At 64.7% G+C, this 57671-nt stretch carries 49 protein-coding genes and 1 tRNA gene (1 of these 50 cut by a window edge); 25 read left to right on the top strand and 25 right to left on the bottom strand.

Features of this window, described 5'->3' with window-relative positions:
• Positions 1 to 744 precede the first annotated feature (744 nt).
• The 10 genes from galU to CupriaWKF_RS07135 all read left to right on the top strand — a co-directional run bounded on the left by galU (position 745) and on the right by CupriaWKF_RS07135 (position 15250).
• Positions 745 to 1641 (top strand): UTP--glucose-1-phosphate uridylyltransferase GalU, encoded by an 897-nt coding sequence (gene galU, locus CupriaWKF_RS07180; protein ID WP_276100284.1) that lies wholly within the window; start codon positions 745 to 747, stop codon positions 1639 to 1641.
• 369 nt (positions 1642 to 2010) lie between these two features.
• Positions 2011 to 2247 (top strand): hypothetical protein, encoded by a 237-nt coding sequence (locus CupriaWKF_RS07175; RefSeq protein WP_276100283.1) that lies wholly within the window; start codon positions 2011 to 2013, stop codon positions 2245 to 2247.
• Positions 2248 to 2364: 117 nt separating this feature from the next.
• Positions 2365 to 2820: a cellulose biosynthesis protein BcsD gene (gene bcsD / locus CupriaWKF_RS07170; RefSeq protein WP_276100282.1), complete on the top strand. Its 456-nt coding sequence runs from the start codon at positions 2365 to 2367 to the stop codon at positions 2818 to 2820.
• A gap of 49 nt (positions 2821 to 2869) precedes the next feature.
• The gene (bcsP, locus tag CupriaWKF_RS07165; protein ID WP_276100281.1) at positions 2870 to 3307 is read left to right on the top strand and encodes a cellulose biosynthesis protein BcsP; all 438 of its coding nucleotides are present in this window, start codon (positions 2870 to 2872) and stop codon (positions 3305 to 3307) included.
• A 7-nt stretch (positions 3308 to 3314) separates the two neighbouring features.
• Positions 3315 to 4088, top strand: coding sequence for a cellulose biosynthesis protein BcsQ (bcsQ, locus tag CupriaWKF_RS07160; protein WP_276100280.1), 774 nt, complete (start codon positions 3315 to 3317; stop codon positions 4086 to 4088).
• Positions 4085 to 6298, top strand: coding sequence for a UDP-forming cellulose synthase catalytic subunit (gene bcsA / locus CupriaWKF_RS07155; RefSeq protein ID WP_276100279.1), 2214 nt, complete (start codon positions 4085 to 4087; stop codon positions 6296 to 6298). Before bcsQ ends, bcsA begins: the two co-directional genes overlap by 4 nt.
• Positions 6299 to 6393: 95 nt before the next feature.
• A complete protein-coding gene (gene bcsB, locus CupriaWKF_RS07150) occupies positions 6394 to 8709 on the top strand; it encodes a cellulose biosynthesis cyclic di-GMP-binding regulatory protein BcsB (RefSeq protein ID WP_276100278.1) in 2316 nt (771 codons plus the stop codon).
• Positions 8710 to 8789: 80 nt separating this feature from the next.
• Positions 8790 to 9932 (top strand): cellulose synthase complex periplasmic endoglucanase BcsZ, encoded by a 1143-nt coding sequence (gene bcsZ, locus CupriaWKF_RS07145; RefSeq protein ID WP_276100277.1) that lies wholly within the window; start codon positions 8790 to 8792, stop codon positions 9930 to 9932.
• A complete protein-coding gene (locus tag CupriaWKF_RS07140) occupies positions 9917 to 14173 on the top strand; it encodes a cellulose biosynthesis protein BcsC (RefSeq protein ID WP_276100276.1) in 4257 nt (1418 codons plus the stop codon). Before bcsZ ends, CupriaWKF_RS07140 begins: the two co-directional genes overlap by 16 nt.
• 357 nt (positions 14174 to 14530) lie before the next feature.
• Positions 14531 to 15250 carry a flagellar brake protein gene (locus tag CupriaWKF_RS07135; protein WP_276100275.1) on the top strand — a complete coding sequence of 240 codons (720 nt, stop codon included), beginning with the start codon at positions 14531 to 14533 and terminating at the stop codon, positions 15248 to 15250.
• A 102-nt stretch (positions 15251 to 15352) separates the two neighbouring features.
• Here the strand turns inward: CupriaWKF_RS07135 and CupriaWKF_RS07130 are convergent, their stop codons facing one another.
• A complete protein-coding gene (locus CupriaWKF_RS07130; protein ID WP_276100274.1) occupies positions 15353 to 16408 on the bottom strand; it encodes a DMT family transporter in 1056 nt (351 codons plus the stop codon).
• A gap of 280 nt (positions 16409 to 16688) precedes the next feature.
• On the opposite strand from CupriaWKF_RS07130, the gene CupriaWKF_RS07125 reads away from it, so the two are divergent.
• From CupriaWKF_RS07125 to CupriaWKF_RS07090, 8 genes are all read left to right on the top strand, one after another.
• On the top strand, positions 16689 to 17663 hold the full coding sequence (locus CupriaWKF_RS07125; protein ID WP_276100273.1) for a chromate resistance protein ChrB domain-containing protein: 975 nt from the start codon (positions 16689 to 16691) through the stop codon (positions 17661 to 17663).
• A gap of 57 nt (positions 17664 to 17720) precedes the next feature.
• Positions 17721 to 18923 (top strand): chromate transporter, encoded by a 1203-nt coding sequence (locus CupriaWKF_RS07120; RefSeq protein WP_276100272.1) that lies wholly within the window; start codon positions 17721 to 17723, stop codon positions 18921 to 18923.
• 18 nt (positions 18924 to 18941) lie between these two features.
• On the top strand, positions 18942 to 19532 hold the full coding sequence (locus tag CupriaWKF_RS07115) for a Fe-Mn family superoxide dismutase (RefSeq protein WP_276100271.1): 591 nt from the start codon (positions 18942 to 18944) through the stop codon (positions 19530 to 19532).
• A 34-nt stretch (positions 19533 to 19566) separates the two neighbouring features.
• The gene (locus tag CupriaWKF_RS07110; protein WP_276100270.1) at positions 19567 to 20028 is read left to right on the top strand and encodes a chromate resistance protein ChrB domain-containing protein; all 462 of its coding nucleotides are present in this window, start codon (positions 19567 to 19569) and stop codon (positions 20026 to 20028) included.
• A gap of 17 nt (positions 20029 to 20045) precedes the next feature.
• Entirely contained in the window at positions 20046 to 20672 is a 627-nt protein-coding gene (locus tag CupriaWKF_RS07105; RefSeq protein WP_276100702.1) for a hypothetical protein, read from the top strand.
• 18 nt (positions 20673 to 20690) lie between these two features.
• Positions 20691 to 20999: a hypothetical protein gene (locus tag CupriaWKF_RS07100; RefSeq protein WP_276100269.1), complete on the top strand. Its 309-nt coding sequence runs from the start codon at positions 20691 to 20693 to the stop codon at positions 20997 to 20999.
• 208 nt (positions 21000 to 21207) lie between these two features.
• Positions 21208 to 22134, top strand: a complete 927-nt coding sequence (locus CupriaWKF_RS07095) for a DUF1259 domain-containing protein (RefSeq protein WP_276100268.1) — start codon at positions 21208 to 21210, stop codon at positions 22132 to 22134.
• Positions 22135 to 22151: 17 nt separating this feature from the next.
• On the top strand, positions 22152 to 23198 hold the full coding sequence (locus tag CupriaWKF_RS07090) for a YncE family protein (protein WP_276100267.1): 1047 nt from the start codon (positions 22152 to 22154) through the stop codon (positions 23196 to 23198).
• A gap of 30 nt (positions 23199 to 23228) precedes the next feature.
• Here CupriaWKF_RS07090 and CupriaWKF_RS07085 read toward each other — a convergent pair whose 3' ends face one another.
• Together CupriaWKF_RS07085 and CupriaWKF_RS07080 are read right to left on the bottom strand one after the other, a co-directional pair.
• Positions 23229 to 23606 (bottom strand): RidA family protein, encoded by a 378-nt coding sequence (locus CupriaWKF_RS07085; protein ID WP_276100266.1) that lies wholly within the window; start codon positions 23604 to 23606, stop codon positions 23229 to 23231.
• Between the two features lie 231 nt (positions 23607 to 23837).
• Positions 23838 to 24176 carry a helix-turn-helix domain-containing protein gene (locus tag CupriaWKF_RS07080; RefSeq protein WP_276100265.1) on the bottom strand — a complete coding sequence of 113 codons (339 nt, stop codon included), beginning with the start codon at positions 24174 to 24176 and terminating at the stop codon, positions 23838 to 23840.
• A 227-nt stretch (positions 24177 to 24403) separates the two neighbouring features.
• On the opposite strand from CupriaWKF_RS07080, the gene CupriaWKF_RS07075 reads away from it, so the two are divergent.
• The 3 genes from CupriaWKF_RS07075 (at position 24404) to CupriaWKF_RS07065 (ending at position 27160) form a co-directional block, all read left to right on the top strand.
• On the top strand, positions 24404 to 25411 hold the full coding sequence (locus CupriaWKF_RS07075) for a tripartite tricarboxylate transporter substrate binding protein (protein WP_276100264.1): 1008 nt from the start codon (positions 24404 to 24406) through the stop codon (positions 25409 to 25411).
• A 60-nt stretch (positions 25412 to 25471) separates the two neighbouring features.
• Positions 25472 to 27019, top strand: coding sequence for a class I adenylate-forming enzyme family protein (locus tag CupriaWKF_RS07070; RefSeq protein ID WP_276100263.1), 1548 nt, complete (start codon positions 25472 to 25474; stop codon positions 27017 to 27019).
• 64 nt (positions 27020 to 27083) lie between these two features.
• A tRNA-Val gene (locus CupriaWKF_RS07065) sits at positions 27084 to 27160 on the top strand.
• 86 nt (positions 27161 to 27246) lie between these two features.
• On the opposite strand, the gene CupriaWKF_RS07060 is transcribed toward CupriaWKF_RS07065, so the two are convergent.
• Positions 27247 to 27855, bottom strand: coding sequence for a cysteine hydrolase family protein (locus CupriaWKF_RS07060; protein ID WP_276100262.1), 609 nt, complete (start codon positions 27853 to 27855; stop codon positions 27247 to 27249).
• 85 nt (positions 27856 to 27940) lie between these two features.
• On the opposite strand from CupriaWKF_RS07060, the gene CupriaWKF_RS07055 reads away from it, so the two are divergent.
• A complete protein-coding gene (locus CupriaWKF_RS07055) occupies positions 27941 to 28786 on the top strand; it encodes a LysR family transcriptional regulator (RefSeq protein ID WP_276100261.1) in 846 nt (281 codons plus the stop codon).
• 399 nt (positions 28787 to 29185) lie between these two features.
• Complete coding sequence (locus CupriaWKF_RS07050; RefSeq protein ID WP_276100260.1) at positions 29186 to 29377, top strand: hypothetical protein; 192 nt, start codon at positions 29186 to 29188, stop codon at positions 29375 to 29377.
• An 11-nt stretch (positions 29378 to 29388) separates the two neighbouring features.
• Here CupriaWKF_RS07050 and CupriaWKF_RS07045 read toward each other — a convergent pair whose 3' ends face one another.
• The 8 genes from CupriaWKF_RS07045 to andAc all read right to left on the bottom strand — a co-directional run bounded on the left by CupriaWKF_RS07045 (position 29389) and on the right by andAc (position 40778).
• Positions 29389 to 32841, bottom strand: coding sequence for an adenylate/guanylate cyclase domain-containing protein (locus CupriaWKF_RS07045; protein WP_276100259.1), 3453 nt, complete (start codon positions 32839 to 32841; stop codon positions 29389 to 29391).
• Between the two features lie 324 nt (positions 32842 to 33165).
• Entirely contained in the window at positions 33166 to 34887 is a 1722-nt protein-coding gene (locus tag CupriaWKF_RS07040) for an amidohydrolase (RefSeq protein ID WP_276100258.1), read from the bottom strand.
• 158 nt (positions 34888 to 35045) lie between these two features.
• Positions 35046 to 35963 (bottom strand): dioxygenase, encoded by a 918-nt coding sequence (locus CupriaWKF_RS07035; protein WP_276100257.1) that lies wholly within the window; start codon positions 35961 to 35963, stop codon positions 35046 to 35048.
• Positions 35964 to 35977: 14 nt separating this feature from the next.
• Positions 35978 to 37363, bottom strand: a complete 1386-nt coding sequence (locus tag CupriaWKF_RS07030) for an MFS transporter (RefSeq protein ID WP_276100256.1) — start codon at positions 37361 to 37363, stop codon at positions 35978 to 35980.
• Positions 37364 to 37439: 76 nt separating this feature from the next.
• The gene (locus CupriaWKF_RS07025) at positions 37440 to 38663 is read right to left on the bottom strand and encodes an FAD-dependent oxidoreductase (RefSeq protein ID WP_276100255.1); all 1224 of its coding nucleotides are present in this window, start codon (positions 38661 to 38663) and stop codon (positions 37440 to 37442) included.
• A gap of 15 nt (positions 38664 to 38678) precedes the next feature.
• Positions 38679 to 39011: an anthranilate 1,2-dioxygenase ferredoxin subunit AndAb gene (gene andAb, locus CupriaWKF_RS07020; RefSeq protein ID WP_276100254.1), complete on the bottom strand. Its 333-nt coding sequence runs from the start codon at positions 39009 to 39011 to the stop codon at positions 38679 to 38681.
• 11 nt (positions 39012 to 39022) lie between these two features.
• Positions 39023 to 39499 (bottom strand): anthranilate 1,2-dioxygenase small subunit AndAd, encoded by a 477-nt coding sequence (andAd, locus tag CupriaWKF_RS07015; protein ID WP_276100253.1) that lies wholly within the window; start codon positions 39497 to 39499, stop codon positions 39023 to 39025.
• A 1-nt stretch (position 39500) separates the two neighbouring features.
• Positions 39501 to 40778, bottom strand: a complete 1278-nt coding sequence (gene andAc, locus CupriaWKF_RS07010) for an anthranilate 1,2-dioxygenase large subunit AndAc (protein ID WP_276100252.1) — start codon at positions 40776 to 40778, stop codon at positions 39501 to 39503.
• A 361-nt stretch (positions 40779 to 41139) separates the two neighbouring features.
• Here andAc and CupriaWKF_RS07005 point away from each other — a divergent pair, with 361 nt between their 5' ends.
• On the top strand, positions 41140 to 42153 hold the full coding sequence (locus CupriaWKF_RS07005; RefSeq protein WP_276100251.1) for an AraC family transcriptional regulator: 1014 nt from the start codon (positions 41140 to 41142) through the stop codon (positions 42151 to 42153).
• Between the two features lie 48 nt (positions 42154 to 42201).
• On the opposite strand, the gene CupriaWKF_RS07000 is transcribed toward CupriaWKF_RS07005, so the two are convergent.
• The 10 genes from CupriaWKF_RS07000 to CupriaWKF_RS06955 form a co-directional block, all read right to left on the bottom strand.
• Positions 42202 to 43284 (bottom strand): M14 family metallopeptidase, encoded by a 1083-nt coding sequence (locus CupriaWKF_RS07000; protein WP_276100250.1) that lies wholly within the window; start codon positions 43282 to 43284, stop codon positions 42202 to 42204.
• Between the two features lie 73 nt (positions 43285 to 43357).
• Positions 43358 to 44116 (bottom strand): hypothetical protein, encoded by a 759-nt coding sequence (locus CupriaWKF_RS06995; RefSeq protein WP_276100249.1) that lies wholly within the window; start codon positions 44114 to 44116, stop codon positions 43358 to 43360.
• A 99-nt stretch (positions 44117 to 44215) separates the two neighbouring features.
• Positions 44216 to 45034, bottom strand: a complete 819-nt coding sequence (locus CupriaWKF_RS06990; RefSeq protein WP_276100248.1) for a M55 family metallopeptidase — start codon at positions 45032 to 45034, stop codon at positions 44216 to 44218.
• On the bottom strand, positions 45031 to 46065 hold the full coding sequence (locus tag CupriaWKF_RS06985) for a P1 family peptidase (protein ID WP_276100247.1): 1035 nt from the start codon (positions 46063 to 46065) through the stop codon (positions 45031 to 45033). Before CupriaWKF_RS06985 ends, CupriaWKF_RS06990 begins: the two co-directional genes overlap by 4 nt.
• Before the next feature lie 11 nt (positions 46066 to 46076).
• On the bottom strand, positions 46077 to 46988 hold the full coding sequence (gene gsiD / locus CupriaWKF_RS06980) for a glutathione ABC transporter permease GsiD (protein WP_276100246.1): 912 nt from the start codon (positions 46986 to 46988) through the stop codon (positions 46077 to 46079).
• Positions 46989 to 47003: 15 nt separating this feature from the next.
• Positions 47004 to 47924 (bottom strand): glutathione ABC transporter permease GsiC, encoded by a 921-nt coding sequence (gsiC, locus tag CupriaWKF_RS06975; protein ID WP_276100245.1) that lies wholly within the window; start codon positions 47922 to 47924, stop codon positions 47004 to 47006.
• Positions 47925 to 48004: 80 nt separating this feature from the next.
• A complete protein-coding gene (gene gsiB / locus CupriaWKF_RS06970; protein WP_276100700.1) occupies positions 48005 to 49504 on the bottom strand; it encodes a glutathione ABC transporter substrate-binding protein GsiB in 1500 nt (499 codons plus the stop codon).
• An 85-nt stretch (positions 49505 to 49589) separates the two neighbouring features.
• Positions 49590 to 51479, bottom strand: a complete 1890-nt coding sequence (locus tag CupriaWKF_RS06965; protein ID WP_276100244.1) for a dipeptide ABC transporter ATP-binding protein — start codon at positions 51477 to 51479, stop codon at positions 49590 to 49592.
• Between the two features lie 49 nt (positions 51480 to 51528).
• The gene (locus CupriaWKF_RS06960) at positions 51529 to 52503 is read right to left on the bottom strand and encodes an isoaspartyl peptidase/L-asparaginase (RefSeq protein WP_276100243.1); all 975 of its coding nucleotides are present in this window, start codon (positions 52501 to 52503) and stop codon (positions 51529 to 51531) included.
• Positions 52504 to 52509: 6 nt separating this feature from the next.
• On the bottom strand, positions 52510 to 53487 hold the full coding sequence (locus CupriaWKF_RS06955; RefSeq protein ID WP_276100699.1) for a MurR/RpiR family transcriptional regulator: 978 nt from the start codon (positions 53485 to 53487) through the stop codon (positions 52510 to 52512).
• 270 nt (positions 53488 to 53757) lie between these two features.
• Here CupriaWKF_RS06955 and CupriaWKF_RS06950 point away from each other — a divergent pair, with 270 nt between their 5' ends.
• The gene (locus tag CupriaWKF_RS06950) at positions 53758 to 55689 is read left to right on the top strand and encodes an ATP-binding cassette domain-containing protein (RefSeq protein WP_276100241.1); all 1932 of its coding nucleotides are present in this window, start codon (positions 53758 to 53760) and stop codon (positions 55687 to 55689) included.
• Positions 55690 to 55755: 66 nt separating this feature from the next.
• Here the strand turns inward: CupriaWKF_RS06950 and CupriaWKF_RS06945 are convergent, their stop codons facing one another.
• From CupriaWKF_RS06945 to radA, 3 genes are all read right to left on the bottom strand, one after another.
• Positions 55756 to 56241: a disulfide bond formation protein B gene (locus tag CupriaWKF_RS06945; RefSeq protein WP_276100240.1), complete on the bottom strand. Its 486-nt coding sequence runs from the start codon at positions 56239 to 56241 to the stop codon at positions 55756 to 55758.
• A gap of 169 nt (positions 56242 to 56410) precedes the next feature.
• Positions 56411 to 56989 (bottom strand): GNAT family N-acetyltransferase, encoded by a 579-nt coding sequence (locus CupriaWKF_RS06940; protein WP_276100239.1) that lies wholly within the window; start codon positions 56987 to 56989, stop codon positions 56411 to 56413.
• Positions 56990 to 56992: 3 nt separating this feature from the next.
• A protein-coding gene (gene radA, locus CupriaWKF_RS06935; RefSeq protein ID WP_276100238.1) for a DNA repair protein RadA crosses the window boundary here: on the bottom strand, positions 56993 to 57671 show its end. It continues 686 nt past the right edge of the window; 679 of the gene's 1365 nt are visible here — the last part of the coding sequence; its start codon lies off the right edge, out of view; its stop codon occupies positions 56993 to 56995.

Below are 57671 nucleotides of genomic sequence, written 5' to 3'. Positions count from 1 at the left end.
CCGTCCCGTTGTGCTCGAGTCCGTTTGTTTCCGCTCGATTTTCCGAGCTGAAGTTTGAGCTAACCTAGCCTCGCTTCCCGGGTTTCTGAAGCAGATCTATATCCGCTAGCTTCTTCTCACTGTGTCCCTCGACGCACAGGCTCAAAAAAAAAGTAGGGTGTAGACGAAGGGAGTGTCTACACCCTAACCGGGAATGGCAAAGGGTCAGATTGCCGGGGGCAATTATTGATGAGGATCCAATCTAGTCTTACCCCGCGTTGGTGGGCCCACGCTTAAGGGGGGAAATTTCTGAAGACAAACAGCCGGGGTCGAAGGTTACTTGCTTCCATTGCGGCCTTCTGATGACCTTGGCGATCTGGGCCAGGACCTCCTGATCGGTGCCCCAAGCGTAGCGCTGGGCGTGTTCCACAGCGAAACGCGCTGGCAACGATATTCGTGCTATCCCAACGGATGAGGGGTACCCCTCATGCTGCGATGCCACACAATTTAGCGTGGTAGCTCCCCGTTACCGCTTAAAGGGTGTAGGCGCTCACCCTGCGCGCCTACACCCTCTTTCTTCGTCCGTACTCTGAATCCGCGCGGATATGAGATATCGCTACATGAAAGTCATTGACCTTTCCGATGTGCATTAGCGAAACATTCGCGGTTTTGGACACCCCGCCTCCGTAGTTCGGTTACGTCGGACATAATTCCGACTCAAAGAATTTCGCAATTTCATCAAACATTCGCAAAGGAAAACACAATATGGGCAGTCGTGTTACCAAGGCCGTCTTCCCGGTCGCGGGTCTTGGCACCCGCTTCCTGCCGGCCACTAAGGCGAGCCCCAAGGAAATGCTGCCGGTGGTCGACAAGCCGCTGATCCAGTACGCGGTGGAAGAAGCCATGGCTGCCGGCATCACCGAGATGATCTTCGTCACCGGCCGATCCAAGCGCGCCATCGAGGACCATTTCGACAAGGCCTTCGAACTGGAGGTGGAGCTGGAAGCCAAGAACAAGCAAGCGCTCCTGGACGTGGTGCGCTCGATCAAGCCGGCCAACGTCGACTGCTACTACGTGCGCCAACCCGAGGCGCTTGGCCTTGGCCACGCCGTGCTTTGCGCGGCCAAGCTAGTCGGCAACACTCCATTCGCCATCATGCTTGCCGATGACCTGATCGATGGCACTCCGCCCGTGATGAAGCAGATGGTGGATGCCTACAACCACTACAACTGCTCGATACTTGGCGTCGAGGAAATCACCCCTGAACAGAGCCGTTCCTACGGCGTGATCGATGGCCGCGAGTGGAGCGAAGGCGTGATCAAGGTGTCGGACATCATCGAGAAGCCGGCGCCGGAGAAGGCGCCGTCGAACCTGGGCGTGGTCGGTCGCTATATCCTGACCCCGCGCATCTTCGACCACCTGCGCGACCTCAAGCCGGGCGCGGGCGGTGAGTTCCAGCTGACTGACGGGATCCAGTCGCTGCTCAGCCAGGAACAGGTGCTGGCCTACCGTTACCAAGGCACGCGCTACGACTGCGGCAGCAAGCTGGGCTATCTGAAGGCGACGGTCGAGTATGCGTTCAAGCACCCCGAAATTGGCGCGCACTTCCGCAGCTACCTGGAGACGCGCGATCATCAGCTGGCTGACTGCGTGATTGCCTGACGAGGCTCTTCGAGAGAGTCCGGGTGGGAGCCCCCCAACCTCTTCCACCACCATAAGGGCTCCACGGTTCGCTTCTGAACTCAGCGGGTCTTCCTCGAAGTATTTGTCCCAACTCTTAGGGGGTACTGCCGATCCCGCTATGCAGCACAATGGCGGGCGGCAACTCCGACTGACTGACCCTGCTGCCAATCCAAAGGTGCAGGCGGTCGTCCCCGTTTTCGCCTACACCCTCTTTCTTTTCCATAAACCCGACGTCAAATAGTGGCAACGTGCGATCGGATTGAAGCCAGCATTTGCCGGCTGCACAGCCATGAATGATTAGAGAATCATTGTCCCGACATGCAATGGCCGTATCTGCGCAAGCTAGCCTTGAAACTGCTCGTCGCGGGGATCCTCGTCGTGGTGGCGGCGATCATTTCGCGCCAGATCTATGTCCGTCTCGAGGCAAAGACTCCCGATCGCACAGATGTGGACGAGGCGGTGTTGCCAGTCAGTTATGACGCCCACGCGGAGTGCCAGCGATTTCACGACCAGTTGCCTGGCCGCGCAGCGGCATCGGACACGCAACCAAAGATGACAATCCGGACCGAGTGTGTGGAATCGTGAGCCCAGGGAAGCAGCAGGGTTGACCTCGCTGGCCCCCAAACGTGTATGGATCCCGTGCGCCGACCTTGTCCGTCAGAGACCGTTTAGGCGCTTAACAAATGAGTGATTGGGTTAGCCATGGTGGATGACGCCGCACTGCAATACCTCTCTGAACGGCACTGCTCGACGCAATGGCGGGATTTTCTTGAGGCCCTGTCTGCCGAGCTTTCGGAGCAGCTCGGCGAGGAAGGCATGCTTGCGCTCATGACTAGCGTCGGTGGCCGCTTTGCGGCTCAATTCTCCCCGGGGTCCTGCGTCACCTTGGAAGAACTGGAGCGCGCCATCGCCCAAATCTGGCTGGACATTGATTGGGGGTGGACCAGCATTCATGACGCCGGGGAGGCGCTCCTGATACGTCACTACTGCGCGCCGCTGTCCTCGGCACAAAACGGCACGGTGCACTGGGCGGCCGTTTTCTTGCAAGGCGCCTACCAGCACTGGTTCCAGTCACTTGGTTCGTCCGACACTCTGAAAGTGAAAGCGTTGTCGCGATTTGATGCGACCGGAAGCATCGATTTCCGCTTCGGGCGTTGATACGGCCGCAATTGCCGAGGTCCTTGCTGCCAAGCTGAGAGCTATTGCCATGAACCAGTCCGACGATCTTTCGAAACTTTTTAGCCGCTTCAGCGGTGATTCGGCAACGTATCGGGAAATTGTGCGCGAGGACGCCGCCATGGATGCCCAGCAGCGTTGGCCATTGCTGGCATCCCTGCGGCTGTTGGACCGGAGCACAGCCGTTCCCCCAGTGCAGGCGCCGGACCTTGCGGCTGTGACCTCCACTGTGCCGCAGGAGGCCGAGGCGCCGCCGCCGAGGGATTCAGCAGCAAGGCCGCCGCAGGGGCAAATTCCTCAGGTGATGACCGCCGATTCTCCCGCGGTGGCATCCCTTCGATCGGTACCGGCTGGCGCGACACCGCTGGTCGAAGTTTTTGCGCGCCTCAAGGGTCAGCCTGCGTCGTCGGTCCAGCCGGAACGCAGTCCGTCGCGCCGTTCCTTTCTCGACCGCTTAAAGCGCAGCTAAGCCGCCATTGAAAATCGTCGCAGTTGTCTCCGCCAAGGGCGGCGTAGGTAAAACCACGCTCTCGGCCAATCTCGCAGACGCGCTGGCGCAAACCGGCCAGCGCGTGTTAGCCATTGATCTCGACCCGCAGAACATGCTGCGCTTGCACTTTGGCATGCCTGTACAGGACGTTACGGGCCACGCGCGTGCGACGCTTGCCGGTGAAAGCTGGATTACAAGCATTTGGGCGCGTAGACGCGCACTTGTGATGCCGTTCGGCGGCTTGAACGATGCAGATCTCGCTGTCTTTGAACAACATCTGGCCACCCACCCTAACTGGCTGAAAAGGCAGCTCGACCAGCTCGGACTGTCGGAAAACGACATTGTCATCATCGACACGCCACCGGGCCCGTCATGCTATATGCGGCAGGCGTTGTCGTGCGCGCACGTTTGCCTGGTCATGACGCTCGCAGATCCGGCTTCATACGCTGCCCTGCCCTTGATGGAAAACCTGATTCGAACCTACTGCGAGCGCCGACCCGACTATCTTGGCCAGGCCCTCGTCATTAACCAGGTGGATATGGCTCGTCAACTGAGCAAGGACGTTGTGCAGGTCCTTCGCGATCAGCTTGGCGAGGGGGCCATTGGTGTCATCCACGAGGATCAGGCAGTTCCCGAGGCGCTGGCCAATGACCGCACCATTGTCGACCATAGCCCTCGCAGCCAGGCCGGCGAAGACATTCGTCGCTGTGCAAGCTGGCTGCAACAACATTTGCTGGGTAAGGCAACGAGCCCCCAATGAAATCCGATAAACCAGCCAAGGTCGACCAAGAGTTCGAACTTGCCGAACCTCGGCAGCACCCGCCACTCGCCCGATGGTTCCTGCACCTGGCCGCGTGGAGAAGTCCCGTTGTGCGTGCCTTCGCGCTCCTGCTTGGTTTGGCTTTGTCACTAATCGTCGTGACGGTACCCCTGGATTTCTGGCAGCAGGCCGGCTTTGCGCTGTCGTGCTACTTAATGGCCGTAGTGTTGTCCCGGCACAAGGGCCACTTTGCCACATTAATGCTAGTTGTCTTGTCGCTGGCTGCCAGTGCCCGCTACATGTACTGGCGCATTACCGAGACCACTGCGTTCGATTCCTGGTTTGACCTTGTTTTCGGCGCAGGCCTGCTGGCGGCGGAGCTCTATGCCTTCGTGGTACTGGTTCTGGGTTACTTCCAGACCGCATGGCCACTGCAGCGCAAACCCATGCCCATGCCGCGCGAGCTCGCCAGTTGGCCGACGGTGGACATTTTCATCCCTACCTACAACGAGCCCCTGTCGGTGGTGAAGCCAACTGTCTTCGCCGCCATGTCCCTGGACTGGCCGCGCGACAAGATCAACGTCTATGTGCTCGACGACGGCCGACGCGACGAGTTCCGGCAGTTCTGCGAGAACGTCGGCGTCACGCATGTCACTCGCGACAACAACCGCCACGCCAAGGCCGGAAATATCAACGCGGCGCTTGAGCACACCACCGGCGAATACATTGCCATCTTCGACTGCGACCACATCCCGACGCGGTCCTTCCTGCAAGTCTGCATGGGCTGGTTCCTGAAGGAACGCAAGCTTGCCATGCTGCAGACGCCTCACTATTTTTTTTCGCCCGATCCGTTCGAGAAAAACCTCGATACCTTCCAGGACGTGCCCAACGAGGGTGAACTCTTTTATGGCCTGGTACAGGACGGGAATGACTTCTGGGACGCGACATTCTTTTGCGGCTCTTGCGCGCTCATCAAGCGAGCGCCTCTGATGGAAGTCGGCGGTATCGCTGTCGAGACCGTTACCGAGGATGCCCATACCGCGCTGAAGCTGCACCGTCTTGGGTACAGCACCGCCTATCTCGCGATCCCGCAGGCCGCGGGGCTGGCTACCGAAAGCCTGTCGGGGCACATCGGCCAACGCATCCGCTGGGCGCGCGGCATGGCACAGATCTGCCGGATTGACAACCCGCTTCTCGGGCCAGGTCTGTCGCTACCACAGCGGCTTTGCTATCTGAATGCGATGTTGCATTTCTTCTATGGGTTACCACGCCTCGTGTTCCTGACGGCGCCATTGGCTTACCTGTTGTTCGGCGCCCACGTGATCCATGCACCGGCCCTGAGTATTGCCATCTTTGCGTTGCCTCATTTGCTCCACGCAAACATGACCAACTCTCGCATTCAGGGCCGCTTCCGGCATTCTTTCTGGAATGAGGTCTACGAGTCCGTGCTCGCGTGGTACATCATGCGGCCGACACTTGTCGCGTTCATCAACCCTGCTGCGGGCAAGTTCAACGTGACTCCCAAGGGTGGGGTAATCGAAGAAGCCTACTTTGACTGGATCATCTCGCGGCCGTATTTGATCTTGCTGGCGTTCAACCTGCTGGGGCTGACGCTGGGAATTGGCCGGCTTGTCCTTGGCAGCAGCGGAATGCCGAACGAGCAGACCACGGTGATACTGAACTTGCTGTGGACGGTCTACAACCTCATGATCATCGGCGCGTCCATCGCCGTGGCAAGTGAGTCGCGGCAGGTACGCGAGGCGCATCGGGTGGCCATGACGCTACCGGCGACGCTTCGGTTCGCGGACGGGCGCAGCATTGTCTGCGAGACCGTGGACTTTGCCGAAGGTGGTTTAGGTATTCGCCTGCCCGATGACGTGAAAGTGGACATAGGTCAGCGCCTCGGCATCTCGCTCTATCTGCAAAACGCGGAACACGCATTCAATTCCACGGTGGTATTTCGGGGCCAGGACCATGCCGGCCTGAGGCTGGAGGATATGACCGTCGCGCAGGAAATGGCCTTTATCCAATGCACTTTTTCCCGCGCCGATGCATGGCTCACCTCTTGGGGCGCGAAGCGGCACGACGCGCCGAGACTGGCGCTACGCCAGATCATGCAGATCGGTATCCTCGGTTTTCGCAACGTGGCGTTCCATCTCGGCCGCGAATTGCGCAGGCTCATACATCGCAAGAGCATGGCCCGTAGCTGAGGGCGGTATCGCGGTATCCGGATTGCTTCCCAGTGCTACACCTTACGACTGAATGTGTCGACCCTTCCCTTCCCGGCAGCAAGGAATTTCCCTGAATGATGACGCCGTCTACTCCGGTCCGCCGCCTGCTTGCCCGTTGCGTCATTTCGATGATCTCGGCTTGTGCCGCCGCCAGCGCGCAGGCACAGTCGCGTAGCCCCGCAGCCAGCGCAGCCGCGGGCACGACCGCCCTGCCGCCGGTGGTGTCCGTGTCACCGGCGGCTCGTCCGGGTAGCCGCATCGTGTCCATGACGCTCAAGCAGCTCGGCGCGGACCAACCGCTTCAGTTGCGCGGCGTGGACGGCATCAATGGCGTGCCATTCTCGGTGCGCGCGGACGAGGTGGTCACCGGCGCAAGACTGAAGCTGCGCTATAGCTACTCCCCCGCCCTGCTCCCCCAGTTATCGCACATCAACGTGATGATCAACGGCGAGGTCGCGCAAACCGTGCCCGTGCCGCGAGAACAAGGCGGCAGTCTCCTGGAGAAAGAGCTGATCCTCGAGCCGCGACTGATCACGGAGTTCAACCGGCTCAATCTCCAACTGATCGGTCACTACACCGCAGACTGCGAAGATCCCTTCCATTCCAGCCTGTGGGCGACCGTCAGTAACGCAAGCGTGCTGGAACTGACCGTAACCCGTGGGGCGCTTGCCAATGACCTGGCCCTGCTGCCCCTGCCATTCTTCGATCGCCGCGACATCGGGCGCCTGAGGCTGCCATTTATATTTGCCGGATCGCCGTCTGCAGCCACGCTTGAGGCGGCCGGCGCGGTCTCTTCATGGTTTGGCGGGCTGGCAGGATACCGTGGCGCCTCGTTCCCCGTGACACTCAACGAGTTGCCCGGTAGCGGAAACGGGGTGGTATTTGCCACGCAGCAAGAGCGCCCGGCCGGGATCGGGCTGCCTCAGCTCGACGGTCCGACGGTTGCCATTGTGCCCAATCCCAATGACGCTGGCAGCAAGCTCCTTCTCGTGATGGGCCGCGACAGCGCAGAACTGAAGACCGCCGCACGCGCCCTTGCGCTCGGGGCCAAGGCATTATCGGGTCAGCGAGCCACCATTACCGGGCTGCATAACGTGGCGCCGCGAAAGCCCTACGACGCGCCGAACTGGTTGCGCAGCGACCGCCCGGTACGCTTCGGAGAGCTGATACCAGGGGAACAACTCAATGTATCCGGCTACCAGCCGGACCTCGTGCGCGTCAGCTTCCGCCTGCCGCCCGATCTTTTCGGCTGGCGCTCGCGCGGTATCCCCATCGACCTGCGCTACCGCTACACCCCGCGGCCGACGCAAGACAAGTCGACCCTCAACATTAACGTCAATAGCCAGTTCCTGCGCGCTTACCCGCTGCGCTCGCTGAAGGACAGTGGCGGCAAGGTGTCCGAACTGGTCGCGCGCGTACTCCCGGACGGCTCGGTGCCGCAGCAGCAGACGCTCCACTTGCCGCTGTTCATGGTGCCAGCCCAGTCGCAACTGCAGTTTCACTATTACTACGACTATCCGAAACAAGGCGCATGCAAGGACACGTTGGTAGACAATATCAAGGGTGCGATCGATCCCGATTCGACCATTGATATCTCCAGCCTGCCCCACTTTATGGCTCTGCCCGACCTGGCTGCCTTTGGCAACAGCGGTTTCCCTTTCACGCGCATGGCGGATCTGTCGGAAACCGCGGTTGTGCTGCCGTCACAACCTTCCGCAGAGGACTACTCAACCTACTTGACCGTGATGGGTCGTATGGGCGAATCGACGGGCCACCCGGCGAGCGGCGTGAAGATCATCGCACCGGCCGACGTGCAGCAGGCAGCGGACCGTGATTTGCTTGTCATCGGTACCGCGCAGAACCAGCCATTGCTGTCGCAGTGGGCCGACCATATTCCGGTGTCGCTGGCTCGCGAGGGAAAGCATTTCACATTGACAGAGGTCTATTCAGACCTGCTGGGCTGGTGGAATGGCGCCGATGGCAACCGTAACCGTCCTGTCGAAGCCAGCCTGTCGATCAGCAGCCCGGGCACCGATGCGGCACTTGCCGGCTTCGAGTCGCCGCTGGCGGCCGGTCGAAGCGTCGTCGCCATCACCAGTGATACGCCAGGCGGATTGCTGACCGCCACTGACATGCTGCTCGATGCCGATCGCCTGCCGAAGGTACAGGGCAGCCTTGTGCTGGTGCGCGGAACGGCGGTCAGCAGCCTCGCGGCGCAACAGAGCTACTACGTGGGCAGGCTTGATCCATGGACATACGTCCACTGGTGGCTTTCGCAGCGGCCGTATGCGATGGTCTTGATGCTCCTTATCGCCACGCCGCTGCTCGGCGCCACGCTGTTTCTGATGCTTCGCGGCCGCGCCAAACGGCGCAAAGCAGGTCAGGCATGACACGCTCACGCCAGAATCTCCGCCGTCGCAAGCTGCTCGGCGCAGGGGCCTTCAGTGTCGTCGGCGCGCTGGCGCCGCTGTTGCCGGCCGGCGCCGGCGCCCAAACGCCGCGCCGCGCATGTTCATGGCCTCTCTACCAACAGTTTCTCAGCCGCTTCGTGCAGGACGACGGGCGCGTGATCGATCTGTCCGTGCGCGAGCAGCACAGCACATCTGAAGGCCAGTCTTACACCATGCTGTTTGCCTTGATCGCCAACGACCGCGCCACGTTTGACAAGGCATGGCGATGGAGCGTTGCCCATCTTGGCGGCGGCACCCTCGTCGACAAGCTGCCCGCGTGGCGCTGGGGCCGACGCGATGACGGCTCGTGGGGCGTGATCGATACCAACTCTGCCTCGGATGCGGATCTCTGGTATGCCTATGCGCTTGCCGAAGCAGCGCGGGTGTGGAACGCGCCGGCCTATGCTGAAGCCGCACGCGCATTGCTGCGACAGGTGGCAAAGTACGAGGTGGTCACGCTGCCCCGCTTCGGTCCCATGCTGTTGCCCGGCCCGCAAGGTTTCGTCCTGGCCAATGCGGACGGCTCTCGCGAGTGGCGCGTCAATGCCAGCTACCTGCCCGTCCCGCTGCTGCGCCGGCTAGCCGCCTTCGACCCCGCTGGCCCGTGGGGCGCGCTGGCCGAACAGGTTCCCAAGTTGATAGAGGCGGTTGCCGTGCATGGCATCGTGCCTGACTGGTCGACCTATCGCGTCAGGCCAGGCGAGCCGCCCGAGTGGATCATTGATCCGGACAGCGGCGACATCAGTAGCTACGATGCTGTCCGCGTCTACCTCTGGGCTGGCATTACCCCCGGGGGCGACGCCGCTGCACGCAAGTTGATGAAAATGCTTGCCCCCGTTGCCCAACGGATGCATGGACGGTCCGCGCCGCCTGAGAACATGCACGCCGTAAGCGGGGCATTCAGCGGCGAGGGACCGCTCGGTTTCTCGGCCGCGCTAGTGCCATTTCTCCTTGCATCCGGATCGCCGGAAGCGGCTGCGCAGCGTAGTCGGGCACAAGGCCTGGTGACAAATGCTGCCGCGAAGCAAAACTACTATGACACCGTCCTCGGCCTGTTCGGCCTCGGCCATGCCGACGGTTACTATCACTTCGTCCCATCTGGACAACTGGAGTTAGCGTGGTTGCAGGACAAGACCGGAGACAAGGCATGCCCGCGCGAATAATCCCGATTCGCCTGTCTTCGCGCCGGCGCGAGCAATGCCAGGCGCTGATGCTGGCGTTGCTAACCGGGTTCACCACGTCGAGCGGCGCGCAAGACGACGCCACCAAGGCTCTCGTCGATCAGGCCAGGTATTGGCAAGCGCGCAGCCGCCAGGATCGTGCAGCCGAGGTATGGGGAAAGCTGTTGCGCCTGAATCCGGGGCAGCCTGACGCCTTGTATGGAATGGGCATTGCCGAACTCCAGGCGGGGCGGGTGCAGTCGGCCCGCACCTATTTGGAACGGCTCCAGAAGGCAGCGCCGGGTTCGCCCCTTGTCAGTGAGCTTCGCGACCAGATCGCCAAAGGCGGCTCAGCGGGCGTGCAGCAACAGCTCGAGCAGGCCCGCCAACTGGCGCAAAGCGGACAGGCCGAGCAGGCGATCAAGCGCTACGAGCAGGTCGCAGGCGGCAAGGCGCCCCAAGGCGACCTTGCCCTCGAGTATTACCAGACCCTTGGTGGCACTGCCCAAGGCTGGGCGCCAGCACGCGCGGGCCTGGAGCGGCTCGCCCGCGCCAATCCGTCCGATGCGCGCGCGCAGCTAGCCTTGGCGCAGCACCTGACCTACCGGGACAACACTCGGCAAGAAGGGATCCGCCGGCTCGAAAGCCTTGCCACGCGACCCGATGTGGGCAAGGAAGCCACCGACAGCTGGCGCCGCGCACTCGACTGGCTCGGTACACGCCCCAGCGATGCCCCGCTCTACCAGGCCTGGCTGGCGACGCATCCGGACGACGCCGCCATCCGCGCGAAGCTGGGGGATGCCCGACCCAAGCCAGCAAACAGCACCGCGCCGACAGATCCGGGGCGCGGCATCGTACAGCAGGGGTTCGCCGCGCTCGACGCGGGCGAACTCGAGCGCGCTGCCGACCACTTTCAGAGCGCCCTCGCACAACGCCCCAACGATGCCGATGCCCTGGGCGGGATGGGCGTGCTGCGGCTGAAGCAACAGCGATTCGCCGAGGCTGTTGACTATTTCGCGCAGGCGTCGCGGCACGGCGCGGGTAACCGTTACCGCCAAGCCAGCAATAGCGCCACTTACTGGCAGCTGGTGCAGCGTGCCGCCGCCCAGCGCTCATCGGGCAACTCGACCGAGGCGCGCCACCTGCTCGAGCAAGCTCAGCGTTTGGATCCGAATGAAATCACCGCCCAGGTGGCGCTGGCCGACCTGCAGGCAGATGCCCGCCAATATGCGGCCGCGGAGGCTGCCTACCGCCGCGTACTGACGGCGCAGGCCGCCAATGCGGACGCGATGCGCGGGCTTGTCAACGTTCTGGTCGCGCAGAACAAGAACACTGAGGCGCTGGCCCTGGTCGAGCGCATGACGCCGGTGCAGCGCGAACAACTCGCACCACTTGGCAGGATGCGTGCCGACCAGGCACGCATACAGGCGCAAGAGGCCATGCGGCAAGGGGATTCGGCCGGAGCGCGCCGGCTCCTCGAGGACGCAATGGCTAACGACCCGACGAATCCGTGGGTAAGGCTTGAAGTCGCGCGCCACTACATCGCGATGGGCATGAAGGACCAGGCCCGCGGTGTCATGGACAACCTGTTGTTGTCCGCGCCAGGCGAGCCGGACGCACTGTTTGCCAGCGCCCTCGCGGCTGCTGAATCGAACGACTGGCAGCGCGGACTTGACCTCCTCGAGCGCATTCCCGCCAATCAGCGCAGCAACGACATGGGCAAGCTTCAGCGTCGTCTGTGGGTCCACGCCGAGGCTGGCCGCGCCAGCGAACTTGCGGCAGCCGATCAGCAGCCCGCCGCCATTGGCGTGTTGCAACACGCCGAGCGCTATGCTGGGCAGGACGTCGAATTGACAGGGGCGCTCGCGCTAGCCTATGCCGACGCGGGTAATAGCGCGCATGCCCTGTCGCTGATGCGCGCCGCAATGCGCCGCGCGGGGCTACCCGACGTTGGCATGCAGCTTCAGTACGCCGCTGTCCTGCTCAAAACGCAGCAAGACATGGAGTTGGCCGGCGTGTTGCGCCAACTCGCAAACGCGGACATGACGTCCGAGCAGCGGCGCGGCTATGACGACATCCGCATTGCCTATATCGTTCGGCAAGCCGACGCCCTGACGGCGGCCGGCGATCTCGTGGCCGCCTACGACACACTGGCCGTGGCACTCTCCGAGCGCGGCGGCAATCCGTCAGTGCGTGCCAGCCTCGCCCGCATGTATGCGCAGGCCGGCGAGAATGGCAAGGCGCTGGCGTTGTACGAAAGCGTGCTTGCCAAGGATCCGCGCAATCTGGACCTACGCCTGGCCGCCATCGGTACTGCCACGGCCGCCAGGGAATACGACTGGGCCGAACGGGCGCTGCAACCAGCGCTGCAGCAGGCCCCCGACTCGGTCAACGTACTGACGACAGCTGGCCGACTCTACAAGGCTCAGGGCAAGAATGCCAAGGCGGCCGAATACTTCCGCGCTGCCGTCACCGCTGAAGGCCGCCTGGCGGGTACCGGCGCCCAGCCCGGTAGCGCCTTCGACCGCGTACCGGCCAACCCTTTTGTCGGCCTGCCGGGCCAGCGCCAGGCGTCCGACTTGCCACCCTCCGGGTCTTACACACCTTATCAACTCGTGCCCACGGCGAGTGCGACGGTGCCTGCGCCGGTGCGCCAGTTTGCCGCTGCGGCACCGGACCAGCCTTACATTCCGCAGCCGGTCGGAACAGTGGCGAGATCGCCAACCAACTCCGCGATGAGTGCTGGTGCCATCGCGACGCCAGTGTCGTACCTGCCGGCAAGTGGCGGCATCGCCAACGGGCGAACGGCGGCACGCCCCGCCCTCTCTGGCCGCACGCCTGCTCCCGTGCCGCAAGGCTATGCCGACCCGCAGGCATATGCCCACCCTGACCTGCGCACATCGGCCAACGCCGCCGCGCCGGCACAGCGACCGCTGGGCGCCCAAGCCCGCGAACCATGGCTAGCGGATGCCGATGCGCCTGCCCTGCCCGCTGGTCCCAGGACCGCACGCGAAGAATTGCGCGAGATCGAGCAGCAGCGCACCAGCACGAGCGCCGGCGGCCCCATGCTTCGAGGCCGGAACGGGGACTCCGGCATGAGTCAACTTACGGAGTTGCAAGTGGTGAGCGAGGCCAAGTTCGCCGTCGGCGACGGCAAGCTGGTGGCACGCGTAACACCGGTGGCGCTGGATGCCGGCAATGTCGGCACCGATTTCAACAACGGCAGTCGATTCGGCGCCGGTCCGCTGGGCTGGGCCGTCCCCGGCACCAGCCAGAACTTGTTCGGTCAGAACCTGAAGTCGACGTCGGCCGGATCGCAAAGTGCATTTGGTGTGGCCGTGGGCGTGGCATATGACACCGACCGTTTTGGCGTGGACATCGGCAGCACGCCACTTGGCTTCCGATACACCGACGTGAACGCCGGCGCGCGTGTCAACCTGCCGTTAACGCAGCGGACCACGCTCGGCATGACCGCATCGCGCCGGCCGGTTACCGACAGCCTGCTGTCCTACGCAGGGGCGCGCGACGAGCGCTCAGGCCTAGCGTGGGGCGGCGTGATGGCCAGCGGCGGCCGTGCCGAACTTGGCTGGAGCGACGGCGCCTTCGGCATCTACGGTTATGGCGGATACAGCGTGTTGACTGGCCACGATGTTGCTCGCAATAGCAAATGGGAAGGCGGCGGCGGCTTCTACATGAAACTGATCGACTCCGACACGCAGCGCTTCACGTCGGGCATCAACTTTACGTCGATGGGCTACAGCGAGAACTTGCGTTACTTCACCTTCGGCCATGGCGGCTACTTCAGCCCTCAGACATACTTCTCCGTGACGGTGCCGCTGGCATTGGAGGGGCGTAGCGGCCGACTGTCCTACCATATGCGCGGTGCACTGGGCCTTCAGGCATTTCATGAAAACGATGCGCCGTACTTTCCGACGGATGCCAACGCCCAGGCTGCGGCCAACGCTGCCGTCGCGCTGGCCAAGGCTAACAACTTGACCAGCCTGAATTCGGCGGTGTATCCCGGCCAGTCCAAAACCGGCATTGCCTACAACCTGGTCGGTACCGTCGAATACCAGGCGGCACAGCAATTGTTCGTCGGTGGACTGCTAGGCATCGACAACGCACGCGACTACCGCCAGTGGTACGCCGGCATGTACGTGCGATATGCGTTGCAACGGCAGACAGATCCGATCGGCTTCCCCCCGGTACCGCCTCGCTCGGCCGTTGCGCCACTGCCGTTCTGATTTGGATGAATTTTTGCTGAGATCGAAAGCACTTCTACCGGGCGGCTCCTACCTGCTTGCCGTCAAGAAGTTCGGGCGCGGCTCCTTTGCGCGCAATGTGGAACAACTGCGCCTGTTCTACCGGGCTTAACCCCTCGACCGCATTTCGCGGAAACCGCCTGTCATTTCCACGGCTGACGAGATTTTCAAAAGCCCTGCCCCGAAATTTCGCATCCTGTCCCGTCGCCAGTCGACCTGCTTGCTCATCTTGCAGGACGGACCCCCACCCACTAGATGGGGGTACAGAATCGCCAATCGCTGCCGTTGAGGGATCGTTCGACACTGCCCCGCCACGCGAGATCTTCGGAGTGAACTGAATTGAGTCCGCCTAATCAACCTATTCAGCCATCGCAAGTCAGTCTTGCGCTACAGGATCTGGCCTGGCTTCAATGCACGGGTCGCCTTCATGGACGAGGCGGCTATACCTTAACGACCACCATTCTTCAGGTAAATCCTCTTACGCGAACCTATGTTCTGGAGGGCTGTCGGACATCATCCGAGCGAGATTTCCTTCTATCCTCGGGAGAAGTCACCTTCGAAGCGATGCTGCGCGGCACATCCATTCGGTTTGCCATCGCAAATCCGCGCACGATCAGCTACCAGGGAGGACTTGCCTGCGCAGCAGATTTCCCCTCCGATCTTGTGTTCACCGAACGACGGCAGCACCCCCGCGCGCAGATCAGCCCAAGCTTGAACTTCACGTGCAAGGTTCAAGCGTCGGACGGCCGCCTGCTCACATTGGGAATCGACAATATTTCGCAGAGTGGTGTCGGCTTGAGTTCAACAGATCCTCTCACCGAGAAGCTACCGGCGGGCACAACAATGCCTCAATGCAACCTGAACTTTGGCGCTCATGGTGCCATGGAAGTGTGGCTGCAGACTGCAGGACATGGCTTCATCCGCCGTCACGACAAGACGCTCCACCTCATTGGCTGTACCTTCGTATCGATTTCCCCCTTGCAGAGAACCTTTCTTCAGCGACTCGTCTACCAGCTCGAAATGGCAAGCCGAGCAGGCGCCGCCGTGGCAACACGCTAACACGCTAATACGCTAATACGCTAATACGCTTGGTCCTCTTCTCTCACACTATGGTCGCGCTTACCTACACCGCTACTCGCCGACCTCATTGATCGCGTTTCCCTAGTGAGAATGGCGATGATGCACGTCCGGATAATGCGGATGCTTGTGCACCATCACCTCGTGCTCATGCCAATGCCTGTGGGGCTCCTTGCCATCCCATGGGAAGTCGTGCTCATGCTGATGATGCTGGTCGTGCCGATGCGAGTGGCTGTGCGCCAGTGGCTCATGGGTATGCTCGTGCTCGTGCCGCTCGCGCAGATGCAACCACACGCCCAAGGCCATCAGCGCCGCGGCAAACCAGAACGCCAGGCCCGGCACCTCGGGCCAGATCACAAACGAGATCAGGACGCCAAACAATGGCGCGACGGAGAAATACGCCCCGGTTCGAGCTGTCCCCAACACACGCAATCCGACCACGAACAAGGCAAGACTCACACCGTACCCGGCAAATCCGACGATCAACGCTTCCGCCGCGGCACTGACCGGTGGAAGCGCCGCTCCTTGCATCAGGGCGAGCCCGGTGTTGCACAGCCCCGCGACCAGCCCCTTCAGGCACGCAATCAGGAGCGCATCGTTGCTGGAGACCTTCCGGGTCAGGTTGTTATCGATCGCCCAACATAGACAGGCGCCAACGATCAGCAAAGCGCCGGGCGACATCTGCAGACTGCCCGGCTGCCACGAAAGCAGCAAGCCGCCAGCCACGATCGCGATCATCCCCAGGACAATCTGCCGGTCGGCGTTTTCCTTGAACACCACCCAGGCGATGACGGCCGTGAACACGCCCTCCACGTTCAGCAGAAGCGATGCCGAAGCGGCGCTGGTCGAGACGAGCCCGGTCATCAGCAGCGCCGGTCCCGCTATGCCTCCCGCAACGATTGCGCCAATCAGCCACGGTACCTCCGCGCGCGGAATGCCGCCGTGACCACCACCCGGATCAGGCGTCATCCAGATTCTTCGGATTGCGAGGACAAACGCCAGTCCGATGCCGCTGCCAAGATATAGCAGGCCCGCCAGCAGGAGCGGGGCTACGGATCCGGTCAGCGCCTTGGCCAGCGGTGTGCTTGCGCCGAACAGCAGGGCTGCCAGTAATGCCGGGGATGCGGTACGAATGGACATGGACGGATCACAGGGATGAGGCGAACCCGGACTCGCAAACTCAGATTTCCAGCACGGCTTGCGGTCCCGGTTCGCCGGCGGCCTGGCAATTCAGCACCATGCCACAAATGGCCGGCAGCAGTCAGCCCACGGTCCACGTATTTCGAGGCAGCTACCGGAAGACGCAATAAATGAAGACGTAATAAATGTGACCCATGAGGCATCCTCGCGGCATCGAATCAGAAGCTGTAGAGGTTTCTACAACATTGAAGCAGCCACTACGACCAGCTAAGCTGGGCACATGAATGCTCGTCAATCGCTCCCCGAAACCGCCTGGCTGCTGCTGGTCGTCAGCCTGCCGACGTCGGCAGCCACGCCGCGTATGCGGCTGTGGCGCGGCATCAAGTCATTGGGCGGCGCAGCGCTGCGCGATGGTGCCTATCTGTTGCCCAACCTGACGGGACCCCGTGCCCAGCTCCAGTCCCTGGCCGACGACGCGGCCGGCGAGGACGGCAAAGTCTGGATTCTGTCGGTTCAGGCCACCGATGCGCAGCAGGATCTCGAGTATCGCGCACTGTTCGACCGGACGGCCGAATACGCAGCCTGGACGGCGGAGCTTTCAGGCGCGCGCGCAACGCTGGGCAGCGCGGGTGAAGCGGAGTTGCTGCGCATTGCCCGCCGCCACGGCCGGGGACTCGACGCGATACGCAAGATCGACTTTTTCCCCAACGAGGCGTCAGCCCGTGCGGAAGCGCAATGGCGCGATTTCAACGCGGCCGTCGACATCATGCTGTCGCCGGGAGAGCCGCACGGCGTGGCGGGCAGCATCCCGCGGCGAGACCCGGCCCAGTACCAGGGACGACGCTGGGCGACACGGCGGCACCTCTGGGTGGACCGCGTCGCCTGTGCCTGGTTGATCCGCCGCTTCATCGACCCCCATGCCACCTTCCTCTGGCTCGACGACGTTCGTCAATGCCCGGACGACGTGCTCGGGTTCGACTTCGATGGGGCGACGTTCACGCATATTGGCGACCGCGTTTCCTTCGAGGTGTTGCTCGCCAGCTTCGGGCTCGAGGAGGACAAAGGACTGGTTCACCTTGGCCAGATGGTCCATGTGCTGGACATCGGCGGTACGCCGGTTGCGGAGGCGACTGGCTTTGAAGCCGTGCTGGCTGGCGCGCGTGAACGCTTGCCCGATGACGATGCGCTGCTCGACGAAATCAGCCACGTCCTCGACTCCCTCCACACGCATTTTTCCGGAAGTCGCAAGCGCTAGGCCGTTGCACTTCAGCAGAGTCAGATTTCCCCAGATTTCCCCTTCCCAAGACAAACGATGAACTCGCCCCTACCACCCGACACCTCGGACCAATCCCCGCACGGACACGCTGGTTACACGTTGCGGCAACTGGTGATGTACTTCCTGCGGCTGGGCACCCTCGGCTTTGGCGGTCCGGTGGCGCTCGCCGGCTATATGCACCGGGACCTGGTGGATGCGCGGCAGTGGATCACCGATGCCGACTACAAGGAAGGCCTCGCGCTGGCGCAACTCGCACCGGGGCCGCTGGCAGCCCAGCTGGCGATCTACCTCGGCTATGTGCACTACCGCGTGCTGGGCGCCACGCTGGTCGGCATCGCGTTCGTGCTGCCCTCGTTCCTGATGGTGGTGGCGCTCGGCTGGGCCTACGTGCGCTTCGGCGGACTGACCTGGATGCAGTCGGTGTTCTACGGCGTAGGCGCCGCGGTAATCGGCATCATCGCAATCAGCGCCTACAAGCTGACCAACAAGAGCGTGGGCAAGGACAAGCTGCTGTGGTTTGTCTACCTGGTCCTCGCCGCGGTCACGGTCATCACCGAGTCGGAGGTGGCGTGGCTCTTCCTTGCGGGCGGCGTCCTGGTCTGGTTCTGGCGCGCCCCGCCCAAGTGGCTGCGCCAGGGGAAGATGAATGCCCTGGCGGCGACGCCGTTACCGGCGGCAAGCGGCGTGCTGAGTACCCTGGACTGGCCACTCCTTTGGCAGATCGGTTTGTTCTTTGCCAAGGCCGGCGCCTTCGTCTTCGGTTCGGGGCTGGCCATCGTGCCATTCCTGTACGGTGGCGTGGTCACGGACTTTCACTGGCTGAACGACAAGCAGTTCGTGGATGCGGTGGCCGTGGCGATGATCACGCCCGGCCCCGTGGTGATCACCGTTGGCTTCATCGGCTACCTGGTCGCGGGGCTGCCTGGCGCCTGCGTGGCGGCGGCCGGCACCTTCCTGCCCTGCTACCTGTTCACGATCCTGCCTGCCCCCTACTTCAAGAAGTACGGCAAGCTGCCCGCCATCCTGGCCTTTGTGGATGGCGTCACTGCCGCGGCCGTGGGCGCCATCACGGGAGCGGTCATCGTGCTGGCCAAGCGTTCGATCGTGGATATCCCGACTGCGCTGCTGGCCCTTGTTACCGTGGCTCTGCTGCTGAAATTCAAGAAGCTTTCCGAGCCCATGATTGTTGCAGGAGCCGCCTTGATTGGGCTGGTGGCCTATCCGCTGCTGCATCACTGAAACGCCACGGGAGATCCCATGACCTACCAGACGAAGCCGCTGGCTTGCGATCCGGCGAGCCTGCCGGGCCTGTCCGAAAAGCTGATCATCAGCCACCACGAAAACAACTACGGGGGCGCGGTGAAGCGCCTGAACGCCATCACGGCCGAGCTTGCCGCATTGGATATGGCGACCGTCCCTGTGTTTGTGCTCAATGGGTTGAAGCGGGAGGAACTGATTGCCGCGAACTCCATGATCCTGCACGAGGTGTATTTCGACAGCCTCGGTGATGGCGGTCCGCTGGAAGGCGATCTCAGGACTGCCATCGAACGCGACTTTGGCTCGGTCTCGCGCTGGCAGGCTGAGTTCACGGCCATGGGCAAGGCGCTTGGCGGCGGCTCGGGCTGGGTGCTGCTGACCTACTCGCCACGCGACCGGCGACTCGTCAACCAGTGGGCGTCGGATCATGCCCACACGCTTGCGGGTGCCACGCCCATCCTCGCGCTCGATATGTACGAGCACTCCTACCATATGGACTACGGCGCCAAGGCAGCGGCCTACGTGGATGCGTTCATGCAGAACATCCACTGGGAACGCGTTGCCGAGCGCCTGGCCGCTGTAGAACGATAGTCCGACGCACCCTGTCAAACGAACGGAGGCTCTCATGCAGTGGATTACGCGGGAACGCCCCAAGATCGATCGTATCGCCTGTCCGTGGCTCATCGCACGCTTCATCGACGAGAGACCGGACTTCCTGTATGTGCCAAGCGGGGACGTCGTGCGCATCGCCAGCGAGACCGGCGCAATTCCTTATGACATCCCGGGTGTCGAGCTGACGCATGTGGGCGAGCTTTGCAGCTTTGACGCGTTTCTCGACAAGTACAACCTCGGTAGTGATCCGGCCCTGCAGCAAATGGCGGGCATCGTGCGCGGCGCGGATACGTCCCGGCTGGACCTGACACCGCAGTCGGGCGGGCTCTATGCCATCTCACTGGGGCTGTCCCACGTGTTCACCGACGACCACGAAATGCTCGAGCACGGCATGGTGATGTATGACGCGCTCTATGCATGGTGTCAAAGCTGCCAGGCGGAAACGCATCAGTGGCCGCCAAGAATGCCTGCGTGAACACACCCGGAGTCCAGATGAAGCGGGTCTTACTCATCCCTTTACTCCTACTGATGACCCTTCCCGCATTGGGTGAGACCGTCATGTTCAGTCAGGTCAAGCCAGGGACATTGCCCACAGGGTGGCTGGCAGGCGTCACCGGTCACGGCCAGCCGAGATGGACCGTTGAAGCCGACCCAACCACGCCAAACGGGGGCAATGTACTCAAGCAGTCCGGCTACGGCGATTTTCCGTGGTGCGTCAAACAGGACACCGCCATGACCGACGGGTATGTCGAGGTGAAGTTCAAGCCGATCGCAGGTCGGGATGACCAGGCCGGCGGGGTAGTCTGGCGCTGGAAAGACGGCAACCAGTACTACATTGCGAGAGCAAACGCGTTGGAGAATAACGTCTCTCTGTATTACACGACCGGCGGACGCAGGCATACGATCAAGTATCAGGAAACGCCTGTCGCGGCCCGGGTCTGGCACACATTGCGTGTGGAGTTCGCCGGGAGCCATATTCAGGTTTTCCTGGACGGCACACGACAAATTGATGTGACAGACGAGCACATCAGTGGCGCTGGAGCGGTTGGCGTCTGGACGAAGGCGGACAGCGTGACATTGTTCGATGCCTTCTCGTTCGGCGCCGCGGTAGCGAAATAGCGCTGACAAGGAACAAGCATGATTGTTGCCCGTGAAGTCGCCGCGACTGTCCTGGCAGGAATGCTAAGCCTGACCGTGACGGGCTGCGACTGGCATCCGTTCGGTAAACGTAGCCATCAGGCAATCAACATCGCCCAGGTCCCCGCGCCAGTGAGAACGACGATAGACCGGCTAGCGGGCGGGCGCACCATCGGAGAAATCGAGAAGCAGGTGGTCGATGGCAAAACCCGATACGAGGTGACACTGGATTCGGGCTCTGCCAAGGGGACGATACTCATTGGCGAAGATGGCAAACAGCTCGCTGACGACGATGAGGACGAGGACTAACTTCGCGGCGGACGGGCCAGGGGCGTCGACACTGCCGCAACCGTACACGCGATGCTCGCGGGGCATTGGATCCGGGGCGGCCTTTGGCGTCACGAAGGTCGGCCATGCCTTGCCATCCTGGCCGCCTTCAGGCGAGTCAGGCCACTCAATCCGCTGACATGGGGGTGGGTCCTCGCACCCGCTTCCAACAGTGACTCAGGAGTGAAAAATGCGAATGGCAAAACAAGTTGTACTCGCCCTTACCATCATCGTTGGCGCCTGCGCCGTCGCCGTCGCAGCGCCCGCGGAGCGGAGCCCGAAGCTGGACACCGCGAAGATCGAGCAGGTAACCGGCCTCAAGGGCACCTTCTCGGAGGCCGAGAACGTATTCAAGGTGTCCAAGCCGCGCACAGATATTCCGGTCAAGGTGGATGGCGCAACCATGCCCCCGTTCATGGGGCTGACTTCGTGGGCGGCATTCACGCCAGCGCATGGCCGTCAGGTCATGCTGATGGGAGACACCGTCCTCTTCGAAGACGAAGTGAATCCGGCCATGAGCGCAGCGCTCGATGCCGGACTGGAAGTCACCGGGCTTCACAATCACTTCTTCTTTGACCAGCCGCGGGTCTACTTCATGCACATAGCTGGCATGGGCGACCCTGACCGGCTCGCCGCCGGCGTGAAGAAGATGTTTGACAAGGTCTCCGAGATTCGGGCCGCCAGTCCCTCGGTCGGGGCCGGCTTCCCGGGCGGCGCCATCCCGCAAAACAATGCAATCAGTACCGAGCCCCTGGAAGCCATTCTCGGGAAGAAGGGGCAAGCCAGCAACGGCATGTTCAAGGTTGTGATCGGAGCCAGGGCAAGCATGCATGGGGTGGCCTTCGGCAATGAAATGGGCGTCAACACTTGGGCGGCGTTTGCCGGAACGGATGACTCGGCAGTGGTGGACGGCGACTTCGTCATGCGCGAGGACGAGCTTCAGGCCGTACTCAAGGCGATGCGATCCGGTGGCATCAATATCGTTGCGATCCATCAGCACATGATCGGTGAACAGCCTCGCTACATGTTCCTGCACTACTGGGGCAAGGGCAAGGCGACGGAATTGGCAACGAGTGTCAGGAAGGCCCTGGATGCGCAGGCCAGCGTGCACAAGTAGCAAGCGCGGACATGCGAATGAATGCGAGACGCCACCCAGGCCAGATACGATCGTGGCGACGCCGAGTCGTGTCGGGCCTGGCCGTCGCCCTGGTCGCCTTGCTCGGCCCGGGTTTCTGCCTTCCCGCGACAACGGCACTGCCGTCCCGGGCTTTGCCGTTGCAGCATGTCGGCGACTTCCCGCTGCCCGGCGGCACGACGCGCTGGGACTATCTTAGCCTCGACCCCGCCAGGTCACGGCTGTTCATTGCGCACCTTGGCGACAGTGCGGTCGTCGTCATGGACACAAAGACCAAAGCCACACTGGTGACGATTGGCGATGTCGGCCATGTGCACGGCACGCTGGCGGTTCCGGAGCTCAACCGCGTGTATGCCTCGGCGACCGCGACCAATGAAGTTGTGGCGATCGACGCATCCACCTTAAAGATCGTGGCACGCATCGCCGGTGGGGTCTATCCCGATGGGATCGCCTATGCTCCCGAGGCCGGCAAGCTCTATGTCTCCGATGAGCGTGGCAATACCGAAACCGTGATCGACGTCCGCACCAACCGGCGCATCGCCACCATCGAGCTGGGCGGCGCCGTGGGCAACACACAATATGATCCGGCCTCGAAGCATATCTTCGTGAACGTCCAGCAACGCCGGTCGCTGGTCGAGATTGATCCGCGCACGGACAAGGTCATCGATCGCATCACTTTGCCGGGAGCAGAAGGCAACCACGGACTGCTGATCGCGCCGGCGTTGCGATTGGCCTTCATCGCCTGCGAAGGGAATGATCGCTTGCTCGTACTCGATATGAAGAGCAAGCAGATCATCGCGAACTTCGGGGTGGGCCGGGAACCGGACGTGCTGGGCTACGACGCGGATCTCGGCCAGCTATATGTGGCAAGCGAATCAGGCGTGCTGTCGATCTTCAAGGTCGCAGCAACGGGCGTGACAAAGGTCGGGGAAGGCTTTGTCGGATCGAATGCGCACAGTCTGACGATCGATCCGGCTTCGCATGAAATCTACCTTCCGTTGAAAGATGTCGATCATCACCCCGTGATGCGGGTCATGAGACCATGATGCCCTTGCGGAAATGCCATGGACAGAACGTCATGGCTTATAGGCGATGGCCTCGATTTCGATCTTGGTGCCGGCCATGTTCTTGCCCTGCAATGTCGAACGCGCCGGCTTGCCATGCGGAAAGAACTCGCCGTAGATGCGATTGAATTCCTCAAAGTCGCGCGGGTCTTCGAGCCACACCGTTGTCTTGACGACGTCGTCGAGCGTACAACCTGCCAGTGCCAGTACGCTCGCGACGTTGTGCAAGGTCTGGCGCGTTTGTGCTTCGATCCCACCGGCGACCAGGGTACCGTCTTGCGCCCTTGCCACCTGCCCCGATACATAGACAAAATCACCGGCCTTCGTCGCGAGCGAGCGCGGTAGCGTTCGCGTTGCCGGATTGTTCTCTGCAAAGTAGTCGATCGTCATGGCTGGCACCTTGTGAAGAGTCCTATCCATCCTATACCGCGGCGGGACCGCCGCAAGCCAGCCCAGGCCGTTTGCGGAAGCCCCCCGATGGAACGCTCAGCCCTCGGGTTGGTGGCAAACCACTTCGATGTTGTCTGGAGCTAGCCGGGCGTGTATTCGAATGACCAGACGTCCTGCTCATCGCGCAGCGTGCCCACCGGCGCGCCGTCGATGCTGGCCACCGGTACACAATCAGCCATGCCCGTCCTTATCGGCCAGCTCCGTTGCCGTTCCCGCCGAAGCCTGGCGCCGGCGGCTGCGGGCCTGGCGTTGGCGGAGCTTGTCGCGCTCGGTGCCGACCAGCGGCGCAGCGGCCTCCGGCACATCCACGACGATGCGGATGCCCAGTCCGCTCAGCACCTGGAACAGCTTGCCCCAGCGGATCCCCTCGGCGCCGTTCTCGACGCGGACCATGAAGTTCTCGCTGACGCCGATCGCACCAGCGGCGTCGTCCTGCCGCATGCCGTTCGCCTTGCGCGAGGCACGCACGATAGCGCCAATATCGGAGGCGTCGCCAAGCTGAAATTGCATAAAATCTCCCTGATTGCAAAGATTTTAGGTTGCCAAGCCGAAAGAATCAAAAAATCTCCTTGATCGCCAAGATTTTTGAGCGCCGGCCGGGTTGCGGAACACAGCCTTAGTCATTTCCGAATTCCCTTGCCCGCGCGCGCAATTTAAGGTTTCCGACATAAGTGTCCCTGCCGCCACGCGAGTAGGCACTCCGGCACCGGCCGGCAAAAGAATCGAAGGAGACAGCGATGCATACCCTTTCGCGCACCGGCACGCAGCGCCGCGCCTGGCTGCTGGCCACCGGCCTGGCACTCGCTGCGGCCGCCACGCTCGGCCACCCTGGCCTGGCCAGGGCGCAGACCTGGCCCTCCCGTCCGATCCAGCTTCTGATTCCCTATCCGCCCGGCGGCAGCGCAGACCTGCTGGCGCGCCCGGTGGCCGCACGGCTGCAGGAACGGCTGGGCCAGCCGGTGGTGCTCGACTACCGGCCCGGCGCCGGCGGCACCATTGCCACGAAGATGCTCGCGCGCGCCAAGCCCGATGGCAACACGCTGGTCATGGTACTGGCCGCGCATGCGATCAATGCGAGCCTGTATCCCAAATTGCCGTATGACACGCGCAAGGACTTCGCGCCTGTTTCGCTGGTGGCCAATCTGCCGATGGTCCTGGCCGGCAGCAGCTCGCTGCGCGCCAGCACGGTGCCGGAGCTGATCGCCGAGGCCAAGGCATCGCCGGGCAAGCTCACGTTCGGCTCGGCCGGCAACGGCAACACGGGCCACCTCGCGGGCGAGCTGTTCGATTCGGTGGCGGGCGTCAAGATGACCCACGTGCCGTACAAGGGCAGCGCGCAGGTCGTGACGGCGATGCTGTCGGGCGAGATCCAGCTGACCTTCGACAGCATCTCGACCACGCTGCCGCACGTGCGCAGCGGCAAGGTGCGCGCACTCGCGGTGACCGGCACGAAGCGTGCCGCGATCGCGCCCGACGTACCGACGCTGGCCGAGGTTGGCGTGCCGGGCATCAATATCACCGGCTGGTATGCCGTGCTTGCGCCGGCCGGTACGCCGCCACCCGTGGTCGAGCGCCTCAGCCGCGAAATTGCGACGGTCCTGAAGGAGCCCGAGCTGAAGGCCAACCTCGCGTCCAATGGCTATGAACCGGTGGGCTCGACGCCTGACGCCCTGCGCACGCATATCGACGCCGAGATCACGCGCTGGAGCAAAGTCGTCAAGGACTCCGGCGCCCAGGTACAGTAAGCCTCCCGAACCGAATTCCCCATCGCCGGCGGAAGGACAAGCTCCGCCGGCCTGCATGCCATGACCGACACCTCCCCGATGCAACGCCCCTTTACCAGCATGTCCACGCTCGTGCGCGGCCACGCTGCCAGCCAGCCCGCGCATGTCGCCCTTGTGCAGGGCGAGCAATCGATGTCCTATGACGAGCTCGATGCCACCATGAACCGCATCGGCGCCGCGCTCCAGCGCGACGGGGTGCCGCCCGGCGGCACGATCGCGATCTGCGCGACCTCGTCCATCGAATATGCCGCGGTGTACCTCGGCGCCATCCGCGCCGGCGTGGTCGTCGCGCCGCTCGCGCCGTCGTCCACCGCGCAGAGCCTGGCCGATATGGTGGCCGATGCAGGCGCCAGCATCCTGTTCCTCGATGCCGCGGTCGCCGATGCGCTGCGGCCCGTGCTGCCGCAGCTCGGCAACACGCGTCTGGTGACGCTGGATAACAGCGCCGCGGGCCAGCCATTCCAGTCATGGCTGGCACCGGCCGGCGCACCGTTCGCGGAACCGGAAGTGCGCCCGGAACTGCCGCTCAACATCATCTATTCGTCCGGCACGACCGGCATGCCCAAGGGCATCGTCCAGTCGCACGGCATGCGCTGGGCGCACGTGTCGCGCGGCGCCATGACCGGCTACGGCACCGATGCCATCACGCTGCTCTCCACCCCGCTCTACTCGAACACCACGCTCGCCAGCTTCTTCCCGACCATCGGGCTGGGCGGCACCGCCGTGCTGATGCCGAAGTTCGACGCCGGCAAGTACCTGGAACTGGCCCAGCACCATCGCGTCACGCACACCATGCTGGTGCCGGTGCAATACCAGCGCCTGATGGCCCATCCGGATTTCGACAAGTACGACCTGTCGAGCTTCCGGCGCAAGTTCTGCACCAGCGCCCCCTTCAGCGCGGCTCTCAAGGGCGAAGTGCTGCGCCGCTGGCCCGGCAAGCTGACGGAGCTGTACGGCATGACCGAGGGCGGTGGCGGCTGCATGCTGGCCGCGGACGAGTTCCCCGACAAGCTGCACACCGTCGGGCGCCCGGCACCAGGCGCGGATGTCCGTCTCATCGACGAAGACGGCAAGGAACTGCCGCCCGGCAGCATCGGCGAAGTCGTCGGCCGCTCGGGTGCCATGATGAACGGCTACCACAACCTGCCGGCCAAGTCCGCCGAGGTGGAGTGGCATGATGCCGAGGGCAATCGCTTTATCCGCACGGGCGATATCGGCCGCTTTGATGAAGACGGCTTCCTGGTGCTGATGGACCGCATGAAGGACGTGATCATCTCCGGCGGCTTCAACATCTATCCGAGCGATATCGAGGCCGTGGTGCGCACGCACGAGGCCGTGGCGGATGTGTCCGTGGTCGGCGTGCCATCGGAGCGCTGGGGCGAAACGCCGGTCGGCTTCATTGCGCTGCGCGATGGCCATGGCACAACGGCGCAGGCGGTACTCGACTGGGCCAACGAACGCCTGGGCAAGACGCAGCGCCTGAGCGCGCTGCATGTGGTCGACAGCCTGCCGCGCAGCGCCATCGGCAAGGTGCTCAAGCGCGAACTGCGGGACCGCATCACCGCCTGAACGAAAAACATTCCCGAAACACTTGCACAGCCGCGAAGGGCTCTCTATAATCTGCGGCTTCGCTAGGCTCGTAGCTCAGCTGGTTAGAGCACCACCTTGACATGGTGGGGGTCGTTGGTTCGAGTCCAATCGAGCCTACCAACGCACAACGCAAACACGGACGGTCGCCACTTCGGCACCGTCCGTTTTTGTTTTTGCCCCGGCTTTTTGCGGCGCGTTCCGCCGAATCAGGCCTTCCAGACCGATGCATCCGGCACCACCGTCGCAAAGCGGTCGTGCAATGCCGCCAGCGTGACACGGTGCAATTGCGCCGCGCGCAACGGCTCGCCGCCGAGCGGGTCGGGCAGGTCGCGCGTGGCGCAGGCATTGGCCACCAGCGTGACGCGATAGCCGTGATCCAGTGCCGAACGTACCGTTGCGCTGATGCACATATGGGTCTGAAAGCCTGCCACGATCAGTTCCTTGCGGCCGAGCGCCGTGAGCCGTGCGGCCAGGTCCGTGCCGGCAAAGCTGTTCGGCAGGTGCTTGACCACAGTCTGCTCGTCCGCCTGCGGCGTCAGTCCTTCGATGAACGACACATAGGGCCCCGCCGGATCAAAGGCCCCCTTGCCCTTGCCGTGGTGCGCCACGTGGATGACCGGCGTACCGTGCCGACGCGCCAGCGCCAGCAGCTCGGCACAGGCGGCCACGGCCTCCGGCATGCCGGTCAGCGGCAGCACGCCGTCGGTGTATTCGCGCTGGTGGTCCACCAGGACCAGCACCGAGTCCTCCCAGGCAGACGGCTTGCGGCTGGCGCCGGCGGCGTCGAGCAGGGTAACGGGGGTAGTAGCAGACATCGCGGATTCTCCGGTTGAGTAGGTTGTGCAGGCATCGTAGATCACGCTATGCTGTGCGCCAATTACCCACTCACACACAGCCGCTGTGCAAAAACGTACAGTCTCGTGGGACGACCTGCTGACCTTGTCCACCCTGATCCGCGCCGGCAGCTATTCGGCTTGCGCGCGCGAGTTGGATATCACCCATGCCACGGCCATCCGGCGCATCCGGCGGCTGGAAAACGCGCTGGGCAAACCCGTGGCCACGCGCGCCGAAGGCGCCTTCGAACTGACCTCGGCGGGCCGCAATGCGCTGACGGCGGCGCGGCAGATGGAACAATCGGCCGACCGCCTGATGCGCGAGCTTGAGGGCACGGGCAGCGGTACCTCCGGCGTGGTGCGCGTCGCCGCGACGGCAGCGCTGGGCAGCCACTTCCTGATCCCGCGACTGCCCGGGCTGTATGCAGCCAATCCCGACATCGTGGTTCGCCTTGAACTGGACGACCGCCGGGCCAGCCTGGCACGGCGGCACGCACATCTCGCCGTGCGGCTCGCACGGCCGCAGGAAGACGATATCGTGGCCATGCGCGTCGGCACGGTGCGGTTCGGGCTCTATGGCTCGGCCAAGGTCCCCATGGACGAGAGCACCCCGCTATGCGCGCTGCTCGACGAAGGCTATGGCATTCCCGAGGCCACCTGGCCGCATGGTGCAAGGCGCCGCATCGCCTTTCACTCGAACAACCTGCTGGCCGTGCGCGAAGCCGTGCGCGCGGGCCTCGGGACGGCCCTGCTGCCGCACTACGTGGCGCGCGACGATGCCGGGCTACGCCTGTTGCGCGAGGTCCCCGAGGTCATGCGCGAGATCTGGCTGGCCTACCCCACCGAGTTTCGCGGCGCGTCGCGCTTCCGGCCGGTGATCGAGTGGCTCGCCGATACGCTGTCCCAATGCTGACGGCAGCCCCCGCGCGTGGCCGTGGAAAGCACGGCATCGCCGGTAGAGAACTGCTGCGCTGTTCGGACCTGCTCGCTGGCGACTGCCAGTCGGATTGGATTGCCCTGTGAACGCCTGCCTCAGTCGACCGGTGTAAACCTCTCGATGCCTATACTGAACTAAGCCGATATGCACCTGAAGGCAGCCGACGGCGCACCGGCGCATCCGACGATCGTCATGGCATCACACGGGTGCCGGGTTTGAATGGAGCTGCCGGCTGGCAGCGAAACCCGGGAGGAATCCGGTGCGGGAATATCGCTGACCCTGAAAATGCGGTCAGCGGTACATCCGACAGCATTTCAGCAGGTATTCCCGAATGGCTGCTCAGGGCCCATGCCACATGGACAGGGGGACCCCATCATGAGAAATCGCCGCTATATCGTCACCATCGACCAACCCAGGGACGTTTCCGACGATCAGATGGCCGAGTACATCAAGCTCGCCATCGCCAGCTGGGGCGCCGGGCTGCCGCCGCCCCCGCCAGACAGTCCGTTCTTCGACCTGGATGTAGAGTCGGTAACGTCCATCCACAGTCACAAACACGACACATGAGGGGCTCTCGCTTACCCCAGGCTGGCAAGCAGCGCCTGCGCTTCTTGCCAGTCGGCCGTATCAAACCCCTCCGTGAACAGGCCGTGAATCTCTGCCAGCATCCGGTGCGCGGCGTGCGCCTTGCCCTGTCGCTGCCATAGCCGCGCCAGGCTCAGCGCGGCGCGCAACTCGAGCGAGCGCGATCCCTGGTCATGGGCAACGGCAACCGCATTCTGAAAGCATGCTTCGGCCTCCGTGTCCCTGGCACGCCTGCCAGTTGCGTCGCCTGTCGACTGCAGCAGCAGTTCCCCCTTGAGACGAAGCAATATGGGTTCCGCAAAGCGCTCGCCCCTGGACTCCGCCAACTGCTGCGCCTCAGCCAGCGTAACAAGGCCCGTTTCAGGGGTACCGGATAAGCCATAGCCTTCAGCGAGGAGAGCCAGGATCCGTGACTGCCCCAACACCGCACCAGTGGCCTCGTAGTCCGCGAGGCCTTCGCGTATCCGGGCAATGCCCTCCTCGTGGTTGCCCGCCTCGGCCAGCGTCCAGCCGCGCAGGATGGTTCCCCACGCCAGGTAGAGAGGAAACCCCTGCTCGCTCGAGAGTGCGATGGCGGCGTCCGCATATTCCCGCGCCAGCTGCGACTCGCGCCGGTACAGGTGCAGTTCGGCCGCGAACAGCAGGCTCAGCGCAAGGCTGAAGGGATCGGCACATTTCCTGGCCAGCGCCAGGGCCTCCTCGTTGCGCTGGCGGGACTGGTCCGGAAAGCCCAGATACCACAGGATCCATCCCAGGGCGCTCAAGGCATGGATGGCCGGCAGGCGGCCATAGCCCAGCAGGAAATCATGGATGTACCCCTCCGGGTGATGCAGCATGAGCACCTGCTCCATATGCGTACGAGCCTCGCCGATCCGGCCCAGGCGAAACACGCTTGCCGCGACGGTGCGGTGCGCCTCGGCAAGATGCTCTGGCCTTTGCGAACGCTGCGCTGAACCAAGCAAGCGCTCGGCCAGGGCGAGCGCGGTGTCATACTGCCCGCGCAACTGATAGAACGACCACAGCCCCATCTGCGCCGAGAATAATTCCGGGGTTTCCCCGCCCTGCTCGCACAAAGCAAGCGCACGCCTGTAAGTGGACTCCACTTCCGCGGAAGCGTGGCCTCGGGCGGCTATCCAGGCCGGGCCGAGCGTCAGCAGCAGGATGAGTTCTTCGCGCGCCCGCGCCGGCGAGTCCGGCGTGGACTTGAGCAGCTCGAGAGCGGCGCTGAGATGGCGGATGGCTTCGAGTTGGGCCGAGCGCTGCAGGGCCAGTTGTGCAGCGAGGTGCAGGTATTCGATCGCCTTTGGTACGTTGCCGCTCTTGCTGTAATGGTGAGCCAGCTCGCTGCAATAGTCCTTCTGCCGGCCCGGATACAGCGCCTCGATGGCCTGGGCCGTGCGTTCATGCAGCATGCTGCGCTGCCCCGTCAGCAGGGAGTTGCCGGCCACCTCCTGCGTCAGGGCGTGTTTGAACGAATACTCCACCTCGGGGAACGCCGGACGCTCGAAGATAAAGTCCCCTGCCTGGAGATCGCCCAACAGGGGGCGCAACGTCTCTTCCGGCATGGCGCTGACATGCCGGATCAGGCTTAGCGGAAACTCCTTGCCGATTACCGCCAGGGTCTGCAGCAATTCCTTCTGCGCGACGGGCAGCCGGTCGATACGGGCAGCGAGCACCCCCTGCACGGTTGTCGGAATATGGAGGTCCAGCGGCGGCTTCTCGATCCGGTAGCTGCCGGGCTGGCCGAGCAGGACCTTTTCTTCAACCAGCGTCTGGACCACTTCCTCCATAAAGAACGGGTTGCCTTCGGTCTTCGACAGGATCAGCGCTTTCAGGGGCAAGAGCGAGGGATGGTTGCCCAGCAGTCCCGTCAGCAGCACCTGCGCCTCTGCCAGCCCCAGCGGATCCAGGCTCAACTGGGTGTAATAGGGCCTGGCGCCCCAGTCATGCGCGTACTCCGGGCGGTAATTGACCAGCAACAGGATCCGGGCCTGCGGCACATGCTCGATCAGGATATTGAGGAAAGCCTCGGTCTCACTATCCAGCCATTGCAGGTCTTCGAACAGGACCATGAGCGGCTGGTTCTGGCTCTCGCGCACCAGCAGGCGTGCGATGGCTTCGAAGGTGCGCTGGCGCCGGATCGCCGAGTCCATCGTCGGCAGCACCGACCCCGGCTCGCTGAAGCCGAGCAGGTAAAGCACGTAGGGCAGATGCTCCTCCAGGGTGCGATCCAGGATCATGAGCCTGCCCGCGACCTTCTCGCGGCACAGGCGTTCGTCATCCTGTATCGTGATCTGGAAGTAGTTCCTCAGCAGGTCGACCAGCGGCAGGTAAGGAAACGCCTTGCCGTGCGATACGGAGAAGGTCTCGAGCACCATGCAGCCTTGCTGCGCGCGTCCTTTGAACTCGTGGAACAGGCGCGACTTGCCAACGCCCGCCTCGCCCACCACGCCGATGATCTGCCCGCGCCCTTCCCTGGCCGACGCAAAGGCGTGCTGCAAGCGTTCCAGTTCGGCCTGGCGCCCGACAAACTTCGCCAGGCCGCGATGCGCCGCCACCTGCAGGCGCGTACGCAACGCGCCGAGGCCGAGTACCTCGTAGACCGCGAGCGGCTCGCGGACGCCCTTGACGCTTGTCGTCCCAAGGTCCTTGAACTTGAAATACCCTTCGGTCAGCTTGTGGGTCGATTCGCTGACCAGGATGGACGACGGCATGGCAACGCCTTCCATGCGCGCGGCGATATGGATGGTGTGTCCCACCGGGTCATAGTCGGTGCGCAGGTCATCCTTGCGGATGGAACGCACCACCACTTCGCCGGTATGGACGCCTACGCGGATCTGCAGCGGCACGCCCTGCTCCAGGCGGACCCGGTCAGCATGGCAGCGCATCGCTTCCTGCATGCGCAGCGCCGCGAACAAAGCCCGCAGCGGATGGTCCTCGTGCGCAATGGGTGCGCCGAACAGCGCCATGATGCCGTCACCGAGGGATTTGGCGACGTATCCCTCATAGTGGTGCACGGCCTCCATCATCAGGGCCACCACCGGGTCGATCAGGCCGCGCGCTTCCTCGGGGTCCAGGTCCTGGATCAATGCCGTCGAGCCAGCCATGTCCGCGAACAGCGCGGTAATGGTCTTGCGTTCGCCCGCCGTGCCGCCTCTGGCTTCCATGGCCGCCTGTTCGGCAAGGATGCGCTCGGCCAGATGGGGTGGCGTGTACAGAACGGGGGCGGAATTGGCCGAGGCCGAGGCCGGGGCCGGGGCCAGGACCGAGCGAGTACCGGGCGTGACAACGGCGGCAGCCAGGGAGGCGCCGCACGCTCCGCAGAACTTTGCCGTAGGGCTGGACTCCTTGCCGCATTGGGGGCAAACCTGCGCAAGCCTGCTCCCACATTCTTCGCAGAAGTTGACTCCTGCGGGATTCTCGAACCCGCAACTCGCGCAGCGCATATCGCCCTCTGACCGCATTCGCCTGTCACGCACCCATTAGAGGCGCAATCACTGCACATCGCAAGTCAGAGCTCACGTTGCGGCGAAAGCGGAGAGCGGCAAGCCGCTCGCGGGCGGGGACGAAAGTGGCGCAATAACATCTCTTACGCCCGGCGCCGTGGCTGCTCCCTCAAGATTTCAATGCATCCGTCGGAATCGCTTCGCTTCGGCTTGTCAGGCACGCACGCTACCTGACGAGACTGCACGCACCGGGCGAACGGACCGGTGCGGCTATCTCGTCACGAGCGTGCTGCGTACGGCGTTCGTATGCCGGTACTCTTCGACTTAAAAGGCCGGAACCGAAGTGGCCGCGTCGCGGTACACCTGGCGGCCTCCGACATAGGTGGCAATGGCGTGGAGATTCTGGATGTCGACTTCAGGCACCGTCAGATAGTCTCCTGACAACACCACGAAGTCGGCCAGCTTGCCCTTTTCGATCGAGCCCTTGGTATCGGCCTCGCCGTTCAGGTCGGCATAGTTGATGGTGAACATGCGCAGCACGTCGGCGCGTCCCACGCGTTCGTCCGGTCCATATACGCCGTCGGTGATCGTGTCGCGGGTAATAAAGTGATACATCCCCCAGAACGGATTGACCGGCATGTTCGCGGAATCGGTGCCGCCGACGAGCTGGAAGCCGGCATCCATGAAGGTCTTCACGGGGGTCACGTGTTCTGCGCGGTCGTGCCCCCAGTACTTCGACAGCACCGGTGCGGCAACGTACAGGTGGGCCTGCACGGACAGCCTGGCGCCCAGGGTGCGTACGCGGTCGAGCTGCTCCTTGCGGACCACGAATGCATGCTCGATGGTCCAGCCCCTGACGGCGCCCGGGCTGGCCTTGTCGAGGCTTTCCCATGCCGTCAGGACCTGGTCCAGCGCCGCATCGCCAACCACGTGCACGGCCACGCGGTACTTGTTGCGGGCCAGTTCGCCGACCACATCCTGGTACGCCTGGCCGGAAACCAGCGGCAGCCCGAAGAACGTTCCGCCCTTGCCGTAAGGCTCGCTGTAAGGCTGGCTCATATAGCCGCCTTCAAACCCGCCATCGACCGAAGTCTTCGCGCCCCAGATGCGCACCCATTCGTCGCCAGAGCCCGGCGGCAACTGGGCCGAGGCAATAATCGACTTGATCTGCGCGGCCGAGTTCACGGGCGCCATGGCGTTGAGCAGCAGCTGGAAGCGCAGGCTCAGCTTGCCCGCGGCCTGGAGCTGGCGGATGACGGCATAGGCCGAGGGCACGTCAGTGCCCGTGAACATGCCCGGCACACGCACGCTGGTCAGCCCCAGCGCATTGAGCTTGCGCTGCATTTCTTCCAGTGCCGCGGCGTCAAACTTGGGCGGCGCGGGCAGCGTCATCAGCGAGCGCGCATTGTTGATCAGGACGCCGGTCAACTGGCCGTTGCTGTCTTTCTGGATGATGCCGCCGTCGGGCGACACCGTGCTTTCGGTGATATTCCACTTGGCCAGCGCCGCGCTGTTGAGCATGGCCGTCAGGCCGCCGCGGTGCAGCACCAGCGGGTTGTTCGGCGCCACAGCGTCGAGCTCGGCGCGGGTGGGCAGGCGAACCTCTTTCAACTGGGCCTCATGCCAGTCGGAGTTGCTTTGCAGCAGATCGCCGGGCGCATGGCTGGCAACGGCATCGCGAATCGCGGCCAGCACATCGTCAATCCTGCGCGTGCGCGACAGGTCGATGCCAGGGCCGCCGCCCGCGCCATGCAGGTGGCCATCGCTGAGGCCAGGGACAATGGTGCGCCCGCCCATGTCGACCACACGCGTGGCCGGGCCGACATGCTTGCCTAATTCACTTGACGATCCGACCGCCAGGAATTTTCCGTCCTTGACGGCGAATCCCTGCTCTACGGTATTGGCGGCGTCGACGGTCAGGACTTTCGCGTTGGTGTAGACCGTATCGGCGACAGGCTCGGATGAGCCCCCGCATCCCGCTAGCGGCAGCACGATGGCCGCGATGCCGAGCCAGCCCGGCACTCCCCTGCTCCTGCTGATTTTCATTCCTTGCTCCCCCAATTTCTTTCTTGTTGGATGTGCGATACCGGCACAAAGGGCCATCCGTGGGACGGCCCTTCATCGGTTAATTTAGAACGATTGTTTATATTTCAACTATTCTCGCCGACGGCTCGAGACGGCGGCGTTGCCCTGCCAGGGCTGGCTCAGGCCGCCCCGGTGGCGTAGCGGCTGGCGGCGATCGCCTCGGCCTCGTTCAGCGCATCCTGGAGCACGAAGTCGAAGCGCACATGGGTGAACGGGCCAGTCACGCCGAGCGAGGCATACTCGGTCGAGCGCTCCACCTTCTCCAGCGACACGACCAGGCCATCGCGCGTGGCGAAGGCGAAATCGTCGTCCAGGAAGGTGTCGCCGGGGATGTTGACTTGCGTGGTCAGCGCACGCTTGCCGCCGCCCGCCACCAGGAAGTGGATGTGGGCCGGACGGTTGCCGTGGCGGCCCAGCAGCGCGAACAGTTCCGACACCGGGCTGTTGGGCGGAATCGCATAGCCCGGCGGCAGGAAGCTGCGGAAGCGGTAGTTGCCCTCGGCGTCGGTCTCGATGCGGCGGCGCAGGTTGTAGGCGGGCTGCGCCGGGTCGAAGTGCGAGTAGCGGCCCAGTTCGTTGCAATGCCAGACGTCGACGTTCGCATGCGGCACCGGCTTGCCTTCCAGGTCCAGCACGCGGCCTTCCATCACCAGGACTTCGCCCTTGCCCTCGTTGCCTTCATCCAGGCGCACTTCGCGCTGGGCCACCGGCGCGCCGGGGACGTAGAGCGGGCCTTCAATGGCGCGCGGCGTGCCCTGGGCGCGCGCGGCGGCCTGGTCGGCTTCATCTTCGAGGATATCGAGCAGGCGGTCGAAGCCAAGGCCGGCAGTGATCAGGCCGACCATATCGGCCTGGCCCAGGCGCGTCAGCCATTGCATGGCCGACCAGAATTCTTTCGGCGTCACCTGGAACGACTCGATGGTGCGGAACAGGTCGGCGACGATACGCGCGGTGATGGCGCGCACGCGCTCATCGCCTGCGCTGACCTGGCTGCTGTTGACCAGCGCCAGGAGTTCGGAAGGGGTGTATTCAGCCATGATGAGTGCTCTCCTTAAATGTGGGAATTTGCGCGACGTTGCGGAATATCGATGCTCTCGGCGTCGGCCGTGGCCTTGCCCGGTTCGGCCGCGACCGACGCCGAGCGCGCGTGCCGGATCATCAGCACGGCCAGCGCCGCCGCCATCCCGGGCACCGCGATGGCCATGAAGTTGTGCTCGAGCCGCAGCCCCATGCCGACCAGCACCCCGATCACGATCGGTGCCAGGATGGCGCCGCCACGGCCCATGCCCAGAGTCCAGCCGATACCGGCAGCGCGGATGCCGATGGGATAAAACTGTCCGGCATAGGCGCAGCCGACGATCTGCGTGCCGATGGTGGATGCGCCGGCGAGGCCGACCATCAGGTACAACCAGCCGGTCGGCATGGGGTGGCCCAGCAGGGTGATCGACACCGCGGCCATCAGGTACATGCCGATCAGCACGTACTTGATATGGAGCTTGTCCGCCAGCCAGCCGCCACCGACGGCCCCGACCATGCCGCCGAGGTTGAGCACCAGCACGAAGGTCAGCGCCGAGCCCAGGCTGTAGCCGGCGCTGGCCATCAGCTTGGCCAGCCAGGAGCTGAGCGCGTAGACCATGAACAGGCACATGAAGCACGACAGCCAGAACATCAGCGTGCTCGGGCCCCGGCCTTGCTGGAATAGCTGGCGGAACGGCGCGCTGGCGGATACGTCGGCACCGGCGATGACAAAGCGATCGTCGGCGCCAGGCCGGTAGGCCGGATCGATGTTGCGCGCCAGGCGCTTGAGCTCATCCGTGCGGCCGCGCCGGATCAGGAACGGCACGGATTCCGGCATCGACTTCAGGACCAGCGGGATCAGCAGCAACGGCAGGCCCGCGGCGATAAACACGGATTGCCAGCCATAGCTTTCGATCAGGCCCTTGCCCAGCACCGCCGCGAGCATGCCGCCAACCGAGTACCCGCTGAACATCAGCGTCACCATCGTGCTGCGCACGCGCTGCGGCGCGTATTCGGTCATCTGCGCGATGACGTTCGGCATCACGCCGCCGATGCCGATCCCGGCCAGCAAGCGCGCCGCGCCGAACAGTACGGGGTCCTTGCATAGCCCCGCGGCGGCGGTAAAGACGCTGAACAGTGCGATGCAGATTGCGATGGCCCAGCGGCGGCCGATCTTGTCGGCAATGGTGCCCAGCAGGATGTTGCCGAACATCATGCCGAACAGCGCGGTGCTGACCAGGAAGCCAGCCTGGGTCGGCCCGACCCCCATCTCCTTGATGATCGACGGCAGCGCAATGCCGGCCACGGCCAGGTCATAGCCGTCGAAGATGATGATCAGCGCGCACCAGATCAGCACGCGGTAGTGAAAAGCATTGAGCCTGGCCTCGCCTGCCATTCTCTGTATGTCGATTTGTCGCATGGTCTCCTCCGTTTCCTTATGTTCTGACTGCTTGCCCGTGTCTGCTTGCAGGCCTTGGCTGCGGGGGCGGCAGCCGTCAAAGCCTGGCCAGCGATACGGCGGGGTCGGCCAGGTCTTGCCGCCTGACCGGCTTGCGTTGCTCGATCAGGCGCCGCGCGAAGCGCAGGTCGCGCGCCGCGTTGCCGCCGAGCGCGGCCGTCACGCACTGGCCGTCGAGGTAGAAAAAGACAAAGCTGCCGCTGGCCGGATCGCCGCGCACCACCACCTGGTGGGATGGCTGCGGCACGCCGTAGATCTGCAGGTTGGTGTCGTGCTGGTCGGACCAGAACCACGGCAGCGGGTCGTAGTGCACCGCGTGTCCGAGCGCGGACTTTGCCGCGGCGATGCCCTGCTCTTGCGCGTTCTGCCACGACTCGAGCCGCATGCTGCGCCCGGCCCAGCCATTGCGCGCAACGGCCACGTCGCCGGCTGCAAAGATGTCCGGATCGGACGTGCGGCACTGCGCGTCGACCAGCACGCCGCCCTCGCAAGCCAGCCCGGCCGCACGCGCCAGCTCGTCGTTCGGTACCAGGCCGATGCCCACTACCGCTACGTCGCAGTCGATCTCGCGGCCATTCGCCAGCGCCACGCGGAGCCCGCCGGACGCGATCGCCGAAATGCCTGCCACGCCGGTATCGAGCAGCACCTCGGTGCCGCGCGCGGCATGCAGCGCCAGCAGGTGCTCGGACAGTGCCGCCGGTATGCTGCGCTCGCACAGCCTGCGCATGGCCTCGATCACCGTGACCTCGGCGCCGCGCTTGCGCGCGGTGGCGGCCACTTCCAGGCCGATCCAGCCGCCGCCCACCACCGCCACGCGCGCGCCGGGGCGCAGTGCGGAACCCAGGCGCTGCGCATCGTCGATGGTGCGCAAGGTGTGCACGCCAGGCAGGTCGGCGCCCGGCACGTCGAGCATGCGCGCGCGCCCGCCGGTGCAGAGGATCAGCTTGTCGTAGGCGATGGTGCTGCCATCGGCAAGCTCGATCTGCCTGGCCGCGCGGTCGAGCCGCGCCACGCGCGCACTCGCGAGCCATTCGACCGACAAGGTCGCCAGCGTCGCGGCGTCGAGCAGATGTGCGCTTTCAGGTGCGGCCTCGCCAGCCAGCACTGCTTTGGAGAGCGGCGGGCGTTCATACGGCGGGTGCGCTTCGTCGCCGATCAGCACCACCCGGCCGCCGAAGCCTTCACTGCGCAGCGTGCGTGCGGCCCAGCCGCCGGCCTGGCCAGCACCGACAATGACGATCGTCCTTGGATCCGTGCTCATGACTGCTCCCCGCCTTCAGGACACCACGACCGGTTGCGGCAGCACCTGGATCCGCACGCGGCCGTCCGTCACCTGCACCGGATAGGTCTGGACCGGCGTCACGCACGGCGCCTTGCGCGGCGCACCGGTGCGAAGGTCGAACAGGCCCTGATGCAGCGGGCACTCGACGCAGCCGTCCTCGACGAAGCCTTCGGACAGCGGCACGCGCTCATGCGTGCACAGGTCGTGCAGCGCGAACAGCTCCTCGCCCACGCGGAAGACCGCAATCGATACCCCGGCCGCCTCGACGGCGCGCGGTTCGTCCTCGATGAATTCGTCGGCCGCGCCGACGTCATGCCATGTACTCATTGGATGCACTCCTAGATCGGCGTGGCCAGAAGGGTCTGGACCCGCGAGGTGTCGTAGACGACCCGCTTTTCCTTGTAGCGCCAGGCGCCGTCCTGCCTGACGACGGTGTCGCGATAGACGCCGGCCTGGTACACCACGGAGTCGCCCGCGGCGCCGGTATTGACCACGATATAGCTCGACACCGTGCGCACTTCTTCGTCCGTCGCCGTTTCGATCACCAGCCCGCCCAGCGCGTGGCGATAGCCGTGCGCCTCATAGATGTTGGCGTGGCGCAGCGCGACGATGCGGTCGCGCATCATCTTCTGGTTGCGGCAGTGGATGATCGGCGCGGGCAGGCCACGGTCGGCGTTCTCGCGCGAGATGATGGTGTAGGTGCCGTCCTCGGTGAAGAAGGCCGGCCAGCTCTCCAGCAGGTTGTTGTCGATGGCGTGGACGTAGCGGTGTTGCAGGGCGCTCAGTTCCATCCAGAGCTGCAGGTCATTCTTCATCTCAGTACCCCATCGCGTGCTGATATCCGGCCCAGAAGCGGCGAATCAGGTTTTCAGTGATATTGCTGTTGGTCTGCTCCGGCGCATCCAGGCCCATGCCCATGTAGGACGTCTTGTCGCCATCGCGCACGGTGCCGCGCTGCACCAGCTCGGTGGCCTCGGTGTCTTCCATCGAGATATAGCCGGCCGGCCCCACCAGGTTGGCCTGCAGCAGGCGCAGCTCGCGCAGCTCGGGGGTGTCGTCCTCGTAGCCGAAGAAGTGGAACACCAGCTCGAAGTTGTTTGGCCCCTTGGGCAGCAGCTGGCGCGCCACCAGCGTGTTGTGGATCTGCTGGATGACCAGTTGCGGGAAGATAGGCTGGATGTGGTTGGTGCAGTCCTCCTCGAACTCGGAGATCTGCCCCAGCACGTAGGGATCCTCCAGCGCAAAGCCGTCCTGCATCGAACGGATCTTCTGGTCGGTGTAGGCCGCCGCGGTGTTGGTGTCCTGCTTCGGCTTGGTCACCGTGATCAGGCTGTGCAGGCCGTGCGTGGCGTCCGGGATGGAGCGCGCGCTCATGCCGACGCGGAAGATGTTGAAGGTGGTATGGAACAGGTGCAGCAGGCTCGCGTGATAGGGATCCTTCACGTTCTCGAAGTAAAGCTTCCAGTTCGATTTCGAGTACTGGCGGGTGCAGCCCAGATAGACCACCGGCTTGTGGAAGACGCGGTCCACCCAGGGGCGCATCTCGGGGCCGATGTAGTCGGCCAGCGGCGGCGCCTGGTCGCTGAAGGTGGCAAACAGCAGGCCCTTGTATTCCTGCACGCGCAGCTTCTGCAGCCCGTGCTGCGACGGATCGAAGGCCTTGGCCATCCCGGTCAGGGTGATGGTGCCCTGCTTTTGCCCGCGCCGAAACGGCACGCCCTGCAGGTCGCCCTCGCAGGAGTAATTCCACTGGTGGTACACGCAGGTGTGCGACTCGGCGTTGCCATACTTCTCGCGGCACACCACCGCGCCGCGATGCGCGCAGCGGTTGACCCAGCACGCAAAGCCGTTCGCCGTGCGCGTTACCACCACCGGCGTATCGCCGACGAAGGTGCTCTTGAAATCGTTGAGATTGGGAATCTCGCAGGCCAGGGCTACGAAGCTCCAGTACGGCCCGCGATAGATGCGCTCCTGCTCCCGGTCATAGACCTCTTGCGAGCTGAACACGCTGTAGGGGACGCATGAGCCGTCGGGCTGGGGAAAGATCACTTTCCGGTCGCTGGCGTTCCCGGCCAGCCGTGGCGAGTCTGACATCGCTGTCTCCGCGAAATTGTTGGGGGATGGGGAATTGGGGAATGGGCCGAGTGTAGAAATTCACTGACGGCGGCACTATCCGAAACTGGCCGACCTGTACCGTGCCGCGATCCGTTTCTTGCCACTTCGGCGGCGGCTATCCGTAAATGGCAAGGCACGCCCGGGCGGCTGTCCGCTTTCGGCAAGGCAGGGTTGCGAGGGCCGGGCGGCGCTACTCATGCCGCGCGCACTATGGCAAGATGAATTGCAGAAAGATGAAGAAGGGCAATCAGCCCTCCGTAGATCAGTCTGTGACTTTCCAGGCAGTTTCCGGTGCAACGGCACAGTGAAACCGCGGTAAGGCCAGAAACGGGGACAACCAATGCCACTTTCTCCGCGGACTCCCGCCCTCTCCGCGCTCTACAGCCAGCCGCTGTTCCAGTCCGATGTGCGCGTGGAGGCGCACGACCACGTCGCGCGCGAGCTCACCGACCATGTACTGCGCTGGAAACCGGGCGCACCCGACGCGGCGATGTTCAAGGGCGAACTCAATCGACTGAAGATTTACGCGCTGCGTTACGGCGCCGAAGTCGAGATCTCCGCGCGCCCGTTCGAGGACTTTTCCCTCGTCCATACATCGCTGGGCGCCGGCGCCGAGATCGAATGCGACGGCCACCGGCTGTGGGTTGCCGAGGGCCGCACGGCGGTGCTCGCGCCGAAGGAGCGTATCCGGCTGCGCTGGAGCCCTGGCAACCAGCAGATGATCGTCAGGGTGCCGCACACACTGTTGCACGAGGCCGCGGGGCGCGAAAGCGTGGAACGTGTCGACCTCGCCCCCGGTGTCCTGCTGCCGCGTGTGCTCGAACCGCAATGGGACCTGATTGCGCATTCGTTGCTGAATGTGCTGTCCTGCTCAAGCGACTCTGCGATTCATGCCAATTGGGTCGATCATCTGGAACGAAGCCTGGCCCTGTTTCTGCTCTTGCACCAGCCCGTGAGAACCGCCACCCTGCCCTTGCCGCTGGAGCCTGCTTCGGGGCCGGGGCAAGGGGAAGCCACGGCGGCCAGCCGAAGGATGCGGCAGATGGACGCCGTGATGGCCTACATCGAGTCCCACCTTTGCGCACCGGTCTCGCTCGAGGACCTGGCGCGCGCCGCCGGCGTGAGCTTCCGCACGCTGAATGCGGTTTGCCACCATCACCATGGCATCTCGCCGATGGAGCTGCTGCGCAATATCCGCCTGGACGCGGTACGCACCCGTCTGACGCTTGACCCCAGCGCCAGCATTACTGAAACCGCGCTGGCACTTGGCTTCGGCCACCTTGGCCGCTTCGCCGCCTACTACGCTGCGCGCTTCAACGAGCTGCCCAGCGACACGCAGAAGCGGCGTACATAGTGGAAGATCCTGCAAGGGGTTTCCGCACCCCGTGCCGTGATCGGGCGGCTATCGCGCGCGCATGGCCTTTCGGACGGCTGCGGTGACCTGCTCGACCACGCCCTCGCGCCAGTCGTCGGTATCGCCATAAAAAGCCCGCCACATAGCCTGCCTGACCAGCGTGCGCTGGTTTTCGTCGGCCTCCGGATGAAGGTAGAGCCAGTGGTCCCCGCGCAGCGCGTCAAGAACTTCGGCAACCGGCAGCGTGCCGAACTCCAGCGCGATCCCCGCATAGTCGACATCGGGCAGCGTGCCGGCTACCGCCTGCCAGGCCAGCCCGGTCAGCCGGGCCGAACTGGACGAGCCGTCATAGATCGACGTCACCTCGTTGCCCCAGATGGCGCGGGTCCGCCCGAGCTGCGCGTCTTCGTCGGGGCCCATGCAGATGGGCTCGCCGTAGCCCCATGGCCCCAGGCCGGTGTGGACATCGATCCAGCGCAGGCTGCTGCGTCCGCTGCCAAAGCGCGCCAGCACGCGCCGCAGCGTGTAGTTGCTCCAGGTTTCCTTGTTACCGCCATAGAACAGGCCGCGCGGATCCTGGTACTGCCCGCCGCTGACCGCGGTTTGGTACCAGTCCATGCCTTTTTCCGCCACGGTCTTCATGAACCGTGCCTGCTCCGCGTCGGACGGCGGCCATTGCTCGGGCACCAGCATCGGCGCAATCTCCGCATACGGCGCGTTGTCCGGCAGCGGTTGCGCGAAATCCATGAAATTGCGGTTCAGGTCGACGTTGTCCTCGTTGACCCGGCGAAGATGGGAAAAACCGTAGGGATTGACCGCGTGCACGAGCAGCAGGCCCAGGCGCGCTTCGGCGCAGTCCGCCAGCAGGACCGCATCGGCCAGCAGCGCCACCTGGGCGCCGGAGCCGCAGAAGCCCTCCACGCCATGCACCCCGGAACTCACCATCAGCACGTGACGGGCGTCCGCCGGCCCGACCCACGCGACATCCATGGCAAGGTCCTCGCCGGCGCTGCCGCGCCGGGTCGGATGGGGGAATTCCGCAAGTGTTGCGCCCGCGGCGCGCGCGGCGGCCAGGAACTTCTGCCGCGCCTCGGCATAACTGGTGGCAAAGCATCCCGAAACCTGGCCCATGGCGACTGCCCCACGCGAACGGAGATGCTGGCATTAGACGCCAAATCGTCCGGGCTTGCCAGCGTGCAGCGCGTCAGAAAAGCTGCCCGCTTTCGCCGGGGCGCGCGTCGTCCGGCCCCCAGATGCCGGGCGAACTGAATGCCTGCGGATGCATTTCGATGCCTGCGGCGGCGATCTGCGCCGCCGACAGCACGAGCTGCCGCGCCAGCCAGTCGTGCAGGCTGCGCAGGAAGCGGATGTTGTCGAGCCGGTTGGAAGCCGCGATCAGCCGTTCCAGCTTGACGTGGGCCGTGTAGACGTCCAGCAGGTTGGTCGCCTTGAGGCGCGGCGGCGTGGTCGGACTCTTCTCGATGGCGAGAATACGACTCACCTGCGCCCGGCTCAGTTCGCCGGTGCGCTGGAAATACTCGTAGACGTCCTGCAGTGGCGCAAAGCGCACCGTGGGTTGCACGCGCGGCACCGCCGCGACCTTTTCCATGCGCAGGATCAGGTAGCGGATTGCGGCCATGCGCTGTTCGGCTTCGCGCTGGGCGGCGCTTGGCCGGCGGCGCGACGCCATGGCGATGACCGCATCGAGCGACTCGGCCTGGCGCACCACGTCGCGCTCGGTGTAATCCGGCACTTGTGCAAGCTGGCCGGGATGGAGCACGGCGGCCTGGGCGCAGGTCTCGCCGAACGGGTATTCATGGCCCAGTGCATCGCGCAGGATGTACGCTCTGCCATCGGGAAAGCCATGGTGCCGTCCGGTGGCGCCGCGCGCGTGGCAGCGCGTGTCAAGGTCGACGAAATCCTTGCGTACGGGAATCCAGCCCCCGTTCTGTGCCTGGGTCATGAGTCTGCGGTCTTGCGGCAAAGCGGTATTGCGGGTGAAGCCGGCCGGGCCGGCCGAACCCGGTATTGTCGCCGATCGCGCCGCAACGGGCCAATTCCGCTATTTCAGCATGAACGACATGGCCGACAGGCAGTTCAGCATGCGCACCGCGGCCTGCACCGAATCCGCCGCGAATGTCAGCGTGACGCCGTCCACCCGCTCCAGGGCCGGCCACTGGCAGAACAGGTCCGCGTGCGCCGTCGTCTGGGTCTGGAGCCTGCAGTTCAGGGGAGCATCGATGCGCAGCGCGCGTGCATTGGCCCGCTCAAGCACCGCCAGCGTGGCCGCTTCGCGGATGGCGTCGCGCGAGGCGGATGGCGCAAGCGTGCTGCCGCTGCCGAAGCCGCCCGCCGACTTGGTCTGCACATAGCGCACCCACGGCATCTGCGTCCGGGTCTCGTCGATGAAGACATCGTCGCCGCTTGCCATCAGCACCGGCACGCCGAACTCGCCGGCCAGCGCGGCATAAAGCCCGGCCTCGCCATATTCCTGCCCGTTCAGCCACACCCGTGCGAAGGCGCCGCTGTTGATCGTATGCGCCAGCACGCCACGGCTCTGCGCGCGGCCGTGGTAGCCGATCATGAACACACCATCGCAGCCCGCTTCGACCCCTGCCATCATGCCGAGGTAGCGCGGCTTGCCCAGCACGAGCTGCGCGCGCGGATCGATCTGGTCGGGCAGCAGATTGCGGAAGCCGCCATGCGAATCATTGACCAGCACTTCGTTGGCACCGGCGTCGAACGCGCCCTGTACGGCCGCGTTGGCTTCGCCAGTCATCCAGGCGCGGGCGCGCTCGTATTCGCCGTTTCCGGGCCGGGTCTGCTCGGCGTGAAAGACGCCGGCGATACCTTCGATATCGGTGGAGATCAGCAGCTTCATGTTCGCTTGTGAAGTTCGGGCACGACATCCAGCAATGCCTGCCGCACGTGGCCATCGCGGCCCCGGACAGTCACGGCGTGCCATAGCGCGTGAAGGATGGCCTGTTCGACGCTGTCGGCCGCCGCGCGGAACAGCGGGTCCAGGCGGCTTTCGTGCAGCAGCGCCACGGCAGGCATCGGATCGGCGGCATGGTGCGGCACGGTGTACGCCGTGGAAAACGCCAGTGCAATATCGCCCGAACCGTGCCCGTACACCGAACCCGTGCGCGCCAGGCCCGCGCCGGCGCGCTGCGCCAGACGGCGCAGCTGGCGCGCATCCAGCGGCGCGTCGGTCGCCAGGATCATGATGATCGAGCCTTTCTCGGGCTCGGGCGCCGGCGCCGCGAGCCGTGCAGCCAGCTCACCGCCGACGTGCCGGCCTGCCACGACGAGAGACTCAGGTATCCCGAAGTTCGCCAGGACCAGTGCACCCACGCAGTAGCCGCCGGCAAGCCGCGAGGCCGTGCCGATACCGCCCTTGACGCCAAACGCCGACATGCCGCGCCCCGCCCCGACCGCGCCGGCGTGGACGTTCGCGCTCGCGGCAGCACAGGCCGCCTCATAGTGGTCACCGCCGACCGCCATGGCCTGGATATCGTTCAGGTAGCCGTCATTGCACTCGAATACCAGCGGGTTGACCGTCGGCAGCAACCGGCCGATCTCCGGATTGGCCGCGATGGCCTCGCGGATCTGCGCCTGCGCCACGGCGCCGACGGCGAACGTGTTGGTCAGCGCGACCGGTGTTTCCAACACGCCCAGTTCTTCCACCTGCACGAGGCCCACGCTCTTGCCAAAGCCGTTGATCACCGCGCATGCAGCGGGCACCTTTTGCAGGTAAGGGTTGCCGGCATGCGGGCTCACCACCGTCACGCCGGTCTGCAGATCGCCGTGGTCCAGCGTGCAATGCCCGACCGTCACGCCGGCCACGTCCGTAATGCTGTTGCGCACGCCGGCGGGCAGCGTGCCGATGATCGGCGGCGTCACCTGTTCCATCTGCGCTTGCCTCAGCGCCGGTCGATCTTCGGATCGAGCGCGTCGCGCAGCCCGTCTCCGAGCAGGTTGAATGCGAGCACCGTCAGGAAGATGGCCAGGCTCGGGAAGATCGCAACGTGCGGGGCCGTCACCATGTCGGCGCGTGCCTCGTTGAGCATGGCGCCCCACTCCGGTGTCGGCGGCTGTGCGCCCAGCCCGAGGAACGAGAGGCTTGCCGCCGTGATGATCGACGTGCCGATGCGCATCGAGAAATACACCACGATCGACGACACCGTACCCGGCAGGATATGCCGCATCAGGATGGTCCAGTCCGACGCGCCGATGCTGCGCGCGGCCTCCACGTAGGTCAGGCGCTTGAGCATCAGCGTATTGCCGCGCACCAGGCGCGCAAAGGCGGGAATGCTGAAGATCGCCACGGCGAAGATCACGTTGACCATGCCGTTGCCGAGGATCGCCACCACGCCGATCGCCAGCAGGATGCCCGGGAACGCGAACAGCACGTCGGCGATGCGCATCACGATACGGTCCCACCAGCCCTCGTAGTAACCGGCCAGCAGCCCCAGTACCGTGCCGACCAGCGCGCCGATGATGACGGACAGGAAGCCCGCCGCCAGCGAGATGCGCGTGCCCGCCAGGATGCGGCTGAAGATGTCGCGCCCAAGCGAATCCACGCCCATCAAGTGGGCCGCGGACGGCCCGGTATTGAGCGCGTCATAATCGAAGAAATTCTCGGGGTCGTACGGCACCAGGTGCGGCGACAGGATCGCCACCACGATCAGCAGCAGCACGAACGCACCGGCGCCGAGCGCCAGATGCTGCTTGCGGAACTTGCGCCAGAACTCGCTCCAGGGCGTACGCACGGCCTGCGGCGCCGCTGCGGTCGCGGCTGCCTGGCTGGCGGCGGGCGTGGAAATCTCAGTCATGCCGGCCTCCCTCTGTTACTTGTAGCGGATGGTTGGGTTGATCACGGTGTAGAGCAGGTCCACCACCAGGTTGATCAGGATGAATTCGAGCGAGAACAGCAGCACCTCGGCCTGGATCACCGGGTAGTCGCGCATCTCCACGGCATCGACCAGCAGGCGCCCGAGGCCCGGCCAGTTGAAGACCTTCTCCACCACGATCGAGCCGCCCAGCAGGAAGCCGAACTGCAGGCCCATCATGGTCACCACCGGGATCATGGCGTTGCGCAATGTGTGCTTGGCCACGACCACGGTTTCGCGCACGCCCTTGGCACGGGCGGTGCGCACGAAATCTTCCTGCAGCACCTCGACGAACGAGGCGCGCGTAAAACGCGCCATCACCGCCGCCACCGCGGCACCGAGCGTCAGCGACGGCAGGATGTAGTGCTTCCAGCTTTCGGCGCCGATCGACGGCAGCCAGCCCAGTTGCACGGAGAACACCTCCATCAGCAGCATGCCCAGCGCAAAGGCGGGGAACGAGATGCCGGACACGGCCAGCGTCATGCCCAGGCGATCAGGCCAGCGGTTGCGCCAGACCGCCGAGCAGATGCCGATGACCATGCCGAACACGACGGCCCAGGCCATCGACGCGACGGTCAGCCACAGCGTCGGCATGAAGCGGTCGCCGATCTCTTCGCCGACCGGGCGCTTGGTGCGCAGCGAATGTCCGAACTCGCCGCGGACCGCGTTCGAGAAGAAGTGCACGAACTGCTGGGGCATGGGCTTGTCCAGCCCGAGGTCCTTGCGCACCAGTTCGACCGTGGCCTGGTCCGCCTCCGGGCCCGCCGCCAGCCGCGCCGGGTCACCGGGCAGCAGGTGGACGAACAGGAACACAAGCACCGCGACGATCAGCAGTGTGGGGATCACGCCCAGGCATCGTTTGAGGAAATAGTTCAGCATGACGCTTCAGAGGGAAAGGCCGCAGGCCAGCCCGCCCATGCCCCCGCGACGCGGGCAGGCGGCCACATTCGGCTTACTGCTTACTGCTTGATATCGATCTCGTCGAAATTGAACGAGCCGTCCGGCATTACATACGCGCCAGTGAGTCGCTTGCTGCGCGCGAACAGCACCTTCTCGGTCACCAGGAAGGCCCACGGCGCATCCTTCCAGATGCGTTCCTGCGCATCCTTGTACAGCTTCGCCTTCTCGCCGCGATCGGTCGTGCGCAGCGCGCCCGCGATGTCGGCATCGACCTGGTCGTTCTTGTAGTAGGCGGTGTTCAGCAGTTTCGGCGGCATCGACTCCGATGCCAGCAGCGGACGCAGCGCCCAGTCGGACTCGCCCGTCGACGACGACCAGCCCACGTAGTACATGCGCACGCCAGCTTCTTCCGGCTTCTGCACGCTCTCCACCTTCTCCACGCGCTGGCCCGCTTCGAGCGCCTGCACGCTGGCCTTGATGCCGACCTGCTGCAGCTGCTGCTGCACGAACTGGATCACCTTCTGCGCGGTGGTGTGGTTGTAGGCCGACCACAACGTGGTCTCGAAGCCGTTCGGGTAGCCCGCCTCCTTCAGCAGCGCGCGTGCCTTGGCCGGGTCATACGGCCACGGACCCAGCTTCTCGGCGAAATCCACGCCCGGCGGCACCACGCCCTCGGCCGGCACGGCGTAGCCGGCGAAGGCCACCTTGGCCAGCGCATCCTTGTTGATGGCGTAGTTGATGGCCTGGCGCACCTTGGGGTCGTTGAACGGCTTGACCATGGTGTTCAGCGACACGTAGCGCTGGATGATCGACGGCGCCGCGATCAGGTCCGCCTTCGGGCTGTTCTTGAGCACTGCCGCCTGCTCGAACGGAATGCTGAAGGCGAAGTCGGCCTCGCCGGTCTGCATCACGGCCGCGCGGGTGTTGTTGTCCACCACCGGCTTCCACGTGATCGTGTCGATCTTCGGGTAGCCCGTCTTCCAGTAACCCGCAAACCTCTTGCCCTTCAGGTGGTCGGGCTGCTTCCATTCCACGAACTCGAACGGGCCGGTGCCGACCGGATGGAAGGCAACGTCCTTGCCGTACTTCTGCAGTGCGGCCGGAGAGATCATGACGGCCGACGGATGGGACAGCACGTTGATGAAGGGCGAGAACGGCTCCTTCAGCGTGATCTTCACGGTATTGCTGTCCACCACGTCGGTCTTCGCCACGCGGTTGAACAGCGTGTAGCGCTTGAGCTTGTTGGCCGGGTTGGTCACGCGGTCCAGGTTGGCCTTGACCGCGGCGGCGTCGAACGTGGTGCCGTCGTGGAACTTGACCCCCTTCTTCAGCTTGATGGTGTAGGTGAGGCCGTCCTTGCTGACGTCATAGCTCTCGGCCAGCACGTTGACCAGCTTCATGTCCTTGTCCAGGCCAAACAGCCCCTGGTAGAAGCTCTTGGACACGGCCTGCGAGAGCGTGTCGTTCGAGTCGTACGGGTCCAGCGAGGTGAACGTCGAAGCGACAGCCATTACCGCGTCCTTGGCGGCAAAGGCAGGACCGGCCGCCAGTGCGCCCATCGCGCCAACCGCGAGCAGCCCGGCCAGCAGCCTGGGCGAAACCATCCGTGCAGACATCTCGATTCTCCTTGGATCAACCTTAGTTTCAGTAGGCGCCGCCGATGGCGTGCCGGGCAACAAAATGGCCGCTCTCCCCGCTGCCGGCAACGGCCACCAGCGGCTGCACCACTGGCTCGTCGCCGACCGCGCGGATCGGGCTGGGGATTTCATCGGAAAGCGGCTCGCGCCGCAGGTGACGGCGCGCCGGATCGGCAATCGGCACGGCGGCCATCAGCTTCTTCGTGTACGGGTGCTGCGGGTTCTCGAAGATCGCGCGGCGCGGGCCGATCTCGACGATCTGGCCCAGGTACATCACCGCCACGCGATGGCTCACGCGCTCCACCACCGCCATGTCGTGCGAGATGAACAGGAAGGCGATGCCCAGCTCGCGCTGCAGGTCCAGCATCAGGTTGACGATCTGGGCCTGGATCGAGACATCGAGCGCGGACACCGATTCGTCCGCCACTACCACCTTCGGGTTCAGCGCCAGTGCGCGCGCAATGCAGATGCGCTGGCGCTGGCCACCGGAAAACTCGTGCGGATAGCGCGCGGCATGCGAAGCATCCAGCCCCACTTTCTCCAGCAGCCAGGCAACACGCTGCTCGGCCTCCTTGCCGCTGGCCACCTTGTGCACCAGCAGCGGCTCCATGATCGAATAGCCGACCGGCACGCGCGGATCGAGCGAGGCGAACGGATCCTGGAAAATGAACTGGATATTGCGCCGCAGGTGCTGCAGGGCGGCACCTTCCATGCGGCTGATGTCATGCCCGCCGAACTCGATGGTGCCGCTCTGGCTTTCGACCAGCCGCAGCAGCGAACGTCCGGTGGTCGACTTGCCGCAACCCGATTCGCCGACCAGCGCCAGCGTCTCGCCCGGGTAGAGATCGAAGCTGACCTTCTCCACCGCGTGGACGCGCCGCGCGACGCGGCCGAACAGGCCGCCCGGCACGTCGAAGCGCGTCACCAGGTCGCGCACGCGCAGGATCGGCGTGGCTTCGGCGGACACGGTGTCCTGCGGCGCCGCGGGCTCAGGAGCCGAATCGCCAAGCTGCAGCAGCGGGAACTTGGCCGGCAGGTCGGTGCCCTGCATGGCGCCAAGCCGCGGCACGGCCGACAGCAGCGCGCGCGTATAGGGATGGGCCGGGGCGCGGAACACTTCGTCCGAGCCGCCCTCTTCGACCTTTTCGCCACGGTACATCACCAGCACGCGGTCGGCCACTTCAGCCACCACGCCCATATCGTGCGTGATGAACACCACGCCCATGTGCATTTCCGCCTGCAGGCCGCGGATCAGTTGCAGGATCTCGGCCTGGATGGTCACATCCAGCGCGGTGGTCGGCTCATCGGCAATCAGCAGTGCCGGCTTGCACGACAGCGCCATGGCGATCATCACGCGCTGGCGCATGCCGCCGGACAACTGGTGCGGGAAGCGGTCCAGGACGCGCTTCGCTTCTGGAATGCGCACCAGTTCCAGCATGCGCAGCGCCTCGGCACGGGCGGCTGAGCGGCTCTTGCCCTGGTGTAGCCGGATCGATTCCGCGATCTGCTCGCCCACCGGGAACACCGGGTTGAGCGAAGTCATCGGCTCCTGGAAGATCATGGCCACGTCGGCGCCGCGCACGCTGCGCAGCGTTGCGTTGTCGGTCCGCGCCAGGTCGATGACGTTGCCGCCGCGCCGGCGCAGCGCCATGCTGCCCGACACGATCTTGCCGCCGCCATGCTCCACCAGCCGCATCAGCGCCAGCGAGGTCACCGACTTGCCGGAGCCGGATTCGCCGACGACGGCGAGCGTCTCGCCACGATCCACGTGGAAGGACAGGTTGCGCACGGCTTCGACGGTGCGTTCCGACGTGGCAAAGCGCACGGTCAGGCCGTCCACGGACACCACGCGCTGCGGCGGCAGCACAATGCTTGAATGAGTAGAGAGTTCAGCCACGGGCACCCCTTGGATTGCTGCGGGAATTGCTGAAAGCGAACGGCTCGCGTCAGCCGTAGATCGACACGGTCACAGGGCCGCTGGCACGCGCAAAGCCACGGTACATGCCCTCGGTGTTGAACGGCAGCGTGATGTTGCCGAAGCGGTCCACCGCGATCAGCCCACCGCGGCCGCCGATGGCGGGCAGCTTTTCCATGACCACGCGGCGCGCGGATTCTTCAAGCGACCGTCCGGCATAGCGCATCTGCGCCGAGACATCGTGCGCGGCGACGGTGCGGATGAACATTTCGCCGGTGCCCGTGGCCGAGATCGCGGCCACGTCATCGGCGTAGCAGCCTGCGCCAACCACCGGCGTATCGCCCACGCGGCCGACCTGCTTGTTGGTGACACCGCCCGTGGACGTCGCGGCGGCGAGGTTGCCGAAGCTGTCGCAGGCCACGGCGCCGACCGTGCCGAACTTGCTGTCCGGATCGATCGGGTCCGGCTTGCCGGCAAGTTCGCGCGCGGCCAGCGCGGCAGCGTCATGATCAAGCAGCGCCATGCCCTGTACGGCGCGGGCGCGTTCCCATTGCTCGTAGCGGGCCTGCGTATAGTAGTAATCGCGCGACACCAGTTCAAGCCCGTGGGCCTGCGCAAAGGCTTCGGCGCCTTCTCCTGCGAACAGCACATGCTCGCTGTGATCCATCACCGCGCGCGCGGCCAGCACCGGATTGCGCAGCCGCGTCACGCAGGCCACCGCGCCGGCATTGAGCGTCGCGCCATCCATCACCGCGGCATCGAGTTCGTACGTTCCGGCGTGCGTCAACACCGCACCCTTGCCGGCATTGAACAGCGGGCACTCTTCGAGCAGGCGCACCGCTTCGGTGACGGCGTCGATGGCCCTGCCGCCGTCGGCCAGCACACGCTGGCCGGCCAGCAACACCTGTTCCAGCGCCTCGATATATTCGCGTTCGCGCGCGGTATCCATGGCGGCACGCGTAATGGTGCCGGCGCCGCCGTGGATGGCAATGATTGCTTGAGTCATGGAGAACTACGCTTTCGGATGCTTGAATGAGTTGCGGCGGACGGCGCCCGGCTTGCTTTCGCCGTCGGCTTGCGCCACGGGTTGCCCCGGCTGCGTGCCGGCCGCGTTGCCAGCATTGCCGGCATTGGCGCCGTACAGCCAGGGCAGGAGGAATTCGGTCATCTCGGCGGCGGCCTTGACCGGGCGCTCGGCCCGGTGCGCCACGGCGCCACACAGCGCTTCGATCAGCGCCAGCACGTTGGCGTCGGAGTTGGCGGACAGCCGGTTGGCGGCCTGCGCGTAAAGCGCGATATCGGCGATCGGCGCCAGCGGCGAGGTCGGACCGTCGGTCAATGCCAGCACACGCGCGCCGCGCGCCTTGGCGCGCTGGGCCAGCACCACGGTGTCGGACACATAACGCGGAAAGGCAATGGCGATCACCAGGTCGGCGGGGCTCAGCTTGAACAACTGGCGCGCCGCGTGCGACGCGCCGCCGGCAGCGGCCACCGAGGTCACCATGCGGCAGTGCATCTCCAGCCCGTGCTGCAGCAGGCCCGACAGGAAGCCGCTGGCACCGAAGCCGGCAATGTAGACGCGCTCTGCCGCGAGAATGGCGGATACCGCTCGCTCGCAGGCGTCCGCATCCAGCGCGCGGCGCGTGGCTTCCAGGTTCGCGGCGGCATTGTCCAGCGAAGCGGCGAAGGCTTCCGCGGCCGTCGCCGGCCGCTCCAGCTCCGAACGCAGGCGCTCCACTGGCGCCAGCGTCGCCTCGAAACCGCGCACCAGCTCGGCACGGAACTGCGGATAGCCGTCAAACCCGAGCGCGCGCGCAAAGCGGTTGGCGGTTGCCACCGACACCTGTACCGCGGCCGCGAATTCGTCAATGCGCATGGTCGCAGCGCGGAACGGATTGGCCAGCACGTACTCGGCCATGCGCTGGTGCGCGGGGGTGAGCGCTGGCAGGCTGCGTGCAATGCGTTCGGAAATCGAGGTGCCGTCCGACATGGATGTGAAATACGGGCCGCGGTAAAGACCAGGCATCGGCCGCTATGGCTGCAATGAAAATGAATTTACACGCAGACGCCAAACAAGAAAACAAAGATTTCATTGTTCGAGGGTAATCCCTAGGACCCCCTGCATTTCGCGCGGGCAGCCTCGAGCGGAAACGCTACAATGCCGCCCAGCGCCGCATCCCGGGCTCCTGCCAGCTTTCGCGCCGGTTTCCGCCGTTTGCCTCCGCTTATCTCCGTTTACCCCGACGTTTCTGCCTTCCTCGTGATCCGAATCGACCAGCTTGTCCTCCAGCGCGGCACCAAGGTGCTGTTCGACCACACCAGCGTGACGCTCAACCCGGGCGAGCGCGTGGGCCTCGTCGGCGCCAATGGCAGCGGCAAGTCCACCCTGTTCGCGATGCTGCGCGGGGAATTGCATCCGGACGGCGGCGATGTGGTCGTGCCCGCGCAGTGGCGCATCGCGCACGTGGCGCAGGAGACGCCGGCGGTGGCGCGCAGCGCTGTGGACTATGTGATCGACGGCGACACGCGCCTGCGCGAGATCGAAGCCGCCATCGCCGAAGCCCAGGCCGTCGGCGACGGCAGCGCCGAGGCCGAGGCCCACGCCGGCTTTGCCGATGCCGACGGCTACACCGCCCCGGCCCGCGCCGAGGCCCTGTTACTGGGCCTGGGCTTCACGCTCGCCCAGGTATCGCAGCCCGTGTCGTCATTCTCGGGCGGCTGGCGCATGCGCCTGAACCTGGCCCAGGCGCTGATGTGCCCGTCCGACCTGCTGCTGCTCGACGAACCGACCAACCACCTGGACCTGGACGCCATCGTCTGGCTCGAAGACTGGCTGGCGCGCTACCCCGGCACGCTGGTCATGATTTCGCACGACCGCGAATTCCTGGACGCGATCTGCAATGTCACGGTCCACATCGAGAACCAGCAGTTGCGCCGCTACGGCGGCAACTACACGCTGTTCGAGACCCTGCGCCTGCAGCAGATGGCGCAGCAGCAGTCGGCCTATGTCCGCCAGCAGAAGGAAATCGCGCACCTGGAATCGTTCATCACGCGCTTCAAGGCCAAGGCGACCAAGGCCCGCCAGGCGCAGAGCCGTGTCAAGGCGCTCGAGAAGATGGAGCGGCTGGCGCCGGTCCACGTCGCGGCCGGCTTTGCGTTCGAGTTCCGCGAACCTGACGCCGCCCCCAACCCGATGATGGTGCTGGACGGCGTCGACTGCGGCTATGCCGAGGCCGATCCGCCGGTGACCATCCTGCACAAGCTGGCGCTGTCGATCCAGAACGGCCAGCGCATCGGCCTGCTCGGCGCCAACGGCCAGGGCAAGTCGACACTGGTCAAGACGCTGGCGGGTACGCAGGATCCGCTCACTGGCACGCTGCGCCTGGGCAAGGGGCTGCAGATCGGCTACTTCGCCCAGCACCAGCTCGAAACGCTGCGCGACCACGACTCGCCGCTGCAGCACCTGGCCCGGCTGGCGCCGGATACGCGCGAACAGGAGCTGCGCGACTTCCTCGGCAGCTTCAACTTCCGCGGCGACATGGCGACCTCGCCGATCGAGCCGTTCTCGGGCGGCGAGAAGGCCCGGCTGGCGCTTGCGCTGATCGTCTGGCAAAAGCCGAACCTGCTGCTGCTCGACGAGCCGACCAACCACCTGGACCTCGACACGCGCGAGGCGCTGACCATGGCGCTCGCGCAGTTCGAGGGCACCCTGATCCTGGTCTCGCACGACCGCCACCTGCTGCGCGCCACGGCCGATCAGTTCATGCTGGTCGCCGACGGCACCATCCGGCCATTCGACGGCGACCTCGACGACTACCGCGACTGGCTGCTGCAGCAGGCAGCGGCCAAGCGCAACGCGGCCGCGGCCGCGCACCAGGCGGAATCGGGCGGTGCCGCGGCCGCCGTCAACCGCAAGGACCAGCGCCGCGCCGAAGCGGACGAGCGCCAGCGCCTCGCGCAACTGCGCAAGCCGCTTGCCAAGGAGCTGGAAAAGGTGGAAAAGCGCATGGCGGTACTGCAGCCGGCCAAGGCCGAGATCGACCAGTTCCTGGCCGACGAGACCAGCTATGCCGAGGCCAACAAGTCGAAGCTGATGGAAATGCTCAAGCGCCAGGGCGAGGTCAATGGCGAGCTGGAAACGCTGGAAGAGAAGTGGCTGGAACTGCAGGAGCAGATCGAGCAGATTGTGTAAAGGGGTTCGCCCCCTGCCACTCGCAAAGAAAAACCGGCGCCTTGTGCGCCGGTTTTTTGCTTTCCCTCAGCGGAAATTCTTCTCCCGCCGGATCAGCCCCACCGCCAGCGTCAGCGTCAGGATGAACAGCCAGATCAGTGACCAGGCCGGCACCGACAGGCCCAGCACCGGCGGCAGCGGCGCCGTGCACAGGCCATCCGAATAAAACACCTGCGGCAGCACCTTGGCGGTCGGCAAGGCATTGACCCAGTTCTCGAGCGGATCGATGCCGCAGCTCGCCTTGGGGTTCAGCAGCAGCGACACGTGATACACGGCCACGGCAATGCCGCCGACGCCGGACAGCATGCCCAGCCCCTGCCACAGCGAGCGCGTGTTCTGCGCAATGGCCGCGAGCAGCGAGAACAGGCCGATGCCGATAAAGGCGAACCGCTGCATGATGCACAGCGGGCAAGGCTGGTAGCCCTTCTCGAACTGCAGGTACAGCGCAAAGCCGACCAGCCCGAATGAGATGATGGCGATCAGCAGGAAATAGGCGCGGGAATTGGCTTGCATAAACGGGCTTGCATCAACGATGAACGGATCGGGATCTCTGTTGCCAGGTTGCCGGCGCGGCGGCGCAACGGCTGTTGGTCGGCATTATTACCGATTTTGCGAAATGTCCCCGGCCGCGCCCCAGGGAAACGCCGGCTGACGCCCTGTGGCGGATTGCCGCAGGCGGCCCTCAGGCTGAGCCGGGACGGCAAATCCCCGCCTCCCAGTCGGCCCGCGGCAGCCGGTAAAGGCGATGGAGCCGCAGCGGATGGCCCTCCGGCAGCGCCGGGTGTTCGAACGCCAGCGCATCCTCATGCATGCCCAAACACTCCATTACCGCGCGCGAGCGCTGGTTGGCCAGCGCGGTGAACGAAACGATATCTTCCAGCCCGAGCTGCCCGAACCCCACCATCAGCGCCGAGCGGGCCGCCTCGGTGGCGAAGCCCTGCCCCCACGCATCGCGGGCCAGACGCCAGCCGACCTCCACGCAGGGCGAGAACGGCAAGGCCGCCGCCGGCACATTGAGCCCGACAAAGCCGATGAACGCGCCATCCGCCTTGCGCTCGCAAGCCCAGAAGCCCCACCCGAGCGTGTCGATCTTCTGACGGCAGCGCGCCGCCAGGGCGTCGCTCTCCGCCCGGCCCAGCGGCGCGGGAAAGTAGCGCATCACCTCGGCATCGGCATTCAGCGCGGCAAACGGCGCATAGTCGGCGTCGCGCCACTGGCGCAGGCGCAGGCGCGCGGTTTCGGTTTCGATCAGGCCAGCCATCGGTCAGTCGAGATGACGTACGCGATCGATCGCCTGTTCGATGCGCTCGACAGCGATCACCTCGAGCCCGTCGATCTTCTGCTTCGGCGCGTTGGCCTTGGGGATCACCGCGAGCGTGAAGCCGAGCTTGGCGGCTTCCTTCAGCCGTTCCTGGCCGCGCGGGCTGGGACGGATCTCGCCGGCCAGCCCCACCTCGCCGAACACTACCAGGCCGCGCGGGAGCGGCTTGTTGCGCATCGACGAGTGGATCGACAGCAGCACCGCCAGGTCGGCCGCGGGCTCGGTAATCTTTACGCCGCCCACGGCATTCAGGAACACGTCCTGGTCAAAGCAGGCAATGCCCGCATGCCGGTGCAGCACCGCCAGCAGCATGGCCAGCCGGTTCTGTTCAAGGCCCACGGCCAGGCGGCGCGGGTTGGGCACGTTGGCGGTATCGACCAGGGCCTGCACTTCCACGAGCAGCGGGCGCGTGCCCTCCTGCGTCACCAGCACGCAGGAGCCCGGCACCGTCTCTTCATGCTGCGACAGGAACAGCGCCGACGGGTTGCTGATGCCGCGCAGGCCACGCTCCGTCATGGCGAACACACCCAGTTCATTGACCGCGCCGAAACGGTTCTTGAACGCACGGATCAACCGGTGCGAGGAATGTGTATCGCCTTCGAAATACAGCACCGTGTCGACG

The sequence above is a fragment of the Cupriavidus sp. WKF15 genome (assembly GCF_029278605.1).
Classification (GTDB): domain Bacteria; phylum Pseudomonadota; class Gammaproteobacteria; order Burkholderiales; family Burkholderiaceae; genus Cupriavidus.
Note: the sequence above shows the minus strand (reverse complement) of the source record. Positions and strands in the feature narration are given on the sequence as shown.

What these genes read in the sequence shown, in the direction of transcription:
- CupriaWKF_RS07110 (WP_276100270.1), top strand. Translation starts at nt 19,567, where the DNA reads ATGCAGTGGATTACGCGGGAACGCCCCAAGATCGATCGTATCGCCTGT.
- CupriaWKF_RS07045 (WP_276100259.1), bottom strand. Translation starts at nt 32,841, where the DNA reads ATGCGCTGCGCGAGTTGCGGGTTCGAGAATCCCGCAGGAGTCAACTTC.
- CupriaWKF_RS07070 (WP_276100263.1), top strand. Translation starts at nt 25,472, where the DNA reads ATGACCGACACCTCCCCGATGCAACGCCCCTTTACCAGCATGTCCACG.
- gsiB (WP_276100700.1), bottom strand. Translation starts at nt 49,504, where the DNA reads ATGGGCGCACTGGCGGCCGGTCCTGCCTTTGCCGCCAAGGACGCGGTA.
- CupriaWKF_RS07105 (WP_276100702.1), top strand. Translation starts at nt 20,046, where the DNA reads ATGAAGCGGGTCTTACTCATCCCTTTACTCCTACTGATGACCCTTCCC.
- CupriaWKF_RS06945 (WP_276100240.1), bottom strand. Translation starts at nt 56,241, where the DNA reads ATGCAAGCCAATTCCCGCGCCTATTTCCTGCTGATCGCCATCATCTCA.
- gsiD (WP_276100246.1), bottom strand. Translation starts at nt 46,988, where the DNA reads ATGACTGAGATTTCCACGCCCGCCGCCAGCCAGGCAGCCGCGACCGCA.
- andAb (WP_276100254.1), bottom strand. Translation starts at nt 39,011, where the DNA reads ATGAGTACATGGCATGACGTCGGCGCGGCCGACGAATTCATCGAGGAC.
- bcsD (WP_276100282.1), top strand. Translation starts at nt 2,365, where the DNA reads ATGGTGGATGACGCCGCACTGCAATACCTCTCTGAACGGCACTGCTCG.
- CupriaWKF_RS07085 (WP_276100266.1), bottom strand. Translation starts at nt 23,606, where the DNA reads ATGACGATCGACTACTTTGCAGAGAACAATCCGGCAACGCGAACGCTA.
- CupriaWKF_RS07095 (WP_276100268.1), top strand. Translation starts at nt 21,208, where the DNA reads ATGCGAATGGCAAAACAAGTTGTACTCGCCCTTACCATCATCGTTGGC.
- CupriaWKF_RS07130 (WP_276100274.1), bottom strand. Translation starts at nt 16,408, where the DNA reads ATGTCCATTCGTACCGCATCCCCGGCATTACTGGCAGCCCTGCTGTTC.
- CupriaWKF_RS07030 (WP_276100256.1), bottom strand. Translation starts at nt 37,363, where the DNA reads ATGCGACAAATCGACATACAGAGAATGGCAGGCGAGGCCAGGCTCAAT.
- CupriaWKF_RS07090 (WP_276100267.1), top strand. Translation starts at nt 22,152, where the DNA reads ATGAATGCGAGACGCCACCCAGGCCAGATACGATCGTGGCGACGCCGA.
- andAc (WP_276100252.1), bottom strand. Translation starts at nt 40,778, where the DNA reads ATGTCAGACTCGCCACGGCTGGCCGGGAACGCCAGCGACCGGAAAGTG.
- CupriaWKF_RS07080 (WP_276100265.1), bottom strand. Translation starts at nt 24,176, where the DNA reads ATGCAATTTCAGCTTGGCGACGCCTCCGATATTGGCGCTATCGTGCGT.
- CupriaWKF_RS07005 (WP_276100251.1), top strand. Translation starts at nt 41,140, where the DNA reads ATGCCACTTTCTCCGCGGACTCCCGCCCTCTCCGCGCTCTACAGCCAG.
- CupriaWKF_RS07120 (WP_276100272.1), top strand. Translation starts at nt 17,721, where the DNA reads ATGAACTCGCCCCTACCACCCGACACCTCGGACCAATCCCCGCACGGA.
- CupriaWKF_RS07025 (WP_276100255.1), bottom strand. Translation starts at nt 38,663, where the DNA reads ATGAGCACGGATCCAAGGACGATCGTCATTGTCGGTGCTGGCCAGGCC.
- gsiC (WP_276100245.1), bottom strand. Translation starts at nt 47,924, where the DNA reads ATGCTGAACTATTTCCTCAAACGATGCCTGGGCGTGATCCCCACACTG.
- CupriaWKF_RS06985 (WP_276100247.1), bottom strand. Translation starts at nt 46,065, where the DNA reads ATGGAACAGGTGACGCCGCCGATCATCGGCACGCTGCCCGCCGGCGTG.
- CupriaWKF_RS07035 (WP_276100257.1), bottom strand. Translation starts at nt 35,963, where the DNA reads ATGGCTGAATACACCCCTTCCGAACTCCTGGCGCTGGTCAACAGCAGC.
- CupriaWKF_RS07050 (WP_276100260.1), top strand. Translation starts at nt 29,186, where the DNA reads ATGAGAAATCGCCGCTATATCGTCACCATCGACCAACCCAGGGACGTT.
- andAd (WP_276100253.1), bottom strand. Translation starts at nt 39,499, where the DNA reads ATGAAGAATGACCTGCAGCTCTGGATGGAACTGAGCGCCCTGCAACAC.
- CupriaWKF_RS06960 (WP_276100243.1), bottom strand. Translation starts at nt 52,503, where the DNA reads ATGACTCAAGCAATCATTGCCATCCACGGCGGCGCCGGCACCATTACG.
- CupriaWKF_RS07125 (WP_276100273.1), top strand. Translation starts at nt 16,689, where the DNA reads ATGAATGCTCGTCAATCGCTCCCCGAAACCGCCTGGCTGCTGCTGGTC.
- CupriaWKF_RS07100 (WP_276100269.1), top strand. Translation starts at nt 20,691, where the DNA reads ATGATTGTTGCCCGTGAAGTCGCCGCGACTGTCCTGGCAGGAATGCTA.
- CupriaWKF_RS06940 (WP_276100239.1), bottom strand. Translation starts at nt 56,989, where the DNA reads ATGGCTGGCCTGATCGAAACCGAAACCGCGCGCCTGCGCCTGCGCCAG.
- CupriaWKF_RS07115 (WP_276100271.1), top strand. Translation starts at nt 18,942, where the DNA reads ATGACCTACCAGACGAAGCCGCTGGCTTGCGATCCGGCGAGCCTGCCG.
- galU (WP_276100284.1), top strand. Translation starts at nt 745, where the DNA reads ATGGGCAGTCGTGTTACCAAGGCCGTCTTCCCGGTCGCGGGTCTTGGC.
- CupriaWKF_RS07140 (WP_276100276.1), top strand. Translation starts at nt 9,917, where the DNA reads ATGCCCGCGCGAATAATCCCGATTCGCCTGTCTTCGCGCCGGCGCGAG.
- CupriaWKF_RS07075 (WP_276100264.1), top strand. Translation starts at nt 24,404, where the DNA reads ATGCATACCCTTTCGCGCACCGGCACGCAGCGCCGCGCCTGGCTGCTG.
- bcsP (WP_276100281.1), top strand. Translation starts at nt 2,870, where the DNA reads ATGAACCAGTCCGACGATCTTTCGAAACTTTTTAGCCGCTTCAGCGGT.
- CupriaWKF_RS06990 (WP_276100248.1), bottom strand. Translation starts at nt 45,034, where the DNA reads ATGAAGCTGCTGATCTCCACCGATATCGAAGGTATCGCCGGCGTCTTT.
- bcsA (WP_276100279.1), top strand. Translation starts at nt 4,085, where the DNA reads ATGAAATCCGATAAACCAGCCAAGGTCGACCAAGAGTTCGAACTTGCC.
- CupriaWKF_RS07000 (WP_276100250.1), bottom strand. Translation starts at nt 43,284, where the DNA reads ATGGGCCAGGTTTCGGGATGCTTTGCCACCAGTTATGCCGAGGCGCGG.
- CupriaWKF_RS07060 (WP_276100262.1), bottom strand. Translation starts at nt 27,855, where the DNA reads ATGTCTGCTACTACCCCCGTTACCCTGCTCGACGCCGCCGGCGCCAGC.
- CupriaWKF_RS07040 (WP_276100258.1), bottom strand. Translation starts at nt 34,887, where the DNA reads ATGAAAATCAGCAGGAGCAGGGGAGTGCCGGGCTGGCTCGGCATCGCG.
- CupriaWKF_RS06955 (WP_276100699.1), bottom strand. Translation starts at nt 53,487, where the DNA reads ATGTCGGACGGCACCTCGATTTCCGAACGCATTGCACGCAGCCTGCCA.
- CupriaWKF_RS06995 (WP_276100249.1), bottom strand. Translation starts at nt 44,116, where the DNA reads ATGACCCAGGCACAGAACGGGGGCTGGATTCCCGTACGCAAGGATTTC.
- bcsB (WP_276100278.1), top strand. Translation starts at nt 6,394, where the DNA reads ATGATGACGCCGTCTACTCCGGTCCGCCGCCTGCTTGCCCGTTGCGTC.